The sequence below is a fragment of the Acinetobacter sp. YH12140 genome, assembly GCF_013418475.1.
Taxonomy (GTDB): Bacteria; Pseudomonadota; Gammaproteobacteria; order Pseudomonadales; family Moraxellaceae; genus Acinetobacter; species Acinetobacter amyesii.
The window spans coordinates 1-57,671 of the sequence record NZ_VPBZ01000012.1 but is presented as its reverse complement, the minus strand read 5'-3'; the positions used below and the strand labels follow the sequence as shown (position 1 = coordinate 57,671).

Genomic DNA, 57,671 nt, shown 5'->3' with positions numbered 1-57,671 from the left:
GTGGTGAACTTGTAAATTCCGGATGGAATTGTACAGCAATAAACCAAGGATGTTCAGGAATTTCAACAGTTTCAACAAGACGCTGTACTGGAGAATAACCTGAAATCTTCATGCCTTTTTCTTCAAGCACTGGGATATAACGGTTGTTCATTTCATAACGGTGACGATGACGTTCAACGATCTCTTCAGAACCGTAAACTTGTGCAGTTTTTGTTCCCGCAACCAATTCAGATTTTTGAGCACCCAGACGCATTGTGCCGCCTAAGTCAGAATCTGCATTACGTTGTTGAACTTCGCCGCGCTCATCTAACCATTCAGTGATTAAACCAATCAATGGTGATTTTGTAGAACGGTTAAATTCAGTTGAAGTTGCATCACTAATACCCGCAACGTTGCGCGCATATTCGATCACAGCCAACTGCATACCTAAACAGATGCCAAGGAATGGCACACCGTTTTCACGTGCAAAACGAATCGCTTTCATTTTGCCTTCTGTACCACGTTCACCGAAGCCACCCGGCACTAAGATTGCATCCGCGTCTTTTAATACGTCGTTTACATCTTGGCTTTCAAGTTCTTCTGCATTGACATAATCAATCTGAACTTTCACACGGTTTTGAATACCCGCATGTAAAAGCGCTTCGTTTACAGATTTGTATGCATCTGGAAGTTCAACGTATTTACCAACCATCGCTACACGAACTGTGTATTCAGGGTTCAGTAATGCATCTACAACGTTATCCCAGTCTGTAAGATCAGCTTCTGGAAGATCGTTATAACCAAAACGTTCACAGATTAAATCATCAACGTTTTGCTCATAGAAAGTACGTGGAATTTGGTAAATTGAACGCGCATCTTTACATACCACAACTGCACGTGCTTCAACGTTCGTAAATAACGCGATTTTACGTGTAGTGTCAGCATCAACATCATGCTCTGTACGGCAGATCAGGATGTCTGGTTGAATACCAATCGACAAAAGCTCTTTTACAGAGTGTTGAGTTGGTTTAGTTTTTAATTCCGCAGCTGACTTAATGTATGGGAGTAAAGTTAAGTGCATTAACATTGTGCGCTTATGACCTAGTTCGACCATAAGTTGACGTACAGATTCCATGAATGGGAGAGATTCAATGTCACCTACTGTACCGCCGATCTCAACGATCGCAACGTCATAGCCTTCACCTGCGCGAAGAACACGTTCTTTAATATTGTCAGTAATATGTGGAATAACTTGAACTGTACCACCGAGGTAGTCACCACGACGTTCTTTATTCAAGACATCTTGGTACACTCGTCCTGAAGTAAAGTTGTTCAGTTTGGTCATTTTCGCACGACGCAAGAAACGTTCGTAATAACCCAAGTCTAAGTCAGTTTCAGCACCATCCTCTGTGACAAAAACTTCACCGTGTTGGAATGGACTCATAGTCCCTGGATCGACATTAATGTATGGATCCATTTTTACCATGGTTACTTTTAAACCACGGGCTTCTAAAAGCGCAGCCACTGATGCAGCTGAAATACCTTTACCTAGTGATGATACAACACCACCAGTAACGAAAATAAAATGGGTCATTAAGTTTCTCGTACAATGGAGCCTAAATTGGCCTACAATGTTGTGCGATTTTACTTTACTCTGTACCAAGAAAGCAAAGTCATTACGCATCAATTCATAGAACAATTAACAATTGGCTATTGTAACAGCAATTATCATAAAAATTTAGAGTAAGTTCTTATCATTTCTATATTCTTATTTGCTGTTATAATGCAGTTATCCAATCCACACTTTTTTGTTTTGTGTAATTATGAATAAGAAACTTTTAATCTGCGGTGCAATCGCAACAGGTCTACTTCTTACAGCATGTGTAAAAAAAGAAGCACCAAAAGAAGAAGAACAGGAACAGGTTGAAGTTGCAGCATCTGAACCAACAGCATCTGTACCTACACAATTAGAACCAGTTGAAGAACAAGCAGTTGTTGAAGAACTGGCTCAGCAGCAAGTTGAAGTGATTCGTGAAGAAACACCGAATACAACAACTGAAATTCGTCGTGAACCTACTCCTCCTACAGAAACTCCTGCTCCAAAAGCAGAAGCTCCTAAAGCGGCAGAAAAACCTGCACAAGCTGCTCAACCTAAACAAAACTCAGGTTCTGCACAGTCTGAAGATGACGCCGTGGCTGCTGCCATTGCTGCTGCAACACCAGCTTTAGAGAACTAAGATCGAAGTTTTATCAAACAAATGATCAAAAAAACCCGGCAAAAGTCGGGTTTTTTATTGTTTCTATGTAAATAAAAATCTGTACCCGACGATGCACTGTTTTTTCTCACAACTATTCTTGTAATTTTTCAGCTAAATATTCAATAAATAAACGAACACGTTTCGGTAAATGCTCTTGTTGATAATAGACAGCATGAATAAGCTGTTCATGTGGCTCAATTTGATCGTCTAAAAGTTGTACCAATCGCCCTTCTGCAATATCTTTTTCTAACATAAAAATCGAAAGACAAGCGATGCCCATCCCATGAATCGCAAGCTCACGTATCGTTTCACCATTTGACGCCTTGATGTTAGGGCGGATCGTCAGAGGTTTCCCTGCGACTTGGATCGGCCAAGTATTCATATGGGTAATTTGACTAAATCCAAGTAAAGCATGTGCGGTTAGCTCTTCATCATTTTGCGGACGTCCATGCTGCTGAAGGTATTCAGGACTCGCCACCAAACACAGTCGACTCTTATAGATAAGTTTTGCATGCAAACTGGAGTCGTTTAATTTCCCAAAGCGAATTGCGACATCTGCTTTATGCTCTAATAAGTCAATCACTTGATCATGATTCACCAATTCAATCTGTATATGCGGATAACGCGCATTAAATTCTGGAATCAAGGGAACGATCATATGCAGAATAAACGAAATCGCAGAATCGACTCGCACCAAACCCGATGTATCTGCATCTAATTTCAGCAGGGAATCTTCCGCTTCGCTCAAATCATTCAATATCCGCTGTGTTTTTGCTAAAAACAATTGCCCCTCTTGCGTCAGCTTAATTTTGCGGGTAGTTCGTTCCAACAAGGTTACATTTAATTTAGATTCCAGACGCTGTAATGCACGGCTGACACCCGATGCTGTCTGATCCAGTCTTTCTGCTGCTTTGATAATAGAGCCACTATCTACAATAACAGTAAAAGCCTGCAGCTCCTCAATGGTCGATTTCATTGCATATTCTAATTCGTGATTTTTAATCAATAATATATTCCAAACTCATGCATTTTTCTTCATTAAAATTAGCAGCACAATAGCATCAATTCAAAAAAGAGAATTCCTGATGATTGTTCCCCAATTTGGTGTCGGTACCTTCCGTTTGGCAGGTGAAACTGTCATTCACTCAGTTAAAACAGCCTTAGAGCTTGGATATCGTGCTGTAGACACTGCACAAATTTACGCTAATGAAGCAGAAGTAGGCCAAGCACTCCATGAAAGTCAGGTCAATCGAGCTGATATTTTCTTAACCACGAAAATTTGGACTGAAAATTATGCTGCCGACAAACTGATACCCAGCCTAAAGGACAGCTTAATTAAATTAAGGACGGATGCAGTTAACCTCACACTTATTCATTGGCCTGCACCTGCACTTGGAGTCAATATTCCTGAATTAATGGGACATTTACTTGAGGCAAAAAAACAAGGTTTGACTGAACATATTGGTGTATCTAATTTTAATATTGAGCTCACTCAACAAGCCATTGATCACATCGGACTAGAAAATATTGCAACCAATCAAATTGAACTGAGTCCTTATCTTCAAAATGAACGACTTGCGACTTACTTAAAACAGCAAAATATTGATGTCACCTCTTATATGACCTTGGCTTATGGCAAAGTGCTAAATGACCCAATACTTTCTGATATTGCAGCACAACACCAAGCTTCAGTTGCACAAGTGACACTCGCTTGGGCGCTGCAAAAAGGTTATGCCGTAATTCCATCTTCAACCCAACGTGAACATTTAATCAGTAATTTAAAAGCTCAAGAAATTCATTTAACACCAGAACAGATGCAGGCCATTGTCACACTAGACAGAAATGCGCGTGAAGTGAACCCACCTGAACTTGCTCCAGTGTGGGATATTTAATATGAAATTCAATTTTCCATTAATTGCATTAGCCGCAGGTGCTTTTGCAATTGGCACATCAGAATTTTCACCGATGGGATTTTTGCCTAAAATCGCAGCAGATCTATCAGTGTCTATTCCTCAAGCAGGATTACTGATTAGTGCCTATGCCGTTGGCGTCATGATTGGTGCCCCATTAATGACCTTATGGTTAGCACGTTTTCCAAAACGCACTGCCCTTATTTTATTGATGGCAATCTTTACGGTCGGCAATATTTTGGCAACGATTGCCCCTAACTATCTCGGTTTAATGGCGGCACGCTTAGTCACCAGCTTAAATCATGGTGCATTTTTTGGCTTAGGTTCTGTCGTTGCAGCGAGTGTTGTGCCGAAAGATAAACAAGCCAGTGCTGTTGCCATAATGTTTATGGGCTTGACCATTGCCAATATTGGCGGTGTACCACTCGCAACGTGGGTAGGACAAAATATCGGTTGGCGTATGTCTTTTGCCGCTATTACCTTATTGGGCATCATCACCATGTTGGCATTATGGAAAGCACTACCCCATCAGCAACAGACCGAAAAACCTGATGTACGAGCAGAGTTAAAAGTATTAACACGCATGCCTGTTGTTTTAGCACTGCTCACCACAGTCATGAGTGCTGGAGCTATGTTCGCGCTCTATACCTATATCGCACCGAGCTTAAAAGTCTTTACCCATGCAAGCCCTGAGCTTATCACTTTCATGTTGGTCTTAATCGGGATCGGATTTTCAATCGGTAACCATTTCGGTGGTAAGTTTGCAGATCAGTCTTTAGATAAAACCTTGATTGGCTTTTTAGTCTTACTCATGCTGATGATGCTGTTATTTCCAATTTTAGCAACAACCACCATTGGCGCGGCGATTGCATTAATCATCTGGGGAGCAGCAGCCTTTGCCGTCGTACCACCTTTACAAATGCGTGTTATGACAGTCGCTCACGATGCACCAGGCCTCGCTTCTTCAGTGAATATTGGTGCATTTAATCTTGGAAATGCATTGGGTGCAGTCACAGGTGCCGCAGTGCTAAATCTTAACCTAAGCTATGCTGCGGTGTCTTATGCAGGCGCTACACTGAGCGCTATAGCGTTGATTTTAGTATTGATTCAAATGAAGCTTAAACCTCAAATTACTGCATGTTGCGCACAAGCTGAATAACACATACTTAAAATAGCCTATCAAAAGTAGGCTATTTTTTAATTCGCATATAACTTTAAAAAATCTGCCATTAATTTGGTTGCCCATGAATGGGTGTCGACTAAACCTTCATAATAACCACAGTGACTGCCTTTTTTAGTGGTCACCACCACTACATTCGGCAAAGAACGGATTAATTCTTTATAGGGTTCAAAGTTTTGAATGTGGCAAATAGGATCGTCTTCGGCATTTAAAATCATCAAAGGAATTTTAAGATTTTCAAATACATAAATTGGGTTGGTGGATTTGGCATAACTTTCATAATCAGCAAAACCCGCCATTTGAAAATATGCACGTTCAAACTGTGCCAGATTTTTACTTTTCAATACATCAATTAAAGAGGGTGTTGCTGACCATGTTGCAGAATAGGGTTCTACAAATTTCTGAAAGAGCTTCTTAGTCATCATTTTACTGTAAAAAGGGTGGACATTTTTAAAGCCAAGCTCGGTGTCATAGCCCGGACATAAAGCAAAAGCCGCTTTAAGTGGTGTTTCCTCACCTTGTTCGCCTAAATAGCGGACCAATAGCCCCGTTCCGGCAGATGAACCGACGCCATACAAACTCGATGCGGGAAATTTCTGCTGAATAAAGGCAATCTGTTCACGTAAGTCATCGGTTGAACCAAATAAGTTTATTTTGGCAACTGGCATAGGCAAATTGGCATGACCACGTCTTAAACACAGTGCAATGCGCCAACCAGTATATAGGTGAAGATCCCGAACCACTTCCCGCATACTTTCAGGCGTTCCCGTAATCGTATGCATGAGCACCACGGTTGGTACAGCCGCAGGTAAATCTAAACCTAACCATGCAATGGCTGTGATTCCACCATCAGCCATGGTCAGCTGCTCTATAGCATCATATTTAAGCTTCACTTGACGCTTTTTAATGACATCAAAATATAGTAAATGTGCGTGGGTATTCGACAGCCAAGGCGTAGGGCGATATTTTTCATGTAGTTGCTTTAACTTCGGCAGCACATGTTTCATTTGCCCTTCAGGATGATAATAAAGCTGTGGTAATTCTGCACCGATAGCATTATCTACAAAATTTAAAAGAGCCTGACGCCCTTTATGAATCACATTATTCATTGACCTTACCTTCACCTCGCTTCGCACCACAGCAAATTATTCCAATCTTTTCACTTTGACTAACAATGCCCATTAAAAAACGTATCTACAAAACCATATCTCACTAGCAATATTTGTTTGCTTAAGCCTCAAAAGCAAAAAGCATGACAATATCCATCATGCTTTTTATCATTCTGTGATGAGCATTTAAAATCAGCAGATTTAAGGCTGATATTGCATAATGCGCTCACCCATTTTCGCCGCCAATGCTTCCAAGCCACTTTTTGGACGAAGCATGACTTCAAAATCAATCATCTGACCTTGTTCATTAAACTGAATCATGTCGATTCCTTTTAACTTTTTTTCGCCAACGTTGGCAGAAAACTCAAGCACCACATTCAAACCATCTTCTGAGTAAAACTCACGGTGATAGGTAAAATTTTCAAAAATTTGAATCACATTGGTCAAAATAAAAGTTACTACAGGCGTACCTGGATATGGGTTAAACGCGACAGGTGAACGAAACACCACATCCTCTGCCAAGAGTTCATTTAAAATATTCATATCCCGTGTGTTAAGCATTTCGTGCCAACGTGCAACAGATTTTTTTGTTGTTTCAATAGTCATGTTTATGTCCTTTTTTTTTGATGAATCATTTCCCTTTCCTCAAACTCCTCTCCCAAATGGAGAGGAAGCACGACAACTGCATATTAAATTGAATGAAGTTGTCGTGGTTTAGTATGAGGCTGATTAAATCACCGCAGCCAAATCTGCACCTTGACGAATGGCACGTTTAGCATCTAACTCACCTGCTTCTTTCGCACCACCAATCAAATGCACATTTTTCCCATCTGCTTGTAGCTGTTCATACATCGCGGTATAGGATTCCTGACCTGCACAAATCACCACATGATCAACATCTAAAATACGTGATTGACCATCAACGGTAATATGCAAACCTTGATCATCAATTTTGTCGTAGCTTGCACCCGCAATCATTTTCACATCGCGGTGTTTCAAACCTGTACGGTGAATCCAACCCGTGGTTTTACCTAAGCCAGCACCAACCGATTTAGCCTTACGTTGCAATAAATACACTTCACGCGGCGATTCTTCGACGTCTGGATGTTTCAAGCCACCGACTTGCGCATAAGTGGTATCAATACCCCATTCATCATAAAATTTCTCAGGATTGAGGCTACCGCTTTCACCTTCATGCGTTAAATATTCAGCCGTATCGAAACCAATACCGCCCGCACCAATGATTGCTACACGTTTGCCAACAGGTTGACGTTCACGTAATACCTGTAAATAGCTCAATACTTTTGGATGATCAATACCATCTATATCTAACTGACGCGGTGTTACACCCGTCGCCACCACGATGTCATCAAAATCAGACTGAGCTAATTCTTCATACGTTGCTGTATGGTTCAATACCAATTTAATCTGAGGCAATAGTTCTATTTTACGTTTGAAATAACGCAGCGTTTCATAAAACTCTTCTTTACCAGGAATCGTTTTCGCAATATTAAACTGTCCACCAATTTGGCTCGATGCTTCAAAAATAGTTATGTTATGACCACGCTCTGCAGCATAAGTTGCAAAGCTTAAACCTGCAGGTCCCGCACCAATCACAGCAATATTTTTCACCTGTGCAGATTCTTTAAAAATCAGTTCAGTTTCATAGCAAGCTTGAGGGTTAACCAAACATGTTGCAATTTTCATCGAGAAAATATGATCTAGGCAGGCCTGGTTACAAGCAATACAGGTATTAATTTCATCACTACGACCTTGTTCTGCTTTTTCCACAAAACGTGGGTCTGCTAGCATTGGACGTGCCATGGACACCATATCTGCATCACCCGAAGCAAGTACGTGCTCAGCCATTTCAGGAGTATTGATACGGTTTGAGGTGATTAAAGGAACATTCACAAGACCTTTTAATTTCTTGGTCACCCATGTAAATGCAGCACGTGGCACTTTGGTTGCAATGGTCGGAATACGCGCTTCATGCCAACCAATACCGGTATTGATAATAGTTGCACCGGCTTTTTCAATGGCTTTTGCAAGTTGCACAACTTCTTCGAAAGTCGAACCACCTTCAACCAAATCCAGCATAGAAAGACGGTAAATAATAATAAAATTTTCACCGACTAATTCACGCGTACGACGCACGATCTCAATTGGAAAACGAATCCGGTTTTCATAACTGCCACCCCATTCATCATCACGGTGGTTGGTACGTGCAGCAATAAACTCATTAATTAAATAACCTTCTGACCCCATGACTTCTACACCGTCATAACCCGCTGTCTGTGCTAACTGAGCACATTTGGCAAAATCATTGATCGTGCGTTCGACGTCTGCTGTGCTTAAAGCTTGCGGTTTTACTGGGTTAATTGGTGCTTGAATAGATGAAGGTGCAACATTATTGGCTTGATACGAGTAGCGACCTGTATGCAAAATCTGCATCGCAATTTTACCGCCAGCATCATGTACCGCCTGCGTAATCACTTTATGTTTTTCTGCTTCTTCTAAAGAATCTAATTTTGAGCCACCAGCAAATGTCACACCATCATCATTGGGAGAAATACCACCAGTTACAATCAGACCTACACCACCTTTCGCACGCTCAGCGTAAAAAGCTGCCATGCGTTCATAGCCACCCGGTGCTTCTTCAAGGCCGATATGCATAGAACCCATCAATACACGGTTCTTTAGCGTTGTAAAACCTAAATCTAGTGGTGCCAATAAATTTGGATAATTTGACATTTTTTCTCCTTAGCGTGCTGAAAAGCTGGCTATTTTTATCTTCACTTGTATACAAGCTTTCTCTTTCCATCTACGTATACAATATTTTTGCAACTTGTTGCACTAATTTATATGCGAGATTTGATTTTTATGCAACATGTTGCATAATAAAAAGTACAAAACTATTTTGACTGAGCCATATATGTCTTTAGCCCATGTTTTACTCACGAGCTTACTTGAAAAACCGAGTACAGGAATTGACCTTGCACGCCGTTTTGACCGCTCTATGGGCTTTTTTTGGAATGCAACACATCAGCAAATCTACCGTGAACTCAGTGGCATGCAGCAAAAAGGCTGGATCAGTACCATTGAAGATGAGCACAGTACAACCCGTAAAAAAACCTACCAAGTTGAACAGCTTGGACGCGTAGAGTTGGCAAATTGGATGGTTGAACAAAGCCCTCCGGCTCAGTTACGTGAAGAGTTGATGGTCCGTTTACGTGCTGAAGCTCAACTGGGTACAAATGGCGTATTACCTGAATTAGAACGCCATCTAGACATTCACAAAGAAAAACTAAAAGTGTACCAGTCTATTTTTGCAAAAGACTTTGCACATGCGCATGATGAAGACCGTACTTTGTACATTCATAAAATGATTTTACAGCTTGGGATTGATTTGGAAATCGGTTGGATCAAATGGCTCGAAACCATCATTCCACAGTTGCATAAATTTAATCGCTAAAACAAAAAATAAATAGGAAGCCGCATGCCGCACTATACAATGCCAGATCAACAACAACTATATGTTCGTGAATATGGTCAAGGAGAACCAATCCTGGTTTTATCTGGACTCGGCATGCAAAGTTGGCAATGGCACCCTTTTCTATATCAACACCGAAAGCATTTTAAATTTATCATTCCAGACTGGCGTGGATTTGGCGGCTCTAAACATTGTCAAATTCCAAATATGGATACCATTTCAAGCCATTGGCGAGATATTGACAGCTTAGTTTCCCAGCTCGGTTACGATAAAATCACGGTGATTGCTTACTCCATGGGGGCAACGACCACCATGCACGGTTTGAAATACGGTCAGTTTGCCGAAAAAATTAAACGTTATTTGCACATCGATCAAACGCCTAAAATTAGAGTAGATGAAGATTGGCAATATGGTTTATATGGCAAACGCCACACTGAGTTTTTAAGTATTTTAGAAGACATCTCGAAGGTACTTGCAACTAACCTCTCCGTGCCATTTGCACAGCAGATGAATAAACATGACCGTCAAGGTCTGGTCGACGCTTGGTTACGGTTCATAGACTTACAAAATAGCAATCCTTATGCATTATCAGCTTTCCGTTTTGCATACCAACAACCAACTTTACAGAAGCTGATATTACCCTCACAAAGTGTGGCCTATTTATATTGGTATATTCAAAATTATTTAAACCATACTGAAGATTATCGTGAAGCCATTGCAGCACTCACCGCACCGACGACTTTTTTCACAGGGGCAAAATCGATCCTCTATCCTGCTCAAGGTCAAAAAATTATTGCTGACAGCCTAGTCAATGCTGAGCAGATTATTTTTAAAAAATCGGGACACACTCCATTAATCAGTGAACCGGTCAAATTTAGCCGTGAAATCACCAAGTTCTTAAAACAAGCGCTCTAATTAGACTGAATAAAAAAACAGGCTCAATACTTTCAAGATTGAGCCTGTTTTTTTATGAAGGTAAGCGTTACTTAACTGTTTGCGTCAAAATTGAATTTCAAATTTAACGTTATTATTACTTTTTAAAATAAGCACTAGAAAACCCGACGATCGTATTCAATTGCTTCCAAATCATATACTTGGTAAACACAATCAAATAAAGGACGTGCCAATTCCCCTTCATCATCATTCCGCACGATCAAATAAATTTGGCTAATGGCAGCACTGTCCGATAATTTCACATAATTCACATGCCTAAACTGCATAATTTGGACAGATTCAGGAACAATACAAATGCCTTCGCCCGCAGCGACCATACCCAGAGATTGCTGCAAATCTGCTTGAGTATTGAAGCGTTTCGGCTCCATCCCATATTCTAAAAATAAAGACTTGATCAGCGTTGCATAACTTTGACCATCCGTTGCAGGATAAATAAAAATCTGCTCATCTTTGAGATTATTTAATGCAATCTGCTGCTGTGAAGATAAAGGATGACTCGAATGCACCGCAACAATTAGTGGCTCTTCACGCAATAGCACACGTTTAACCGCCTGATCCGACACTCGAACTCGGCTAAAGCATGCATCAACCCGACCTTCTTTTAATGCCTGAATCTGATCGACTGCACTCAGTTCAATTAAATTTACATTTAAGTGTGGATATTGCTGACGGAATAAATAAACAATTCGAGGTAATAAACCACAGAGTAACGAACCGCCATACCCAATATTAATAGTACGTTCAGTGGCACTGGCCCGCTGCGTAATGAGCTTAATTTCTTCTGCATTGGAAAGTAACTTCACAGCTTGCTGATAAAAGAAACGGCCAATGGTGGTGGTTCTCAAAGGACGGCTGCCACGCTCAAAAAGCTGTGCACCCAACTCTTCTTCTAAATTTTGAATTTGACGACTTAAAGGAGGTTGAGCAATAAATAGCTTTTCAGCAGCCTTCGTAAAACTCTGTTCTTCTACAACGGCGACAAAGTAACGTAAATGTCTTAATTCCATGACATTGTCCTTTAATGTCGAATTTCTTTCATAATGGTCTTTTATTTGAATATATCAGGACGACACTCAAATCACATCCTTCAAATTCGGTTATTTAAAAGATGTATACACCACATTTATTGTTTGGTCATGCTAATGTGAAACGATTACAAGGTTAACCCGACTTTAGTCTTGGCAATTTTGCTCAACCTTCTCACATGAAAAACTACAAAACGTGATTGACTTCATGAAACAATTCAAGTTAATTAGCTAAATCGTTGCAAATATGGAATAAGAACAGTGCTGAGTGATCTAGATGATTTTTATTGTTTTGCCCAAGTGGTCGAACATGGTGGTTTTAGTGCAGCCGAACGTGCAACAGATATTCCAAAATCAAAACTGAGTCGTCGGGTCTATAACCTAGAAGAACGTTTAGGTGTCCGCCTGATTCAACGTAGTTCACGACATTTTGCTGTTACAGATATTGGTATGAATATCTACCGCCATGCACAAGTTATGATGAATGCCGCTCAAGCCGCACATGATTTGGTTGATCATCTCAGTACGCAGCCGCGCGGCTTAATTAAAGTCAGCTTACCTGTTTCCATCGCGCAAAATGAAATGACCAAAATTTTGCCTGAATTTTTAAAGCAATATCCAGAAATCAAAGTGCAAATGATGGTGACCAATCGGCGCGTAGATATCATTAATGAAGGCTTCGATCTTGCGCTACGTGTACGTTCAAATCTAGACGACGACCCCAATTTAGTCATTCGTAAATTTGAAACGATTGAGCAGCACTTATTTGCCAGTCAGGCGTATCTGAATAAATTTGGTGAACTCAAACAACCTGAAGATTTATCTCAGCATCAAATATTAAGTATGGCGGATGAGCATCTCGATCAACATATTATTGTGACCAATGCACAGCATCATCAGAAAAAAATCAAAGTTAACCCAACCGTGATGGGCTCTGACCTGTCTATGTTAGCTGCACTGGCCTGCCAAGATTGTGGCGTGGTGTTATTACCCGACAGTATTGTGTCCGATCACGTGAAATCAGGTGCTTTGGTTCGTGTACTATCTGAATGGAAAGCTGCACATGGTATTTTCCATGCAGTTTATCCATCTCGTCGTGGCTTACTACCTGCTGTCCGTGTATTCATTGATTACTTAGTTGAAAAACTCAGCCAACATGAACACGCTAAATTTTAAGCAAAAAAAAAGCTTACCCATGTGATGGGTAAGCGAAAACTTAAAAACTAAGTAAAATCAGAAACTACAGCAGAATCTGTAGGGCTATTGTATAAATAAAATACATCTTTATTAAATCGTTAATAGCTCTAACTGATTTTTTGAGCTATAGGCAAAGCCTTACAAATTAAGACTTAGAGAAATGTAGTTAGTCTTAAAAACGATAACACCCATAACCACCACGAACTCCTAGACTAAAGTCAAAAAATATACAACTGTATAATTTTATTTAACTTCAATCATTTGAACACAGCAGATATGGCATTAACAACACTACAGAGCTTAGATCGCGGGATATTCGCCTGTACCCTCTGGCCATGGAGATAACAACTCAAAACCAGTATCGGTTACAACAACCATATGTTCCCACTGTGCCGATAAAGAACGGTCTGCAGTAATTACTGTCCAGCCGTCTTTTAACTCTTTAGTACGCGCTTTACCGCTATTAATCATCGGTTCAATGGTAAAGACCATGCCTTTTTTCAGAATGACACCTTGACCCGGTTGACCATAGTGTAAAACGCTTGGTTGCTCATGATAAACTTTACCAATCCCGTGACCACAGTATTCACGTACAATGCTGTAGCCTTCACGATGAGCAACTTGTTGAATGGCATAGCCTACATCCCCCAAAGTTGCTCCCGGTTTAACAGCATGAATCCCTGCAACCATGGCTTCGTAGGTAGTTTCGACTAACTTTTTAGCCGCAGGCGAAACCTCACCCACATAGTACATACGACTGGTATCACCAAAATAACCATCTTTAATGATGGCAACATCAATATTGATAATGTCACCGTCTTTCAATACGGTTTCTTTCGAAGGAATACCATGACAAACCACTTCATTCGGTGAAATGCAGGTGGTTTTGGTATAGCCATAGTAGCCAACGTTGGCAGGAATCACTTTAAGTGTGTTGACGATAAAATCATTACAAATATCGTCTAGATATTCAGTGGTCACGCCCGGCTTGACATACTCCCCGATCATCTCTAAAACCTGAGCAGCTAAACGACCTGAAATGCGTAATTTTTCAATATCTTGCTCGGTTTTAATCGTGATTTTGGAAGCTTTCATCTGAATATCCTCAAATTTGAATACACCGAATTATAGACCTTTTAGATTTTTTTTGTTTTATTCAGCCAATATTTCTGCATTTATTCGGCTTATAGCATCCTATTTAGTGCTGAAAATTAGAACAATTGATTTATATCTGATAAATCTTAATAGCTAAACTTATTCCTATAAAAATTTTATATACAATAAATTTCTTTTATTTATCATAAATATAAATAAAACATTATTTTATCTGTCAATATATTCATAATTCGTATTATAAAAACTATCTATACGATTTATAAATTTTGCTCCAAAAACGAGCTTAATTGCACTAAAATTGCCTTTTTTCACAGTTCATCTCCCCTTTATGACAAGTCTTCGTACACGGGATATTGTTGCCTTAGGTTTTATGACCTTCGCACTGTTTATTGGTGCAGGTAACATTATTTTCCCACCAATTGTCGCACAGCAAGCGGGTGAACATGTTTGGTTAGCTGCATTTGGTTTCTTGATCACTGCAGTTGGCCTACCTGTCATCACGATTATTGCTTTGTCGCGTGTAGAAGGTTCTATTCAAGTTTTAAGTTCACCTCTGGGTAAAGCAGCCAGCATTATCCTTACTGTCGCGTGTTACTTAGCTGTTGGACCTTTATTTGCAACACCTCGTACAGCTACCGTTTCTTATGAAATTGGTTTCTCTTCTTATTTTGGTAACAGCGCAAACAGTCTGCTGATTTATAGCTTGATTTATTTTGCATTGGTGACCATTGTTTCACTTTATCCAAACAAAATTTTGGATACTGTGGGTTATTTCCTTTCACCACTCAAGATTTTAGGCCTAGTTATACTGGGTATCTCTGCGTTCTTTATCCCTGCCGGTGTGATTTCACCTGCAATTGATAACTACGTGGCTGCACCAGTTTCAGAAGGTGTGGTAAATGGTTATTTAACCATGGATACATTAGGCGCTTTAGTTTTTGGTATTGTGATCGTCAAAGCCATTACTTCACGCGGCGTAACGGATAGTAAGCTCGTCACCAAATATGCTGTCATTGCCAGTATTATTTCTGGTATTGGTCTTACCCTGGTTTATATCAGCTTATTCAAACTCGGTATGGGCAGCCATGATATTGCTCCAAATGCAACAAATGGTGCAGTGATCCTGCATGCATATGTACAACATGCTTTTGGTGATATGGGCGCTTATTTCCTATCTGCAATGATCTTTGTTGCATGTATGGTGACCGCGATTGGCTTAACCTGCGCATGTGCTGAATATTTCTCAGAATTGACTAAAATTCCATACAAAGTTTTTGTGTTCATTTTAGTTGGTTTCTCACTGCTGATTTCAAACTTAGGTTTAACCAAACTCATTGCCGTTTCAGTGCCTGTTTTAAGTGCGATTTATCCACCTGCGATTGCAGTTATCCTACTTAGCTTCTGCTCTAAATGGTTTATTTCACCATCAAGAGTTATTGCGCCTGTTACCGCATGTGCGTTTATTTTCGGTATTTTTGACGGTTTAAAAGTGACTGGTTTCGAAGATGCACTTCCAAGCTTTATTGCCAATCTACCGCTTGCTCAACAAAATTTAGCATGGCTGATCCCTTCTGCGATTGTGCTGATTATTGCTGCTGTAATTGACAAAGTTAAAAAATAACCTTTTTTGACCTGTCTAAAATCGGAGTTTTACCCGAATGACGATTTTACCTGTGACCAATAATTGTCGAGTTTTACCCAAACTGACATTTATTTGTCCTACTACAGCGCAATAATCCTAAGTCATTGAACTTTTAAATAAAGTTTTATTTTCATGATGAGAAAAAAAGCCAGCCCTTTGGCTACAAAATATAATAATAGTTAAAATACAAATACTTTCTGCAAAATACACCGTACACAAACTCCATGATTAAGCCCGATTCAGACTGTAAGCTAGGCGGTTTCGTGTCATAAAGCCGATATACCCGTGTTGGTATATATATTGCTTATTCATACATAGATATTATGCATCGACCATTTTACTCACTAGTCAACACCTTTAGATTCATAATATTTAGTATATGAATAAAATGATTATTCTTATATGATGATCTAACATAGTTTTATGACAAAATAATGACATTTGCTATTGAAATACTTCTAGTTTCGAAGTACAACAGTAGTTCAAACCTGACCAAAATCATGGGTTTTGGCGAAACAACAACACGGAGGGGTGGAGATGTTATCAGTACATTTCAAAAAGCAATTCTTCATTAACGCTCTGAAGGCAAATAAGAACATGGTGACCTATACAAGCACCACTATTGCTCTCATGCTGACACTACTTATTCAAGGCTTAATACAAGGAAATTTAAGACCTGAATACTTTGCTTATGCGCTTATTGTCTCGGTGGCCTTTTATTTATGGGCAGTCATTGACCACAAATATCGAAAGCAAAAATCAACAGAATTTTAAGTTAGAAGATGGATGAGGCATCATCCATCTTGAAAAAAGAAAAGATGCCACCCCTACCTTCTCGATTATTCAATCCATTTTAAAAACAATACAAATAATCCCTAAAATAACCAGAAAATCATCAGCCTTTTCTCATGAATTTTCGATTCTATTTAACTTCAAATTTTGTTTTATAAATTCTTCTACATAGCCATCGTCTGCACTTTAAAAGCTTTTAGTTCTTGATTAGCTTCCAATCTCATGCAAACCATTTCTAATTGATATTGCTTTGTTTAAAACCAAAATTTAACGATGACTCCGAAGAGCAATCCGAGTGTTGCAATTAACTCGCCTATCACCAATCCAAGCATTGCCATACTCATCATCCATTTAGGTAAATGCCATTTGCCTAAGACGTGCGGGACTTTAAATTGATTGGTGGTATCGGCTAAATAGCCATGCAGTACATAACTTAAAATCGAAAAGCTAAAAAAGAACAAATTGATGATTACAAAGAGTAAATTGAGTGTATGTGGAAGTGCTGAAAAATAGGCCAATACCGCCAAAATGAGCGTTGCTGGGGCGTATAACAAACTACTCCGATGTGCTATATCGACATAATAATGCGCACGTGCTAGTTCAGAATGTCTTATTTGTGCATATTTCCACACCCCCGTGAGCATACCTACCCATAAATAAATCCCACTAAAAACTATCGCAATTTTTACTGCACTTGAAAGTTGAAGCATGTCCATTTTAATTTACATCCATTGTTCAATTACACGCATTATTTTTATCTGTATTTATACTGCAATAGTACTTGCTTCAAACCTGTTATGACATGACTTTAGAGTCATACTCTTTTCAGGTTTCTTTTTGGAACTTGTGTAAATTAGAGGCATCGGAATACATCCATAAAGTTTGAATCATGTCATCATCTGAAAAACTCACGATTCATTGCCAAGACGGCTATTCGCTGAGTGCGCGCTTTTATCCGCACCAGACAGACCTAAAACAGGTTTTACCTGTGTTGATTTGTCCAGCTACAGGCATTACCAAGCAATTTTATAATAGCTATGCAACATGGTTGAGCCAACAAGGCTATGACGTTTTAGTTTTTGATTTTCGTGGTATTGGTGAGTCGCTACATAGCCCTTTAAAACAATCGACAGCAAGTATTGTGCAATGGGGGCAGCTCGATATCCCTGCGGCAATCGACGCTTTAATCAGTAAAACGCAAGCGCCTAAAGTCATATTACTCGGTCATAGTGCAGGCGGGCAATTATTAGGTATCGTTCCAAATTATGACAAAGTTGCCAAAGTGGTTGCTGTTTCTGGCTCTACAGGACATGTTAAAGAACTTAAAGGTCGCACCAAGCTTTTAGCTCCGGTGATGTTTAATGTGATCTTCCCGATTGCACGCTATACCATTGGCTATGGGCCGACCAATGCGATTGGCATGGGGGAAAATTTGCCAAAAGATGTAGCTCGTGAATGGGCTGAATTTTGTAGCAAACCTGGTTATGTCATCAATGCCTTAGGCAAAACTGTTCAGCATGATTTTCATCAAAAAGTGAGCTGCCCGATCACCGCCGTATGGAGCTCCGATGACGAAATTGCCACGGAAGCCAATGTCAAAGACTTGCTGCGCTTATACCCGAATGCTTCGACTCAAATGATTGAGTTAAAACCGAAAGAAACAGGTCATAAAGCCATCGGACATATGTTGATGTTTAAATCATCACATCAAAACCTATGGCCGATCATTGAACAACAGTTGCACGCTTAAGTTTTTACCACTCAGTCAGTAATCCGGCTGAGTGGTCTTTTTATGGACTGCACAATAATTTCTGCTTTTAGATTCATTCAAACTGCCTGACAGCTTACATATTCTATTTTCTATCTTTAAAATCTACACTGAACGTCCAAGTGTACTTATTTTCATCAGCCGACTATTGCAAAAAATGATATAACTATTTTTTCTCAATTATATTCTATTTTGGCATGAGTGAAGCACGACACAACCTCGACAGAATTGATCGTTTAATATTATCCGCATTAAGAGAAGATGGACGACTCACCATAGCCCAGCTTTCTGAACGTGTTGGTCTCTCCTCTTCGCCGTGTTGGACACGCTTAAAGCGTCTAGAAAATTTAAAAATTATCGACGGCTATACAGCCAACATCAACCCAAAATCGATTGGGATCAATGAATTATTCTTTATTGAAATCACATTAGAACGTCACGACGATGAAATTTTAGATCAATTTAGTGAAACTTTAGCCAATATGCCAGAAGTAGTAGAAGCACATTTAGTCACTGGCGATTATGATTATTTGGTGAAAGTTGCAGTTAAAAATGCTGAACACTATGAGCGTTTTTTACGTAAAAATTTATATTCTATGAAAGGTATACGCCATACCCGCTCTATTTTTGCGCTACGACAATTAAAATCTGCCAGCAGTGCTGACCTCATGATGATTGAGTAATGAGCCAATATAGATCTAATCTATAAGATGACTTTAAAATTTAAGGGCAATTGAGTTCAGCACTCAATTGCCCTATTTATGTGTTCTAATCTATATAGCCATCTTTTTTCAATTTTTTATCTGTCAAATACTCACGTATGACCAATGTTGCAATAATAATGATGGCTTCTAAGATCGCTACTGTGACGGTTAGTTTGGTAAATACTTCGACACTGAGCAACTCAAACCATAATTGAGCGATGGCTAATAAACCCCATAAAACTGAAATAATAAGTGCACTAAAGACACCGTATTTCATTTTTCTCTCTCCAAAACAACTACATAAGCTTCGCGCTTCCAAAAAAGCAGCATACGACGAATATCCTTTTCCATTGTAATCACCGCCCAGCCTTGCTGTGCATTTTGATTTAAAAAATTGGTGAATTTAACAGGATCAACTTTTGAAGAGCCAAGCAGCAAAGATCCCAGCATACCTTCTTGATAGATAACAACTTTATATTCTTTCATCAATATAGTTCTTTATGGTTATAGTGAATTGAACAAATGTTCATGGCAAAGTATAGCGATCGCTTTTTCCTAAAACAACAAAGTTTTAAATGTCAATTTACTCAGCATTTTTTTCAATTTTATGCTTTAATATACACAGTATGAGATGAGCCTTATATGAGTATCACGCGAGTGATACGACTAGCCCCAACCATGGGGCTTTTTATTGTTTTCTACTCAGCTCACATTGTTGTGTTTCATTGTTCAATTCTGACAGAACGAGACTGTGAATTTCACATGTTTTCACAGGGTCCTGCTCATAAGCCGAATTAAACCATGCAGCAGCTTTTTCAAAATCTTGCTGTACGCCTAGCCCACCTAAATAAAAACTTGCTACGCTAATTTTTCCGTTCAAATCATTTGCTTCCGCAGCCTTTAAAATCCATGGATAAGCTTTTTTATAATTCGGCTTTCCATCTGTACCTGTATAGTAAATCATGCCTAACCGGTGCTGATACTTTGCCAATCCTTTTTCTGCTAAAAGTACTGTAGGTTTTTCTGCAAGTAGTAGATCATTCTTTGTATAGTAATAATAGTCGGCCAATTGTTCGATATCTTCTTGCTTGCCTTTATTTGCAAATTCAATTAAAAGACTTTCCAATTTTTTCTCATTCCTTGGAATGAGTTCATATTTATGCATAATCAAAAGCATACGCTTTGAATCATCTAAGTTTCTTTCAGCACCGATCTCAAACCATTTTGCGGCTTCTGCATAATCTACTTTTACTCCTACACCTTTGTAATACATCAATCCCAAATTTTGATTTGCTGAGCGATGCCCTAAGGCAGAAGCACGCTTATACAGCGCTATGGCTTCAGGCAGATTAATCTCCACACCTTCTAGCCCCATATGTTTCAGTACAGCCAAATCATAAAGCGCCTGTTTATCGTTATTTTTTGCTTGAACGATGGTCTTTCGGACATCAATTTCGGCTGAAAAGGTTATAGAAAATGGAAGTGCTGTTAATACAAATAGCATGAAAAATTTGATGTAAGGTAAATGATATTTTAAAACTTTCATTGTTTATTATTCTTAATCAATAAGATGGTGAAAAATGAAATGCTAAAGCACTCTATCTAGATGCTTTAGCATTTTTTAAAGCTATATATAGTATTAACCAAAGAAGCCTATCGTTGCCTGAATGACCACAGCATTGACAATATCTACAAAAAACGCCCCTGTCAAAGGTATGATCAAAAAGGCTTTATGTGATGGCCCATAGGTATTGGTCACTGCCTGAATATTGGCAATCGCTGTCGGTGTTACACCCAAATTTACACCACATTGCCCTGCACAAAGTACGGCTGCGTCATAGCTTTTTCCCATGATCCTAAAAGTTACAAAGTACAGATACAGTGCTAAAACGAGGGTTTGTACCAGTAAAATAATCACCAGTGGGCCTGCAAGATCTGCCAATAACCAGAGCTGCAATGACATCAGCGCCATGGATAAAAATAATGCCAAGGATGCGTTACCAAATACATCGATACAGCGATCAAACATTTCAATTTTAAAGCCAAGTTCAAGGGTGTTTCTTAAAAATACACCACACGCTAAAGCCCAAACGAAGGTAGGTAATTCAAACCACTGTCCACGAGCAAACTCTGTCATGAAATAAGCAAAGCTGATACAGATGGCAAACATCCCCATCGTTTTGACGGCATCATCTGCGGTAATTAAACGAGTTTTTTCAGGATATTCGAAAGGTGCCGTTTCAGATGCAGGCGGTGCTTCATTACGCCCTGATGTCGGTACAAGTTCTTCTGCCAACTGAAAACGGCGGATGAGGAATTCCGCCACTGGCCCGCCCATCATGCCGCTAATCACCAAGCCAAAGGTTGCACTTGCCATACCGAGTACGACTGCACCTTGTATACCATGATCTTGTTCAAAGACTGTACCCCATGCGCCTGCTGTACCGTGACCACCTGTAAGTGTTACGGAACCTGTAATTAAGCCGATGAGTGGATCTAGTCCCAAAACTTTGGCCAAGCTGATACCAACGATGTTTTGCAGCATGACAAAAACAATCACGCAACCTAAAAACAGCACCAGCGCCTTTCCGCCTTCTTTGAGTTTTCCAAGACTTGCGCTCAAACCTACCGATGTAAAGAACATCAGCATGAATATTTGCTGAATTTTTGCATCAAAATTTACGGTGATATTAAAGTTTTTAAATAATATAAAAGTAATTACAGCTGCAACTAGACCACCTGCTACAGGTTCAGGAATGTTGTATTTTTCAGGATGGAAATTTTATGTACAAAGAAATACCCGATAAATAAAACCAATACCGCCACGACAATTGTCAAAAAAGCATCTAGCTCATAATTCATAATTTAATCTTAAGTGCTCAATTTTATTTACCTTTTTACATAATCATTGGAGTTTTTTCAGCTAGAAAAATGTAAATAAGCTATTCCCCCCCTTCTTCTACTACACATTTTTGAAGCCTAATAAGTGAAATAAATAAAAATGCTCAGCGCATGTGATGATCTGAGCATTGGCTATTTATGACTATAAAGAAAGATTTTTGAGATATTATTTGATGTCGAATACCCAGTTATGCGCTTCTTTATCACTGGTGGTTTCACAGACATAGTAATCTTGATCCCACGCATCTTGGTTAAAGATTTCTTTTTTGAAGTAATTCACCTGTTTGCCATTTTCGACACAGACAAAGCTGTCACCTTGGTCTTTGACTTGAGTTCCGTTAAGGAAACCACCTATGCAGAGAAAGCGGGATTGTTTGGGCACTGATCTATGCTACTGTAAAATAATATTAGTTGTGATTAAACGTTGTATTTTTAGAACTGTAAATAACATTTATAAATAAAAGCCTCCAATTAAGAGGCGATTATTTCTATTTTTGACAGTTATTCAAACTATTTTCTATATAGCTTTTTTCTAATTGTCCTTGTTTAAAGGATTTTAATAACCGTTCCAACCTCACTCTATTCCCAGGATAAGAGCAATACAATTTTTGCACATCATTTATTTTACTCAAAGAAGTAAGTTTACTTAAAGAATCTACGGCACCTTGCTCAACCCTAGCCCAATTTACATTTAGTTTTTTCAAATCATACTTATTGTTATGTACTGTATATAGAATATGATAATAATGAAAATCTTTTTCTGCAGGATTCATTTCCTGTATATCATTAATAATCATTTGAATAGCATCATAATTTTCTCCAAACCACTTTTTCTCAAAACTTTCCATAAATGTATTATAAATAACTCTCTGTTTTGGATATTTTACAATTCCATCTTGATAAGCTCTTAGATAATTTTCTTCAAAACCTAAATCACGTAGCGTCATTAAAAGAATGTAGTAATAAAAAGGATCTTTTGATGCAACATCATAATTTTCCATTAGAAAATTTAAATTCTGCATTGATTTATCAGCAAAATATTGCATATTATTTTGCGATACCTGTGAACTATAACTTCCCCCTCTAACACTCCAAGCCTGTTGCCTAACCCACATTGCATAATAAATATAACCTAATGGTGATTCTGGTTCAGCTTTGATCCATTTCTGTCCTTGAGCAATATTCTCTTTGTAATAATTTGAAGATGTTACACGATGCTTATTTACGATTCTAAGAAAAGAATCTAAATAACTTGTGTGTTTAAATTTACCATCAAAATTATATTCTTCGCTATTTAAGAGTTGATTGGCGTTAGTTGAGATTTCTTTGAATTTTTTTGCTTGGATCAAATCTTCAATGTCAGATTGTACTTCTGAGTTTGTTCGATATGCATTTTCATCAACTAACTTAATATTTGCTAGCTTTGTAAAAGATACCTCAGCAAAAATATTTGATGAACAAAGTGTTAATAGTATAAGTGTAATGTTTTTTAGTTTCATATGTCTAATTTCTAAAATATTATTTTGCTATTTCTATTGCAATTTTATATAAAGAAAATCCCACATGACGTGGGATTTTCTTATTAACTACTTAATCAATTAAGACAATTGAGCAGCAGCAATTTTCTTAGTATCAACGTCTTTAGCAGCGTCAGTATAGTCGCCCATTTTGTCGAAGCTTAAGTATTGGTAGATGTCGGCAGACATGCTATCAATTTGAGCTGCGTATTCTTGGTACTCAGCTGGAGTTGGTAATTTACCAAGTACAGCAGCAACAGAAGCAAGCTCAGCAGAAGCTAAGTAAACGTTTGCGCCTTGACCTAAACGGTTCGGGAAGTTACGAGTAGAAGTCGATACACAAGTAGTGTTCGGAGCTACACGTGCTTGGTTACCCATACATAATGAACAACCTGGCATTTCTGTACGAGCGCCAGCTTTACCATAGATGTTATAGAAACCTTCTTCCATCAATTGACGTTCGTCCATACGAGTTGGAGGAGCCAACCATAGACGAGTAGATAAAGAACCACCAGGAACTTTGTCTAAAAGTTTACCAGCCGCACGGAAGTGACCAATGTTAGTCATACATGAACCAACAAATACTTCGTCAATTTTTGTACCAGCAACGTCAGAAAGCAATTTAGCGTCATCTGGGTCGTTCGGGCAGCAAAGAACTGGTTCAGTAATTGTAGAAAGGTCAATTTCATACACTTTAGTGTATTCAGCATCTGGATCTGCTTTGATTAGGCTTGGGTTAGCCAACCATTTTTCCATGTTCTCAACACGACGAGCCATAGTACGCGCATCGCCATAACCTTCAGAAATCATCCACTTAAGCATAGTGATGTTTGAACGAAGGTATTCAGCAACTTTCTCTTCAGAAAGCGTGATAGAACAACCAGCAGCTGAACGTTCAGCAGATGCGTCAGAAAGTTCGAACGCTTGCTCAACAGTAAGGTCAGTTTCCATTTCTGTAAGGTCGATCTCAAGGATACGGCCAGAGAAGATGTTTTTCTTACCTTTTTTCTCTACAGTTAAGTCACCTTGTTGGATCGCAACGTAAGGAATCGCATGTACTAGGTCACGTAGAGTGATACCAGGTTGCATTTTACCTTTGAACTTAACAAGAACAGACTCAGGCATGTCTAGTGGCATAACGCCAGTTGCAGCAGCAAACGCTACAAGACCAGAACCCGCTGGGAATGAAATACCGATTGGGAAACGAGTATGCGAGTCACCACCAGTACCAACTGTATCTGGAAGAAGCATACGGTTTAACCAAGAGTGGATAATACCATCGCCTGGACGTAGAGAAACACCGCCACGGTTCATGATGAAATCAGGAAGCGTGTGCTGCATTTGAACGTCAACTGGTTTTGGATACGCAGCTGTATGACAGAAAGATTGCATAACTAGGTCAGCAGAGAAGCCTAGGCAAGCAAGATCTTTAAGTTCGTCACGAGTCATTGGACCTGTTGTATCTTGAGAACCAACAGTAGTCATCTTAGGTTCACAGTAAGTACCTGGAAGTACACCTTGACCTTCAGGAAGACCACAAGCGCGACCAACCATTTTTTGAGCTTGAGTGAAGCCTTTACCAGTAGCTGCAGGTTGAACTGGAGTACGGAATAAAGTTGAAGGTGCAAGACCAAGAGCTTCACGAGCTTTAGTTGTTAAACCACGACCAACGATAAGGTTGATACGGCCACCAGCACGTACTTCATCTAAAAGAACTGGAGTTTTAAGTTCAGATTCAGCGATTTGAACGCCGTCTTTGAACGCAGTTACTTTAGCAGCAGCGTGGTCGATTTTAAGCGTGATTTCATCGCCCATGTTCATGTTTTGAACATCGATTTCTACTGGCAATGCACCAGCATCTTCCATAGTGTTGAAGAAAATCGGAGCGATTTTAGAACCTAAGCAATAACCACCATCTTTTTTGTTCGGAATGTGAGCAATTTCGTCACCAAAGAACCAAAGTACAGAGTTAGTTGCTGACTTACGAGAAGAACCAGTACCAACAACGTCACCTACGTAAGCAACTTGGTTGCCTTTCGCGATAAGCTCTTTGATTTGGCTAAGTGGACCAACTTCGCCAGGAACTTCTGGATTGATACCGTCACGTACGTTTTTAAGCATTGCGTTAGCATGTAACGGAATGTCTGGACGGCTCCACGCGTCTTGTGCAGGTGACAAGTCGTCTGTGTTCGTTTCGCCAGTTACTTTGAAAACTGTAAGTTTGATTTCTTCAGGAACGTCTTTACGGCTAGTGAACCATTCAGCATCTGCCCAAGATTGCATAACTGCTTGTGCATTCGCATTGCCCGCTTTTGCTTTATCAGCAACGTCGTGGAAGGCATCAAATACAAGAAGAGTTTTCTTAAGTGCGTCAGCAGCTAATTCACCAAGCTCTGCATCATCAAGAAGTGCAACTAAAGGAGCAACGTTATAACCACCAAGCATAGTACCTAGTAGGTAAACCGCACGTTCTTTAGTTACTAGTGGAGAAGTCGCTTCACCTTTTGCCAAAGCAGCTAAGAAAGCAGCTTTAACGTATGCAGCTTGGTCAACACCCGCTGGAACACGGTTTTCTAGTAAATCAACTAAAAATGCTTCTTCGCCAGCTGGTGGGTTTTTTAATAATTCAACTAATGCAGCTGTTTGAGCATCGTCAAGTGGCTTCGGTGGGACTCCGAGTGCGGCACGTTCTTCAACGTGTTGGCGGTAAGCTTCTAGCACGGTGTTATTCCTCTTTTTTAAAAAATTATTTACGCATTCCTGCTTTAAATAAAGCTACGCAAATAATATGGACTGCTAAATTTTACTAAAATTCCAGTTAAAAGTTAATGCACTACAAGTGTTTCTTCGTGATGCCCGTTATTTTATAAATAAATGATCCTCATATCGTTTATACATTAAGCAAAATCAATACTTAGAACACGCTTTTCTTGCGCATATTAACTTTTGACTAAAATTAACCATCAAAAAAAGGCAACTAAATGTTGCCTGTTTTTATCAGTATTGGATATTCCACCTTAGTGTACAGTGGTTGCAGTGATATATTGCTGAAGTTCTGCTCGATCGCCTGTAAATCTGAGGCACCATTCGTCCTGACATGTGGTTTGATGTTGATTACTTGCAAAGCTGATATCGACCAAATAACGCTGAGAAAATTCATCTATTTTTTGGCGTAATGTGACTTTATCTCCAATGCTGAGCACGTAGTTCCCACCACCGATAATTGCTACGCCTTGTTCATCTTCTAGGAGTAGATCTGAGTGATGCATATAACCTATAACGTCCATATTCTGCTCCTCTACTGTTTTTTATTCTCCATTTCATTATTCATTAAAAAGATTTGCTTTTCTATATTTATGATTTAGCAAGTTGTCACAATTTGTATTTCGCTCTGCTTAGGCTATTTAAAAATCTTTAAGCATCTCATATTCAAAGTAACCCGAAGATAAATATGCATTCGCAAAATAAGCATGAACTCAATCATATGGCTAAACAACGGATAGTTGCCCCGTTGTAACTACTCACTGATGAATACAGCCTTTAGGTTTTGCTTTACGCGCTTTCTCGCATAAAAAACCGTTCCTTAGAACGGTTTATAATCTGGCATTTCAGTATGCGGTGTTGCGATACATTTTTCAGTAAACTCAGCACGAATTTTTTCACGTGCTTTTTCAACATCAGTATTAATCTCAGCTTGCGGCAAGGCATAAACTTCATCAATGATGTTCAGGATAAATCCTTTGGTGGTTTCATCCTCAATTTTGTTGGCATGCTCAACTGCTTTGTCTTTTTCAATTGCATTTTGACGATCTAACATAATCGTACGTGCAGCATTACCTACACTGCGGCAGTAACCCTGCCACTGCTCTTCAGGGGTTAATGGTTTTTTTTCAGCACAGCCGACCAAAGCCACCATAACGGATAAAGCAAATAACTTTTTCATGAACTTCTCCTTACGAGGGGCAATATAAAAGATCGTAATGGATTTGTCATTTAAATTAGTCGTAGCCGAACAAACAAAAAAAGCCCTTTCGGGCCTTTTTTATGCGTTTGAATTAACCACAAGTTGCTTGAATAATCTTTTTATTGATTGGATTTACAGTGACGGTGACGCGCTCTACACGATAATCCATTGTTACTGGCTGCCCAGGTTTTACTAAACGGACAATTTGAGCTTGGCTAATCGCCTTGATCTGATCTTCAGTCAATTTTGCTTTGCCAATCAGCGTCTTGGCCTTATCTGCGACACATTCAGTTTGGCTACTACGGAATAATGCCCACTCTTCAACCACTTGTCCGTTTGGCAGATGACAATACCCGACCTGAGCATTTGCTTCATCACGAATTTCAAGTTTACCTTTTTGTTCTACACAATACTGGCTGGCTGGATTTGCCATACCAATTTTTTCTGATGTAGTTTCAGTTTGCTGTGTTGTGCTACAGCCCGCCATAAATGCTGTCAGTGCAGCTAAAATCCATATATTTTTCATCAAATCTATTTCTGAATATAAAAATTTAACTTATCAAGTTTGTGCCAAATAAACGAGTTGTTTATTGAAATTTTTAGTTGTCATTCCACTTTCTGTAATTCGGCAGCAATGTGCCCTATGTTCAAAATACAGAACGTCATTTTCTTTGAGCTGATGATGATTTTTGCAATATTTAAAACGACTAAACTTGTCGCAGCTTTGATTTTAAAGGTTTTATAAATTTGAAAAATGACCTGCTCAACGCGTATGCTAAAAAAAGTACTTTTCTTCAAACACGCCACGTTGCGTAGGAGCAAAATATGTCAAAAAAACTGCCGATTTATTTTTCGGACGAAGCTTGGTCGTCTTTGCAACAGCTCATGGGCGCAGATGGCAAACCCAGTCCCACCATCAATGCCCTGCTTGAAAGGCAATCTCAAGAACTATCTATGGATCCATTTTTGGATTCTTCGCTCAATGTTCAGCCTGTTCAGAAAAATACCCGTATTGAACTTCCCGTTGCCTTGGAACGTATTCCTGCTGGCCCAGCTTTCGCCAATAAAGATGTTTTTGAAAAAGTCTTAGACCTAAATGATTATTTGGTAATTAACCCGCTCGCTACATTTATTGCGCATGTCGATAGCGAGTCTTTACTCAATGCCGGTTTTGAAATTAATGATACTTTTTTAGTCGATCGTAGCTTAGAAGCCAAACATGGCGATATCGTGGTTGCACTGATTGATAATCGTGAAATCACCTTAAAGCGATTGATGATCACCGCAAAAATGTCAAAAGAAGAAATTGCCGACATTTTTGGTGACCCCAATAAAGTCTTACCCAAAATTTGGCTAAAAGCAGAAAATCCAGCCTATGCGCATATTATCCCTTCAGATAGCGAATCTATCGTTGTTCAGGGTGTTGTGACCTTTAATTTAAAGCAATTTTATAAGCGCTCATCACATACCTAAACGCAAGAATTCACCATGAAAGCTGCAAATAAAATATTTGCGTTAGTTGACCTTAACAACTGCTACGTCAGTTGTGAGCGTGTCTTTAACCCAAAGCTCAATAATGTCCCTGTCGTCGTGCTGTCCAATAACGATGGCTGTGTTGTATCTCGAAGTCAGGAAGCCAAAGACCTCGGGATTAAAATGGCTGTGCCGGTCTATCAAATTCAGGATTTAATCCAACAGCATCATGTTCAGGTGTTGTCGAGTAACTATGCCCTCTACACCGAAATGTCTAATCGATTTATGAATATTTTAGGCATGTATGTCGGCCCCGAAGACCGTGAAGTTTACTCGATCGATGAGTGTTTTTTAGATTTCACTGCCTATCAAGAACTGTTTGATTTGAGCCTATATGCTAAAGAAATACGAGATACGATCCTAAAATGGCTAGGTTTAACCTGCTGTGTCGGGATTGGTCGCTCTAAAACGGAAGCCAAAATGGCCAACCATTTTGCCAAAAAAAATGCGTATTTAAACGGTGTGTGCAATTTAGTTGAAATGGACCCTTGTTCCTCAGAACAACTCCTTGCGCAGACACCAGTCAATGAAGTTTGGGGCGTCGGTCGCAATCATACAAAAGCCCTGAATCAGCTTGGCATTCATTATGTTTTAGATCTAATCAATGCACAGCCTAAAGATATTCGAAAAAAATTTAGTGTGGTGATGGAAAAAACCGTCTTGGAACTGCAAGGTCTATCTTGTCTGTCTATTGAAGAAGAAGCGCCGAGCAAACAGCAAATTATCAGTAGTCGTTCCTATGGTCAGCCTGTCTACGAACTGGAAGATATTAAGGCCTCTATTCGTGTATATATCGCGCGAGCCGTCACACGTTTAAGAGCAGATCATTCTCTATGTCGTATGGTGGGAGTTTTTATTCAAACGAGTCGCTTTAATTCTGCTGAAAAATACGCACCTTATCTGGCCATTACACTGAATGAGCATACCGATGACTTAATTAGCATCACCCAAGCAGCAACGCGTGCCGTCGAAAAAATCTTTAAAGCGGGATTTAAATATAAAAAAGCCGGTGTGGTGTTATTAGAAATTATTCCAAAACAAAACTTTACCCCAGATTTATTTTGCGATATGGCGTTAAGACAAAGCCGTTTGAAACTGTCCGACACCATCGACGATATTCAAAAAAAATTTGGGCATCATTTTGTCTCGATCGGCTTAGCGCAGGACGATGCTGCAACATGGCGGATGAAAAAAAATCTGTGTTCCCCCGCTTACCTGAGTAATTGGAACGAACTGCTTCGTGTAAAATGAAATACTATGTTGTAGCGCCTCTTAGTCCTTCTATTGTTTTAACCGAAATGATCATTTGCAATTGCTGAATATTTATTTAGTATTTAAATGAATATTCATTTTTATATTCTCCTATTTTAAATTATGTCTGATGTTCAATTAACGCTGAGCGAATACCTATCTGCGGTCAAAGAAGTCATTCAGTTGGCTTTTGATGATGCCGTGTGGGTCAAAGCCGAGATTCGAAATTTAAACATCAAAGGTGGACATTACTATCTAGAATTAGCTGAAAAAGAACAAGAAAGCGATAAAGTCATTGCCAGTTGTAAGGCCACAATTTGGAAATTTACCGCAAATAAAGTTGTCGGAAAATTTGAACGTGAAAGCGGCATTGAGCTCAGTCGCGACTTAAATGTCTTGGTTAAAGTGCGTGCCAAATTTGACCCGCAGTACGGCTTTTCAGTCAATATCGAAGAAATTGACTCGAGTTTTACTTTGGGTGATCTGGCTCGACGCTATCAACAAATTTTAGAAAAACTCACCAGCGAAGGTCTGATTCATAAAAATCGAAACTTGCCTGCGCCATTTGATATTCAGCATGTTTTGGTTATTGCGCCTGAAAATGCGGCTGGCTTAGGTGACTTTAAAAAAGATGCAGATGCACTACAACATGCTGGTGTGTGTGAATTTGTCTATCATGCTGCAACCTTTCAAGGAAATACCGCAGCACAAAGTATCCGAGATGCTTTAGCACTGGGTTTAAGACAATGGGCCAATAACTTTCAAACTGCGCCAGATTTGATCGTGATTATTCGTGGTGGCGGTGCCGTTAATGATCTTGCCTATCTGAATGATTATGATTTGGCTGCCCTTCTATCTAAGCGTAGCGTACCGATTTGGGTCGGTATCGGCCATGAAAAAGACCGCACGATCTTAGATGAAATTGCACATCGCTCTTTCGACACCCCGAGTAAAGTGATTGGGGGGATTCGTAATCATATTGTTGAGCGAACACAGGAGGTTTTAGAGGCATTACAAAGCATTCAACTGCGCTCTCAACATCAAATTGCCCTGTATCAAAGTCAAAATGATCAGTTACTACAGCTCATAAAGACCTTGGCTCAAAGTCAAATCAATGACTCAACTCGGCTCTTACAGCAATACAAAGATAACACTGCTTATTTTGCTCAGTTACACCTTAAAACAGCTGCACAGAATATTGAAATACTCATGCGTGAGACTTTGTTGCAAAACCCTGCACATGTGCTCTCCAAAGGTTATGCCATCGTCCGGCAGCAAGGTCACGCCATTCGCGCAACGAAAAATCTTCAGCCTTCAACGCATTCACCGATTGAAATTGAAATGCAAGACGGCGTCATTACGGCTGACATTCAACATATACAGGTAAAAAATCATGACGACTGATACTCAAAGTTTTAAAGAAGGCTATGAAGTTTTAAAACGTAATGCTGAATTACTCGAATCTCAGCAAGAACCCGATATTGATAATCTTATGAAAATCGTTGAAGAGTCGATGCAAGCCTATAAAGCCTGTAAGTCTCGTGTTGAAGCGGTACAACAGGCACTGAATGATACGTTTAAAGATTGATTTCTCAGCTCATCATTTGTATAAAAAACGCAGCCTAAGCTGCGTTTTTTATACTCAAATTTTGACTTCTCTTAGAAGCGCCAGTTCTGAGAACATTGTTTTGCGTTTAATCTAATTGGCTATAAATAATCGTATATCATTGTTTTTAAGTATATTGTATATATACAACACTTCGCACTAGCAACCACTAGCAGTCTACAAATATAATTCAACAGTCTACAAATCAGTCTACATTTTTTTTCACGACTATATATGTATACTTGGAGTCAAACTTAGAACGAGAATAAAAATGAAAACTTGGCTCTACTTTTACATTGAATACACTAAAAAATGGAAAGCGTTTTGAGAAAAAAGATTTGATTGGCTGATATGGTTGATAGCTAGTGAGGTGAATCTATGATTGTCATGAAGAAAAATAAAAAGTATCTCTCCTATGTGAAACAAGAAGATGAGTTGGATTATTGGGAATTATCAGAAGTGAATTTTGTAGATCAATCGGGTTGGCATTGGACCAGTGATTATGAAAAGGCCAAGTATTTCATGAGCATTCGAGATGCTGATATTTTTCTAGCTAAGAAGAAAGGCGAATTTTGGGAAGGTGTGGAGATAGTTAATGAGTGATAGGAAGGCTAGAAAATATATCATTTAAATACTGCAGTTCTTCTAACTGGAAATATTTCCTGGAAAGATTTTAGATAGCATGTTGACTTATAACTTACATATTATTTGAGGGGGGATGTACATTGTATAACAACATAATTCAATTCAAGAAACCTAGGCTAGAACGTGGCATAGTTGCACCTGCTGGTATTATGTCTATATCTGGTACTAGAATGCATATTGATAGAAAGTATTCAAATGAAGATATTTTTTATTATGTAATGTACTGGGATAAGATTGCCATTCCATCATCATCAGCTTTTCACTGCGGTCTACCATTAGAGAGGGAGTTGACATCTTTAGGTATATTAGAACGCCCACAATTACCCGTCATCGGAACAGTGGATGTAGCTCAGCACACTCACTGGACTTTTGGTGAAATCGCCAAACAAAAACTTAAAGAGGATAAGTCGGATTGGATGATACACCACATGTCTGGTGATCCAATTTATTTACCTCAACACTCAACTAAACAAGATTCTATAAGATTAAAAATTACAAAGGCATTGCCTATACCATCTAATGATGGAAATTTTTCTTTAGATGATCTATTAGATTTTAAACTTCGTAGAGCCTCTGAGTTGGAGGGGCTGCACACAACAATGGATAATTTGCTTAAAAAAATTCATTATGAAGAAATTACTGTTATCCAAAAAACAGAACTAAAAAGATTTGAAAACGCAATTAATGAGTTAGATAAAACCATATTTGAGCGCTTTAAAATTTATAAAAAAAGTGATTTTGAAGTAAATATTGATCTTAAAGGTGATGCACTTGTTGCCTTAGCACTTAATGAAACCTTTAACATGAAATTTTTTTGTGCAAACGCTAATAGAATATGGTCAATAAATTTTTCATAACACTTAACCATATGTTCGGCATCTACACACATATTATTTTTAATAAAAAAATCTTTAACCGTTGTGGCAAAACCATTTATTGTGTTTGATGGTATTGAATCTAAATCACACTCATAAACATAAATTGATATATCTTTATACGGTAATAAATAGAAAGTTTCTTTATTTACTCTCTTTACAAAATCATCTTCAAACCATGTAAATAGGAATGCAGCCTTCGCAACTGCATTCTCATCAAGGAAATTAGATGGATTAAGGTGGAGTTTTATTAACTCTTCTTGTTGTTCTTCCAGGCTCATGATATTAAGACAGTCTTCGCCTCAAGCAACTCTTCTCTCGTATACCTTAAATCATCTATTCCTGATATAATTTCAGACTCAAAGTTAGCCCAAGCTGCTTCATCGTGTGTCATCTCAACCAAGTCAAAAGCGTCTACATCGACTAATGTGTTAATTACGGCATTAGCTACATTTTTGAACTCAATATCTTGTTCAAACTTATCCACACTGAAATCAACTTTTTTTCTACCAAAAATAGCTGACTCATCTTGAACTATTACAGCTTTTGCTTTGTCAATATGGCAAATTCCAACAGATTTAAACTCAAAATAGACCTCTTTAACTACTGGTCCATATTGCCATTTTCTAAATGATTCAGGAAACAATAGTTCATCATGCTTTTTTAAATAAGCTGTAGTAACGTAATAAAGAATTTTTTGCAATTTAAGTGGTGTTAAGCTTCGTACAGGCTTTCCAATACTATTATTAGCGTACCAAACAATATAATTCGCAATATCCATCGCAGTATATTTATTCATATTCCCACCTCACATAAAACACTAATATCAACAGAACTTAGAAATAATAGACTAAGACTCAACATTGTCGAAAAACAGTGACGGTGTACATTTTATATTCCTTAATTTAGATACGACAAAAGGCAAGACTATTCTTACCTTTTATTACCATTCAAATTATAGCAATTGTGATAATTTAGCAATAGCGTGGAACATAAAAGTTTCACAAAAACTTACAACTAATGCATCAATATACCAATAATCACACATGGCACACATCTGGTCATATGCACTTTCGATACAATCGAATACGCTGTGCCGCCTGAAGCAGGATGCACAGCAATAAAATATTAAGCGCCTTTTTCATGCTCAATAATAACTTGCGCCACTGCTTTCGCAGCTGACCAATACTTTGAGTTAAATGCAGCGAGTTCCGTATCATTTGAGATAAAGCCAAGCTCTACAATCAAGCCACCAGCATTCACGTATGCCAGTCGACCACGTGCTGATTTACTTTGATCAATCCAACCGTTGTCACCACGTAACCGGCTGCCCAATGCGTCTGCTACAGCTTTGGATAAGTCTTGAGCCAGTTTCTTGTCTTTTGGTAGAGAAATGGTTTCAATACCGTTTGCCTGTTTTGATGTTGCTGCATTCATGTGAAATTCAACCGCAACACTTGAGCCCTGAATCAACTTTACCGCAGCGGACAATGGGTCATTCTTGGTGCCAGTACCATCGGTCTTGACTTGCAGCCCCGCTTCACGCAAATAATGAGTCACTGCATTTCGGAAGTTGACGACCAGATCGGCTTCTTTAATTTTTCCATTTACTGCACCGGGGTCTGTATTACTGTGTCCAGCTGTAATAGTGGCAAAGCCTAAAGGCTGATTGTGTAATTGTGGCTGTGCGATTTTACGACCTACCCAGCTTAGGGCTGGCAATACAGTACCAATAATAAAAGGCGCATATTGTTCAGGGATAAAATTAAAGTCTAATGCCCACTGAATAACTAAAACTGCAAGCATTAAAAAAGCCCCCAGTAGTGGGAGCTTTACGGATAAGTACTGAAGTGCACTTTCTTGGATTAATTTCATTTTTCCTCTCTCATATTTCGTTCATAAAGTTTGTTGCGGATTTCTTCAACCGTTCTTAAAAGCTGATCGTACTGTTTTTCAAGAACTTGGATGGACTGGCTATTTGCCATTGTCTGAGTGTTTACCGTGTCTGTTTTGCTCGTCTGAGTATTCCAAGCGACGACGAATAGACCGGCCAAGAAAATGCCGCCAAAGCGTACAAGGTTGGTGATACTGTCGATCTTGGTTTTGCTCTCATGCAGCACTCTGATCTGTGAATCCACTTCCTTAAATTTTGGATCGACTTCATTTCTGAGTTGCTTAATCTCACTTTTGAAGTTTGACTTTGCTCGATCCAACTCGTCCTGAAGATTGTCACGTGTTTGCGACAAATCACTTCTGGTCTGCTGATGGTCTTTATTAAGCTGCTCCAACTGCATATTCATGCGGTCAAGCTTTTGGGGCATTTCAGCTAACTTATCCATATTTTTTGATATGTCGCTGATCTTGTCTGAGATAGCAAGCAACTGCCCTGCTGTTGCTATCGGTGGATCGGATGAGTAGTCATTCGACATTGCGCCCCCTAATTTTTGGCAATAAAAAACCCCGATCTAATTAAAGATCGGGGTTGGTGGTGGTTTGCTGGGTATCTTAGTGTTTACACTCAATGATTTATGATAGGATTGGCGATATTTTTTCAGCGCTGGTTAAGAAAATTGGATATGTCTTGGCTCTTGTTTTACTACATAATGCTAATAATTTTCGCGGTTTTAGCGGCATTTTTAAATTCCAGAGGAAAAATTGGATACTCTTTTTTCTTTTTAGTATTTATTGGGTACTCTTATCTTTCTAGAACAGATGAACCTAAGAACGATACTCTTGCATATGATAATTTTATGCAGTTGCCACTCAGTTATTACTATGATTTTTATTATTTAAGGGAGCCTATTTACTGGTTTAGCTCCAAGTTCCTATATGATTATTTTGAGAATACTATTCCTGTTTATATATTCATAGATTTATTGTCTATAGCTCTATTTTTGTATGCTCTCTACAAAAGCAAATACCAAACCTATTTCTTATATATTTTTACAGTATTCTTTGTAAGTGTTTTAGGCTTCCAAAATGTCTATCGACAATACTTGGCTACTTTTTTCATCATTGCTTCTCTTTTTTTACTTGCTGATAGAAAGCATATCTGGAAGTTGGTCACTTTAGGTTTTGGGGTGCTTACACACAATGTGGCTGCACTTTTCTTTCCAATGCTTTTGGCTTCAAAAAAGATAAATAGCATCTGGAAGATGCTTATTGCATTATTACCTTTAGCGATAGCACTTCGTTTTTTATCAGGAAGTAAATCAAATACAGAAACTGGAGAAACAGATCCTATTTTATATGTCATAGTTTTTTTATTAACCATGATTTTATTTATGGCTCTAAATAAACTTCGGTTCACTGGGAAATATTTAAAATACTTCTATTACTATATATATTCAGCTATTTTGATAGCTATCTCATTGCCGCTTTTTGGCCAAGCGCAAGTGAAACGTGTTGCAATGATCTGTCTTTTAATTTCATTGTTTATTCTGTATGAAACAATAGAAAATAAATTCAAAGACTATCAATTGATAGTTATGCGAATTATTTTTGTATTACTATCTGTTGCACCAATTGCAGTATCCACAACACTTCAAGAGATGTTAAGTTAGTATAAAACCATGAATCCTGTGATTCATGGTTTTTTAATTACAGGCCTAAAATCTTTCCTTGCCACGCTGTAGGGACAGATACGCCTTTATCTGACCTTCCACTTATTGCTGCATCAATAGATCCACCTGCGCGAACAACATTAACAATGTGCGGAGCAAAGTTTGTGTAGTTGGTCTGCACAAGTTGACTATCTGCGGTTCCTGTCACTGTTGCCTTGTTTAGTATCAGGGATACCTCTGAGCAGCCATTATAATCAGGATAAACAAGACCGCCTTTGAGAATCTGAGTAGCACCACCGTTAATAGTAAAACTATTTTTACCTGTAACAGACCATACGCATGCATTTTCATTTAGCCCCGTTACATCAGGCTTAATCACATTAATGTTACTCAATGTGAGATTGGATGATTCATTTAAATTAATGTGACTTGTAAACGTCAATGTAGGGAAGTTAGTTGTTTCAGTAGTTGTTATATGCACATCACAATACAAGTTCTTAATTGCCGATACGCTATAACTACCTGCTGCCAATATGATCGTATATGGCATTTTCTGTGGTTGAGTTACATTCTTGTCAGCCACTGAGTATGTGATAATTCTAGCTAAAGCCTCGTCAAGAGTTAATAGCGGAAGATTTGACAACAACCCAGTATTCTTATTGCTCCCCGTTGATGCGTTTACATACAGTATCCGTTGGTCATTATCATACTGAATGCCTCGAATATATGTACCGTCAAACGACTGAGGAACATATAGCTCAGTGTTGTATCGGCTTAGTTTGCTAAAGTAATCACCAACAGTACTTGTTTTTCGACTAGCAAGTATTCGAGTCTTACTATTGGCACCCAACAGCATACAAGTTTGATCAGCAGCGCCAACAAAGTTTCCGATAATTACGGGAGAGTAATTTGTATAAGCGCAATAACCAGTTACTCTATTCTTCTCAGTATAAAGCGTTTGAATATTAGCTAAACCCATGCAGACAACTGTGCCAACATCGTTCAGCTCTGTGACGATTGCGGTGCCAGTTAAGCCGAATGATCCAAAAGACACGAAGCCGAACTGTTTGTTTAGCTCATTAAGTGTTGTGTCTGTATCGGTCCCCGCATCGAAAAATGTAATTAAATTCGTCGTGTTCAGCGGTGTATTATCTGAAAGCGAATTCCAATAACCGTCAACAATACAAGCATTGTTATCTGAACGCAAATATAAGCCACACTTGTAGCTTAGGCTTCGACAATCAAACTTGGACTGCCAACAAGCGTTAGCCATAATTCCGTAATCAAAACCTTTTGTATATAGTCGAACCTTTGATTGCGGTGAGTTTTGAAGGCGAACTCCCATAAAACCGCGCTTTCCACTCGCAGTGATTACAGAGAAGTCTAATAAGCCGATGCCATGTGTGCCGCTAATGTTTCCATTGTCATACATTGCCCCGTTTGTCATCTCATTAAATGCGGTTCTAACACCACCCGCTTTGAAGTTGCTTGAACTAATAGCAGGTTTTAGTGGGTCATCAAAATCAGCAACAATACAGGATGCTAAATCAATGTTATTTGAATTAAATCCGAGTTCTGTTGACCCAACTATTTGAGTGTAAGCGCCAATCCATAAAGTATCTGTTATTCGGTATTTTTTTGGATTAAGGCGTAAAACACCACCGCCACCCCTCTGATTCATTACAGCAATGGATGTGTCCCATACTGTAGAGCTAATGAAATTCAGCGCAACTTTAAAAGCTACAGTGTCGTCTGCAACTTCATCGCCAATTGCGCCCGCCCATTCAGGATAAATAACAGTTTCAAGTGTAATGCGTACCCACCCATTAAACACCATGATGCCATCATTAACAGATGCTTTTGATGAGTTGTATTCAAACCAACCACCCTGCAACCCTTTAACAAAGACACGCATTCCATTTTTAGGGTTTGGTATTCCTATCATTTCATATATTGAAGCTAATCCATCATTAATTTTTTCTTGAGACTGTCCATTATAAGTAACAAATGAAGCATCCCAGCCTTTATTTTTAAAATCTACAAGAATAAAAGCACTATTTCTATTTTTGATCACAATAGAATGTTGTGCTGTTTTGAGATAAACCTTAGTTGGACTACCATTGCGCACAGGGTAGCCGTTTCTGGTACGAATTGGCTGTGCAGCTGGAACTGTGAAATCAGAATCCCAAAAAACCTCTACAGGGAAAAGCTCTGGATCTTTTCCATATTCCCCAAAAAACAAGAAACCCGCATCAAGCGGGCTTCCATCAATATCAGCAATAGCTGTGTATGGTGCTAAAAACATGGTCATAGCAAATTAACTCCGTGGGTTTAAAGCGTCTTCTACACGCTTGCGAACTTTTCTGTCTTTGATGTGTTTGGTTGAGATTCGTAGTGCACTTGCGACTGGTGCAGGAAAGCCTGACATGCCAGACAAAACCAAATCCATTGCTGCTGATAGTGTTGCTGCTGTATTGCTGTGGTTGATTGCCGCAGAAGTTGGGACGGTGAAGATTGTCTTGGAGACTTCATTCAGGGCTCGCAACTTATCTGCACCTTGCTTGCCAAAAATGAAATCAAGCTTATCGTCAAGTTTTCGAATCTGAGCATTGAGCGCAGCCGGGCTAATCATTTGATTACCTTGACCGTCTGGTGCTACGCCCTTGGTTGCCTCATCCTTGATGCTTTGAAGTACAGCGGCTTGAATTTCACTCCAAGATTGTTTGCCTTCTGGTCCAGCTGTCATGATGGTGCGCTTGGCTTGTCGCAAGTCATCCAGAGATCCGCTATAAATCACACGATCAACTACTTTTTCATAAGCAACCTTTCGATCATCAGTTCCCTTTTTATTGCTGGTCAGGTCCTTGATGATGGTGTGCTTTTCCCACTTATCGCCAAATCGCTTACGCTCTGCCCGGGCAGCCTTATACAGTGTTCCAGCATACGGATCGACATGAGCATCAATAAAGCCTTTAAGAATGGTCGCCTGTCGAATGTTTGGTGCTTCTTGATTCACGTTACCGTTAATCTCGGAACGCCATTTTTCAAGCTGTTTAATAGTGGGATTACCAGGCACCAAACTGCCATCATCAGCCTTTTGCGCAATGCCAAGTGATACCGCTGTACGTTTAGCCGCCGTAATGATTGGTGTGGTTGGCAATTCAGGCTGTGAGTTCAGATAATCAATTACTGAGATTTCACCATCCTCAAGAACGCTCACTGGTCGAGTTACATCAACCGGTGTGCTGGCTTCTTCAGACTTATCAGCTTTGTTATAAGCGACGCGGACACGATTTTTATCGTTCTGCATTTGCTTCTGCAATGCACCATCAACCATTAAGCCAACATCGCGAGCATTACCACCTGTCTGGCTGCCTGTTTGATCAATGAATGCATCAAAGTTTTGCTGAATTGCCTGATGCTGCTGTTCATAACGCTGGCGAAGTGGAGCACCCATTTCGCCATCTTTTGCGGTCTCAACTTCAAACTTAAGCTGTGCAGGGTCGCGGCTGATCTGACCTTTAGTGAGTTCAGGGGTTATCGGCAGATCTGCGGCCAGAGCTTGACGCACTGTAGCCGGATCTACTTGTGCTGCACCAATGTTTGCTGGTGCTGGACCAGTGCTTGAGCTCTCACGATTAAAGGCATTTTTAGCCGCTTCCGTAACCGCTGTGACTGGCCGTTTCGCCTGTTCAACCGCCTGAGCGACAACAGGTTTTGCAGCCTGAGTGACTTCCCTTGCAGCTGTGGTCGCTACTGGTACAGATGCACGACCTAAAGTTGCAGTAGTTGTGCCAACACCACCACCCAATACAGGCGGCAATGTGTCAAGACCACTGTCTTCGATAAACTCACCAACTGCACCTACAGCACGTCGACCGCCTGCCGTTCTTGGCTCATAAGTCAAAGCATTAGAGAGCTGTGTAGCTCGATTTACGGCATTTTGTGCACCTTGCTGAGTACCAAATGTGCCATCAATGACAGATTCAGCAATACCATGCAAACCGCCTGCAGCCTGACCAATAGCACCACCAACCGCACCAGTTGCAAGTGTTAAACCTGCCTCTGCTCCACCAATGATTTTATCCATTGTGCTTAATGGTGCTTGTTGTGGTGGAGCTTTTGGCATTTGTGGTTCAATAATATTGCCGTTTGCATCAAAATCAGGGACGGAGCTTTGGTGACTTGTTGGCATCGGTAGTTTGACGATATTATCTTTTAGGTCTCTCTCCAGAGCTTCTCGTTGTTGATTGCTGAGCCTTCCGGAGTAATAAGCATCAGATACATTTTGAGGTAGCATGACTGGCTCTACTGCTTTTTTCTGCCCCATTAATTTAGCGCCACTTGGTAGCATCACCTTGCCAGCCTTTACGTCTGACTCAAAAGCATTCTTTTGCTCAGTTGTGAGCTTTCCGCCACGGTATGCTTTGTAGACATCAGCAATGGTTGGTTGTTTCTGAGCATCTCGTTTACTCTTAACGCGATCAAATGTGCTGCCACTCATTCCAATATCGCTCCATGTTTTTTTAGGTTGTTTGTAACTATCTGGCGCAGAAGGAAGGGAAGCCCAAGTTCCACCTGATTTCTTGACTGCTGTGGGAATATCTCCTTTTAAGACATGCGGTAGCGCACCGTTTTGAGCTAATAGTGCGACAGCGGCAATATCTTGGCTTTTAGGTGAAAAGTCCTTCAATCCGAGTTGTTTTGCGAGGCTGTTCCAAGTTGGTCCCAAGAATTGATAGCGACCCGCAGCACTGGTTTTGTTTTTTTTGCCATCGGTCTGGGTGAACTCTTTCAAGATACCAGGATGTTTACTTAAATCACTTAAACGCTCGTTACCAAACATTGTGTGGTAACCATGCTTCACGCCCTCAGCTGAAGCAATCACCCCTAGCATTTTTCGAACATTTGGATTTTTCAGGTATTGTTCAATTTCTTGTCTTGTCACCATCTTTGCAAATCCTACAGGCAATAAAAAACCGCCCCAATGGCGGCATGTTTTAATTTCAGCTCAATCAAAAATATCTCTCTCATACGGCTTTTCAAGAAAGGATGCTCTGTCCTCAAGATCGCTAATTTGCCCCTGAAGAAACTTGATAGTTTTATCCTTATCTTCGTTTTCACACTCAAGAGAATAGATTCTTTCCTCAAGAGCATGAATTTTTGTTCCCATGCTCATGAAGTTTTCATTCATCCTTTTGTCATGACGATTGGCTAGATAAAATAACCAAACCCCAATAATAATCCACGCCAATATCGACATGAGATAACCCCCTTTATTGTTAAAGAAAGGTTATCACAACTTTAAGGCGAAATATTAAAATAGATCGCCTGACCAGTGGTTGCCTGCTGACTACGACTTTGTTTATCTTGATTCTTGAGTGCTCCCCCTAAATTCTTTTGGTAAAACTCAGAAAATGGAGTGCCTTTCGGAACTCGAACACCCAGCACCTCAATGTCGCGCTTACTTGAGCCAAGCTGCCCATTCTGATTAACCCACTCAGCCTTCATCTGCTTGTGGGCTGCATCAACCTCACTCATTTTAGCCACACCGCGCAAGAACGTTGTAATGGTAGTCGAATCAGCATTTGATGGTGGAAATCCTTTGCGCGCCATCTCAATATCCTTATCTGTTGCTGGGCCGGGTGGTAAAGCCTTAAGTACCTCACTGTTAATCAGGCGGTCATATTCCCTCATCATAGCGTTTTGCTCATCATTTGAGAAACCAGTTGCACGTTTAAATCCCGCCCATCCAGATGTAAACCAGCCACCAGCCTGAGACTCTTTGGCATATCGATCTGCAAGACTGTTGAGTTTTTGGGATTGTGTCTGAGCGGCTGCCGAGTCTGTGACAAGCTCATTTACAAGTTTTTCCGCCCCTGGGCTTAACTTGGCTTGGCTTTGACCTAACTCCTCAAGCTTTAATTGAGTGTTGGTCTCCAACTTGTCACGCTCCAACCCTAGCTGTCCTGCACGATACTCAATTTGTGATTGAACGTTCGCGATATTCCATTTTTTTTCATCAGGCAGCCATTCATTCTCAATCTTGGTCTGTTCGGTTTCAGCTTCAATTTTTCCAATTTCAGCTTCGGCTTTTGGCCCAAGCCACTTGGTTTCGGTTTCGGTTTTTTCAGTCTCGGCTTTAACCTTACCTGTTTGAGCCTGTTTGTTTTCGATCTCAAACGGTGTTAAATCGTTTTGATTCAATGCACCTAATACATCTTTAAACTGGCTTGGATTGGTTGAGGCAAGGGTAAGGCCGGTTAATGTTTGAAGTCCCTCAGGATTTGTTTCAGCCATAGTTGCCATCTGACGCAAATAACCAGCTGTTTCTTTATCGCCCGAATTCTCATAGCCAACAGCTTCAGTTTCAAGAATAGACTTAGCCAGGTCAAAACGCTTGCTTGCCGTAGCAGCATAAATACGTGACGCTGTTTTAAAGGTGGCCTGTTGTTTACCTGAATCTAGAACATCATAAGATCGTTTAAAATCTTCTGCTAAAGCTGGATACTTCGCCATAATATTGGCGTAATCATCATGGGTTTTGTTTGGCTTGGATGCAAAGGCTGATAACTCCTGTTGCATCTGTTGCTTTTGAATAGCTTCACGTTCAGCTTGTTCTTTAGCTTGCATGAACTGTCCAATTTGCATGCCTTGAGTAAGGCCAGTCATGGCAGTCTGAATAGGGTTTTGCACATCAAGCATATAGTTAATTGGCTGCACCATAATTAAAACATCCCCATCATATTCATACCGCCGATCTGGCCAATAGCACCAGTTAAGCCATTCCACATATTTGCATTAGCTTGACCTTTTGCTAAAGCTGCACCCGCCTGAGCTGCACCAGACTGCTGATAAAGGTTTGAAATATTGCTTGCAGCCTGCATGCCTGCGTTACCGGTTCCGGCTGCCGCGTTCTGACCGAGTGAGGTCATGCCTGCTAGATTTTGATAGCGCTGGTTAATCAATTGATTGAGCAACTGTGGTCTGAATTGCGCTAATGCCGCTTGAGTATTGCCACCACGTAGGCCGCCAGTAGCCGATGCATTTTGCAAAATGGCATTTTCACCTTGTTGCAAATAGGTCTGCATTTCAGCGCTATTATTGATGCCATCAATAGCGGCTTGTTGCTTTTCCGCCCCATTGATTCCAAGTAGATCTTGTTGACCTGCTAAGCCACCTAGTCCGGCATCAGCATAAGGTTTTAAGAGTTTTTGAACTGCGTCAAACTGTCGACGCTGTTCTTCAACGCCCATTTCAGATGATTGGATCTGGGCGTTGGCTGCTGAGTTTGCTGCCTTTTTTTGTGCGCGGCTGGACATTACACCACCGACAACCGCACTACCAACTACCGCTGCTGCAACTGGCATAAGTATTCTCCTTTAGTTAAGCCCACCAATGTCTGGTCAAGCAATTCACCGTTTTTCAAGAATGATTGAGTTAAAACACCTTCTTTTTTAAATCCAAGTTGAAGCGCATAAAACAGGGCTTTTTTATTGGTCGAAGGTGTATAGGAAATTGCTTTTTGATAATTGTTGAATAGGTAATCAAGCAGCAACCGCCCCGCCTGAAATGCTTCTTTGCCGTGTAGTAATAAACAGGTGTGAATTTCTGCGGTTACTGCATTTTGTGGAACAAGCATAAACAAGCCTTTGATTTCTTCATTCTGGTAGATACCAAGACATTCAAAGGAGTGTGGTAGTTGCTGAATTTCATGATTTTTAGATGCATCGTCAGAAATATCATCATTAACTGCAGCATCTAAAATCACACGGTTTATTAGGTCGAGATCATTCAAAGGCTGCAATGTAATCATGTGACCTCTCGACCTGATGCTCGAATGGTTAATGATGTAGCAGCACTGGCAATCATACTAATCGCATCGCCCGGTTCTAACACATGGCCAACCAATTCAGGGCAAACATAAGTTTCACCAGCTGCTACTGATTTGGTTTTAATGACTGCATTGGCATCTGCTACCGATCCACCTTCAGGAACCAGGTTGCAGCTAAATGTCACCGCTGCCGCCGTGGTGTTGGTGACAGTCACCTTATCAATCATGGTTTTAGAGTTGGTGGCAATATATTGGTTTGTTTGAGCATCTTCTAACTGCTTAGAAGGGATAATACATGTGACTTTGACAGCCATTAGACTATCTCCAATGTTGAGATTTCATGGTGGTGAATGTGGGTAGGTTCGATATGGTCATGTGCAACATGCTCATAACGTGGTGTTAGATCGTCATGCTGGCAGTTACACTGATGCACTGGCTCCATTGCCTTAACTTCTGCTAAAGCTTCAACCGCCTGAATCAAAGCGATTGCTAACACACCTTGAGCCGCTGCGCTCTCGACCTGAAATTGAATTTCATCTAGGCTTGCATCTTGTCGATTTATTTCACCAGGTAATATTTCAAAAACCTGCTCAAAGGCTTTGAGTGTTCTAGGGTCTTTAAAAATCTTGGCAAGCTCTTCGCGGCTTGGTTTCTTGGGTCTGACTAACATTTAAACCCCCAATGGCTCTACTTTTGCCTCTAATCGCGCAACTGATAATCGTGCTGCTGATGTGCCTGTAAATCGCTGTATGCGCCAGTTTTGCATGTATCCTTGCTGGAACCACACAAGGCGCTTTGTACGCTCTCCACGCTTACCAACACTGATAAACTTAGGCATGGACCATTCGACGCCATCAACCGAGTATTGCGTATAAATTCGGGATTCTTTGCCAAACGCATTGCGACCAGTTAAGGCAATCAATTCGAGTTGATGAAAGATTGCACCGCTTGATTCGTTATAGACAATCGCTGTACCAAACTGCCACTCGACAACCTCACCCCAATGCTCACCAGACTGATCTGTGAGCACACCAAGCTTTGCTTCTGCTGTGTGACCAACAAACCATTGGTTATGTGCATAAGTCATATTGCGAGCTTTATAGCCGCCACCGCTATTCAGGACAAACCATGTGGATTGCTCGGTTGCCTGTGAAGCTGTCGCGTCATAAACCAGTGTTTGATCAGGTAGATGAATATAAAGCCATGAATGACCTTCAATCTGACGCGACTCTAACTGTGAATTTGCAAGCTGAGATTCTGTATAACTAGAAAGAATCTGCTCTATTTCACGCGTTGCAATCTTTTGAGCTGTTCCAGCTGCGGCAACATAAATACTAACTGCTTCATTTCGACCACCGCCCAGCATGGCAATTGCATCCATGTAGACACAGCATGCTTTTCTGCTGATCGCGCCTTTCATAACCTGAGCGCCATCAATACGCTGGAATGGAAAGTATTCACCGCCGACGTTATCAAACACCTCAATCGTGTGTCGGTTTAAAACATACACCTCATTTCTGAGTTTGATTAAGCCAACAATAGGATCGGGGTCTACTTCTGATGAGCCGTATTTAAGCGGATTCACTTCAAAAGGATTATTTAACTCAGTGACAACAATGTTGTTGCTATCACTTGTCATGAAATAACCATCCACCCAAATCACATCATGCACAGCACCCAGATTGGAATCAGTAACTTGCTTGAGTGTGCCGTTGTATAAGTACAAGACAACTCCTGCGTTAATAGCTAGATAATCAAATGAGTAGTCAAATGAACACGGGCCACCGGATTGCACATCACCCAGCTCGATAACCTGCCCGGATGCTGAGATTTTTACAAACTTGGTTCCGCACACCCGGTAATGCTCACCACGCCAAACAATACCACCGCGATCCACACCTGGTAGATCAGCAGCGTGGTTAATGCCTTCGGCCGGCCGTAAGTATCCAGCCGAAATCCCCTGTCCTTTTGGAACTGGAATCAGATTCACCGGATAGGCTGTGCGAAAGTCAGAGTTATTGTCAGTGTAGATTCCATCCAAAATAGGGATTTGCATAATTACCCCACTCGATACCAGGTATTTGAAAGCTTGTCGTACTTCAACTTAAAGAAACCATTTGCTGCTAAGGCGTTTGGTGCACCAATGACAAGTGCATTGTTTCCATCGACAGAGAAGTTATCCACTTGCTGAGCACAAGCAACCAGTAAGACCTGCCCATCTGCAACATCGTAACGCTCAGGCATCTTGATTGATCCGGTCGTAATGCTTACAGATGGATTGAGAATCAAGTACGTGCCGACTTCGTGATTCTCGATATTGAGTGTGAAGTTTGCATTTGGATTGAAGTGCTGGATGTGAATCGGTGGATAATCAGCCTTCTTGATACTTTCCTGAATTTTTTCAATCAGGAGATCAATTGGCACACCACGATAATCCTGATTGTTTGCACTCCAGATCACAACTGAATCACTTGGACCAATACGATCCGTAATATTTAATCGTTTATTCATTGGAAAAACTCACTGATGTATCTGGTGCAAAAACGGTTTTGGTGCATGTCTTCTCGATAAATGGGTAACATGTTGATTTATGCCCAGCACCACGCGGTAATGATGGGTCAAGCTGTACACGTGGCGGATTGCTCAGCATTGCTAATTGAATGGTTTCAAAAGCGTCTTTGGCCATAGCCTTGGTTTCAACCGAGACCATCTTCCCAAATGCGCTAGCCAGTCGAATCGATAGATTTAAAACCACCGCCTCAACCGCATAATCTGGAATGAAGGTTTCTTGATCTAAGTCACCGCTATTGGCATCACCCGACAATGGATAGCCAAAACGAATGTCTTTGCTATCCCATAAGGCCATCATTAAATCGAGCTTGCGTTTAGCGCTTTCAACCTGCTCTGGCTGCATATCAAACACATAAGATGCAAGTCCCAGTTCCTCAAGTGCCTGCTCAACAATTTGTCTTTTAGTCCAGGACATAAGCACCCCTTAATTATTCAGAGCCTTTAGACTCATGATCTAGCACCAACTGCGCTAATTCAGGCTTTCCGGCATTGGCTTTGTATTTGATTTCAGCACCATCAAGAATGGCTTTAAGCTCATCCGCTGGCTTGTCTTCCAACTCCTTAAAGCGGATCTGTTTGCGAAGCTCTTGGTTTTCTTTTAATGCTTCAACCAGTTCTTCTTTGAGCTTGGTGTTTTCTTCAGTTAGCGCATCAAACTGCTCTACCGATACGAATGCAGATGAATCAATTCCAGAAACTGAGCCACCAGTAACTGGTTCACGTTCAGGCAAGTCGATGTAATCAACCCACCCGTTATCACGCAATACCTGTTCTTCAATATCGTCGTGAGCGGTAGAGTTTTCAAAGTTTTTCTGGTCGCCCTTGTAGAGCATTTTTGGATAATCGGACATTTTCACTACTCCAAAAATGACGACGCCCGCATATAGCGGGCATTTGTCGTCATGTTTTTATTAGGTTTGATTGAACAACTGAACGCCAGCCATTTCTGGGTTAAGCAGCGCAGTGCCGAAGTCAATATCCCAACGCGCTTTACATGAAAGGTCGTTGATGTTGCCTTGGCGCGTGTATGTAATACCAATACCTAAATCGGTAGTCGCACGCATCACTTGCCAACCATCATCAGCATCAACTGCAAAAGTGCCTGGAATCAAAATTAGGCTTTCTTTACGGAAGAACGGGTTAAGCGGTGCAGCAGCCGTATTCAGCCAAGTTAATACCGCACCAGCTTCTGGAGCTTTGGTCACGTTCGCATATTCTTTTGAAGCGATAGAACCCTCAGTTGGGTCGATAATCGCAGGGTAAATACGAAGTGTGTTTGCTGCTGGCTTATCCACTACACGGAAAGTTTTAAGCGATCCAGTGTCTTGCTTGGTGATCAAATGAACTTCATTCACACCCGCAATAGTGAAGGCATCACCGACTTGAATGTCGGCATAGCCCGCCGAAGTCACCACTAAATCTGTGTAGCGATTGTCTTTGTTTTCTTCAAGACCCGCTGAAGTGGTGGTTGCAGCTGGAATAGTACGTTGGTTTGCACCATTCACAGTTGTAGCACCACCAGCTGCCGCAGTTAAACGAACTTCCTGATCGTTTTTAAACACTTCAAAGCCAGCCACATCATGACGAATCATGGCTTTTTCATAAGCATTTTTAGAACGAGCAGTATCTTCAGAACGACTCGCTAAATTACCCGCCATTGCATTCATGGCAGAAGGCGAATAGAACGCCATACGACCATCAGCAGGAACACCAATACGCGTCATACGAGTATCAATGTCAGCAACATCATCATAACCAGTTGCTGCGCCTGTTCGCTTTGACACGATAGAGCCAAACAATGCTGCTGTACGGAACAATGCGGTATTCACATCAGAGGCAAGCTTTTGTTTTGCTGCTTTACCAAATTGATCCATTGCATACGCATTGCGCAAGTTTTTAGAGGAAAGAGTTTTAGGTACTGATTTGTGATAGCCGATTGATGCTGGAACATTTAACTGAGTCAAGCCATCAAAATTGGCAGTCTGGTCGAAACCATCGTAAGACGCACCGATCATTGGTGCGGGGATCCAAAACTTATCACGCGCATTCACCGCTTCTTGAGCAGTCATTGGGTCGTAAAGTTGAGCCCCTTTTGCAATAACAAGCAGGTCTTCAAAACCTTCGATCACATCATCAAACATGACCTGTTCTTGTTTAGTAAAGCTTGTAGCCATAAGTATTCACCTTATTTCTGTAAAGATTTTTTGTATTTAATCAGCTCGGTACGATCACCAGTTTTCGCTGCTTTCGCTTCGAGTTGCGCTAACTTTTGATCTACCGCGCCAGCCAATCCAGCCGAGCCACTAGGTTTGCGCTCTGGTTGAGTTGATGGCTTACGTGTTTGAATTTTCATTTGAGAATCCAGTTTGGCAGCAGCAAAAGCAAATTGAATTGGATCTGTAATCTCAGCCAGTTCTTTCGCTTTATTTGGATGTTTGCCCAGGTGATACATGATCAACTCGGGGTTTTCCGCTGCATGAATTAAAATGCCCTGCTGTGTCGGGGTGAGCTTGTCTTTTGCGGCCTCTTCCACTTCCTCAAAGTCACGGACTTTGGCTGCCACAGTTTGACGACGCTCTTCATAGCTTTGCATTTTGCTTTGCCAAGCTTGTTGTGCCTGCTCTTCTTCAGCACGCTTTGCTGCCTGTTGCTGTTCAACTTGGCGTTTACGTTCATGCCATTGTTCAACTGCGCTTTCAAATTGATCTTCGTCATAATCAAAGTCGGAAAGCTTTGGCTTGGCCCCAACTTCAATCGGCTTCTCAGCAGGTTTAGCCTGTTGCACCTGAGCCTCTAGCTCCTTGATGCGTTTTCGTGCTTCCCGCTCTTTTTTGCGAAGATCTTTTACCCATGCTGGCGCTGGTTTTCCGCTAAAGTCATCCTCATCGGATAGCTCTGGCTCTTCATCACCTACCGTAATAACAAACTCTTCGTCTTCAGATGTCTCATCATCAGACTGGTTTGCTTCATCTTGGGTTTCTTTTGAATTTTCCTGACTTTCATCTTCCTGATGGTCTTCAATCGGGTCAATGTTGTCTTCTTCATCCAGTTCTGTACGCAGGTCTTCAATTGACATATTGCACTTCCTCGTTCTGTGTAGGCTGAACGGTTGCCTGTGGTGGTTGCATACCTAGCTGGCCGATTGCTTCAAGCACTGCTTGTCGCTCGTCCATATCTAGGCGTGTCATTAAATCTATTGCTTTGGCTTTGGTTTCTTCTGCTCTTGCTATCGCAAGTTCAGTGTCTGCCTGTGCTTTAATTGCGAGTGATTTATTCTTTTCAGCTTCAGATTGCAGATACAGTGTATTTGCATCAGGCTGTTGATTCTGGGCTTCTTGTGCCAATTGCTGAGCTTCCTCTTTGGTTGGCTCTGCAACACCCAATCGCAACAGTTTCTTGCGGTAATACTCACGGACCTCATTAACACCCTCGCCTTCCATGTTCATCATGATCATAGAGCCCAGCACTTGCTGGTCCATTGGATCAACCATGAGTGGCAGCATGTTTGTCAGTGAGCGCACAGTGGCAGATCGCTTGCTTGATGATGTTGGGCCGATATCAATTGCAACATCAAACTTGGCTTTGGTTAAATCGTTTGCACGCTCAACCTCGCCAGATGCTTCGTTGTAAATTGGCTTAAACAGCTCAATTGAGTCGATCTCATCCTGGTTACCAACTACCTTCATCTTCCGGCCATCCTCGACATACAACTCAGATGCCATAGACAACCAGATTTCACCAGAGCGACGCACGCCTTTAGCGAAGTTTGAAATGTAGATGAAAGACTGCATATCCAAGCGGTTTTGAATCAGCTCGACCGCAACGCCGCTTATATTAGATTGCATCTCATCACCAGAATCCTGATTACCCAGAATATCTGATAAGTCCTGCTCAGCGACCTGCAGCAAAGCACCCATTGCAGGTGGGATGCTTGGCGGCTTAGTGTATGCAACCGGCCCTTGTGCTACCACATTACCCATTTCATCTTTAAGCGGATGCGCAAGCAAATACGGGAAGTTCTCAATGTTGTCTTGTGCCCACATATGCTGAACACCAGCAACCTGCTCCGGTGCAAGAACTGGCTTCTCAACACTAGACATGGCGCTAAGTTCACCCATCTTGGACAACTGCATGTTCTTGAGTCGCTGAGCATCTTTGCAGAGCCGGACATGGCCCATGCAGCGCTCCATGTTGTCGATATACCAACGCTTACCATAAACAGGCACAATCGGAATATGTCGACCAGCAATAAAGCCATAATCTTCAAGAACACGACCACCAGACATTAAAATTTTGCGAATGCGTTTGCGTTCAATGGTGCGAGATCGAACCTCTTGAGCGCCTGTTGCCTGCAACTCCTCGAGAATACTTGGATCGCTATCAAGTTTTTCTTTGCTGTAGCGCTCTTCGGATCCGTCAATAAGTCGGTATGTAATAACCTTCTCTTTGACTTTTTCGACCCGGTAATACTCAGCAACATAAACCGAGTCGGTTGTGGACCAATCAAACTGACTGGTCGTGATGTCTTTATTCCAGGATGCCGGATGCTCACCGTATTCTTCTTGATAAGCATCACAGGTCATTGCAGTTAAAACAAAGCAATAACGTGCATCAGCTTTATCTTGGCGCTTCGAATCTGGATCAAAGAACACACATGAGTCGGCATCAAAGATTGGCTCAATCCTAATTCGCTGCTGCTCGTTTTCTTCATCATCCTCATCTTCATAAGTTGCACGAAGACGCCAAGCCCCAAAGCCACCGCCGACCGCTTCCTCAAACGCATTGTCATACGCTTCTTCTGCTGACGAATCCTGCTCATCTGCCCGGTAAAGCTTTGCACAGGTATCAGCCAGATCATCGCTTGCTGAACCGTCTTTGCTAATGAAGTTCACACCAATACGATTGTTTCGGTATTCATTGATAATGCGAATAACAGCCAAGTGAATCTTGTTGACTTCAAATTTAGGCTTATTTTCAAACTGCTCGCCGAGCTTGCCCTCCCACTGTGCACCCGCAATAGAATAAAAACGACGGTCTTCTAAGCACTGTTTACGCTCATTGGCTACAGCGCTTTGGGCCTTGTCGAATTGTTGCTTTGCGAGTGAATGGATGTGGGCAAGCTGATTGTCTTTATCAGTCACAACTTGACTCCATTTGATTACCAACGATTGATGGTTGGGATTGGATTGATTATTGGTTGATCTCTTGGAGCGCACATTTTATTAACGTTAAGTGCTAACTCACCAAAAGCATCTGAGCCATGTGAGGCCCAATCATGTACTGGCGTTGCCTTAAACTGATCTAATTTGTCGTTAAATTCACGACGATAGTTTTGTAATGCACGAATACCGTGTGAGCACTTTTCTGCATCAAACCAGCAATCTTTCAGGAATTGCCGCGATGCTTCAATGCGATCTTCAGGGCCCAATCGAGCACCTTTTGTCATTCGATAACCTAGATTAGCCATGGTCTGCTCACGACTCACGCCACTGGATAAGTCGCGCGCCGCAATATCATGTGGCGCGAAGTTTTTATCGTAGTTATAGCCATATTTCTGCTTCTTCTCATCAAGGATTCGAGCGTAATAAGCCAGTGGCTCATCTGATGCTTCGTGATAATCAATGATCCGTTTCTCTTTGCCGTAAATCTGACAAAACCAGATAGCAGTAGAGTCAAGAATCCCTAAGTCCCATCCAGTGTAAACAGGTAGATTCGGATCATGTGGCACCTTACAGATACGGTTTTCACGCTTGATTAACTCAAATTCAGCCTTGTAGATAGCACCGTCTGCAATTTCTTTTGGTCTGCCCAAATAGATATGCTCATATTCATCGTAATCGGTATCACGCATTTGCTCGGCCAGTGTGATCAGATCAGGTGGGCAATGCTTGTTCTCGTTATAGTTGATCTGGATTGCTATCGTGTCTGCACGATCAGGCACAACATAATCAGCATAAACCGCATCGCTTGGTAACTTGGGGTTCATGGACATAATAATCATGCAGTTTGGTGTACGGACGACGGTAGGAATTAGAATCTTCAATGAATAGGCACTTACTGTCTGCGCCTCTTCAATCCAGGTGATTGTTGCACCTTCAAACGATTTGACCGAATCAACCGTGTGGCTTTGTAGGCCAGAAAATGAGAACTCAGTGCCATTAATGCCGCGAATCTCTGTATCAAGAATTTGATAGAAAGGCCCTAGACCTAAAGTTTCAATACGATCTGACAAGAGCTTGTGTACAGATTGCTTGATTGATTTTTGAATCTCACGACAACATAAAATGCGGTGCTTTTGTTTTGCACCCTCGATCAGCAAAAAGTCTGCAATCTCCCAAGACTTACCACCGCCACGGCCACCGTGATAAACGTAAAACAGTTTGTTGTTTTTTAGATGCGTATAGAGTGGCTTAAACTTAATCGGTACTCGCTTCTCCATCATTTTCGAATACCACCTTTAAACTTAAATCAATAGGGCCGCCATCTTTGCCGGTGTGCTCAATTTTGTCTTTAAATAAACCCAAGTGTTTACCAAGCAACTCAAGACCTTTTAGTGCACCTGTTTCCTTAAACTCAAATAAACAAGTCAAGTCACCTTCAGGGCCTTCAACTAAAAGCGGTGAACCATCTCTGGCTCTTACAGCTTCTTGCTGCATGCATCGCTCAACCACTTTCTGAATGTTGCTTAGAACGTATTCTTGTGTGATTCCTGTGCGCTCAGACAATTTGTTTTGAGCTTCTTGGATGGCTTCTTGAATGTTAAGTTTAGATAAGTTTTGAGCTGCAATTACTTTTGCTGTCTTTTCGCTATAACCTGCACGAATGGCGGCTTGCGTAGCATTAAGGTCTATCAGATATTCCTCAACAAACCTTTGCTGTTTAGGCGTTAGGTTCGCCATATCTTTACTCCTATTGCTTCATTTCCCACGCATACATCAGATCTTCAGGCGTATGCAGATAGCACCCATGCTTATTGCAGAATGCATGAATGTCGTTTAGGTACTCAGTGAACTGATCCACCGTTGCATCCGTTGTACTAATTAATTCATTCAACCCATCCGCCACCTGCTGATACATCGGATGACTTTGCTCTTTTAAAACTTTGACTGCTTCAAACGTTTTTCGATACTGGCCCACATCATCGCGATCATAGATCCGAGATAAGAAATACTTCTTAAAATACAAATGCTCTGAATCTTTATCTGTGCCTTGGTGTTTAGACCATTGATTCATCCACATCCAATACAAGCGATTCTGCGCCTTACTCCGGTCATCTTCTTTTTGATTGATCCGAACAACTAAAGGCTTGCCATCACTTAATGCATTCGCATGATGTCTATGCATGTATGCAATAGCCTTGCCCACCTCTTCAAATGACTTAATAACGAATGTGGCGGGTTCGAGTTTAAAAGTATTCTTCATCCCTTTTACCCATCATCAACTCAGTCTTAACCAGCCATTGCTCAAACAGCTTTTCACTTTCTTCACGATTGCCCAACTTGAACTGATCAAATTGACTATGGCATGAGTGGCACAAGGGAATGGCGAACTGGTCGGATGCTTTAATCCCTCTACCCTTACCATGCTTTGCTGAATTGGAGTGAGCGGCTTGGCTATCTGGATTACCACAACGCACACACGGAAGCTTACGAATCTCAGCCAATCGCTTTGAATCACGCATACAGTGCTTCACGTAAATTCTTAATCCGCTCTTTCAACTTAATCATGATGCCGTCTATGGTTAGCATCTCTGCCCGCGTCAATCACGATCTACTGAGATTCTGATACTTAGACAGCTCAGCACTGCAAAATTCTAAGTCTTGTTTCGCCTGTACTTTGTCTGTCATAGAGTCACCAAAAAGTATTCCACAAACCAATTTGAGTTAAGGCAAGTTTTATACCAATGGTTTTGAACCCATGTATAAACGATCCCATTCACAACCTTGTAATAAAGATCAAAGTATTTGTATTGAGCATCAAATGGCATACCTACCACCAATAAGAAAAGAAAAACCCCTCAACATCTAGAATGCGAGGGGCTTTTGTGTGCCTTAATTAATACGTTCGGCAAATTATTTAACTTCTTTCAAACAACTACGACAAACTTTTATCTCATCACCATCAATCGTGTGGTCAATTTCAACCGCACCATGGAAGCCGAATAAGCATTTTAAAAATTGGAGCATATTGTTGATCTCAACGAGATGGTACCTTCACTTGTGAGGGTGGCAGGGTAAATGTCTTTTTAAAGGTTTCGAATTCGAAAGGTTTTAATTATGGCGAATTCGACCTAATTAGAATTTGGCGCGCCCAGTAGGATTCGAACCCACATAAGTCGGAATAGAAGTCCGATGCACAATCCTTTCTGCCATAGGCGCATTGGGTGGCGGTAATCAATTTAAAAACCACTAGAAATTAATAGGAACCGCCATAGGTGCCCTGATATTGCTTACACAAAAAACATTTCTCAGGGCATTAAAAAAGCCCACCGTTTGGTGAGCTTAATTTAGTCATGGTCAGAAACTGCGTAATACGACCAGTATAGTAAAACTATACCTTAGTCAGTAAAATTTTCCTAGCATTAATTTTTCGACTCTTTGTAAGTTTTTTTACGATATGCTTCGATTGTTTTTGCAGCACTATCAATAGCTGACTCAAGCGCTATTACCATCAAGTTTTCGTATTGCTTCCAAGTGCAATCATACGCTTTCAATGTCATCTGCCATGAGCGTATACCCGCATAATACAATCGACCTTGCTTTGTGAAATTCGCTTCCAATTCTGGGTTTAATGAAAAATCAATTACCATACGCGCCATCAAATCCGCCAATTCGGAAATTTTGATTTTCTCTGGTTCTCTACGCCCATCAGTAAGCGCATTGCTTTGCATAATTGCAGCAAGATGGGATTGAACACACCGATAATCAATTTCTGACTTTATTCCAAAGATAATTATTGACGTTACGGATTTTTCTAATTGCGTCTCCATACTCGCAATCGCACCCAAACGATCTTCATAATTCAAAGGCTTCTCCCCAGTGCCATGTGCCTGTGGCTCAAAGTTTGGTGACTTCGCTGTAATACCTTTGGTCAACCACTCAAACGGCTCAAATTTCTCTGCTACTGCATTCATCCCTATTCCCTCTTACAAATTCACGTATTTAAAAAACAAGGTGGTCCCGTCTTGCTGTGGGATTAATATGCTTTGACCCTGTTCTAAAGTTTCAATCTGTTCTATTGTTAAGTGTTTGCCTGCGTGTTTTAGGAAGTCTTCCTTGGAATCAAATTTGGCTTTTCCATAGATATTTGTATTGGTCTCATTCCAGTGCTCATAAAGCCAATACTTACCATTTGAATAAAGTGCCCAATCAAAATTATTAGCATTCATCCCAATCCCTCAAACTTCTTTAATATCGATATCGTGTACTGTTTTCATAAAGTGTTTCTTGTTGCGATAGCTTTGTAATTTCCGTGTTACTGCCGACTTCACATCCTCAACAATGAATTTCTCGTTTTCGATGTATGTGAAATCTGCGTAATACCTCAATTCAGGTTTTGCCCTTTTCTCACCTTCCAGCTTCACCTTAGGTGCCAGTACAAATTTGACCTGACACTTAAGCTCTGAAATCTCACCTCGCTGCATTAACGCTGTAAGCTCGATATAGCGCTTGTACTCTTTGACGCTATCGAACTTCATTCCATCCTTTTCAATGCGCTGTGCGTTGTATTTGCTGCGCCCTGACTTGGGTTTAGTCTTAGGCGCGTATTGAGCGTGATATTCAGCGAGTGAGATGCTGGTCACTGGCACCCCTTTTTTATTTGGTCATTCATTTCTTGATTCCTTTGATTTGCTCAAGCTGATTACCAATTTCAAGCAAATAAGCCTTGGTGGTAGATTCAAGATGGTTTTCAGTAATACAAAATCTATTCATTACAACTTTGAAAAACTCATAAGCCTCTTGAGCATGCTTTAACGCTTCCTCATTTATAAATTTGAGTTCTTGTACGTCTTCTGACTGCCCTGCTTGATATGCCTCCTCAAGTGCATTCACAATCTGATTTGGGATTGTTGCTTTAAGATCCATAATCTTTTTATTTTTTAGATAATTTATACTCATCCCTCAATCACCCTTGTCGTCGGCGCTATATGATTGCGGATGTCTGATACATGGTCGGTTCTGTCGTAGTCAGCGATGGCAGCACTAAGATCATCGTACGTAAACCCCTCACTTGATCTGTGCCACATCCCATTTATGACTGTGAACTTCATATCATCAGGACAGC

The 57,671-nt window shown here is 40.6% G+C and carries 60 protein-coding genes, 1 tRNA gene and 1 pseudogene (1 of these 62 running past the window's edge); 17 read left to right on the top strand and 45 right to left on the bottom strand.

Annotated features, from left to right (window positions below; translation table 11 throughout):
* Window positions 1-1,573: the 5' portion of a CTP synthase gene (locus FTU75_RS16460; protein ID WP_078188523.1), read on the bottom strand. Its footprint begins 68 nt before the window's first position; only the first 1,573 of its 1,641 coding nucleotides appear in the window; it begins with the start codon at window positions 1,571-1,573; the stop codon falls past the left edge of the window.
* A gap of 229 nt (window positions 1,574-1,802) precedes the next feature.
* Between FTU75_RS16460 and FTU75_RS16455 the strand changes: the two genes are divergently transcribed.
* Window positions 1,803-2,216 (top strand): internalin, encoded by a 414-nt coding sequence (locus tag FTU75_RS16455; protein ID WP_180116478.1) that lies wholly within the window; start codon window positions 1,803-1,805, stop codon window positions 2,214-2,216.
* 112 nt (window positions 2,217-2,328) lie between these two features.
* On the opposite strand, the gene FTU75_RS16450 is transcribed toward FTU75_RS16455, so the two are convergent.
* Window positions 2,329-3,213: a LysR family transcriptional regulator gene (locus FTU75_RS16450; protein WP_180116491.1), complete on the bottom strand. Its 885-nt coding sequence runs from the start codon at window positions 3,211-3,213 to the stop codon at window positions 2,329-2,331.
* A 106-nt stretch (window positions 3,214-3,319) separates the two neighbouring features.
* Between FTU75_RS16450 and dkgB the strand changes: the two genes are divergently transcribed.
* On the top strand, window positions 3,320-4,129 hold the full coding sequence (dkgB, locus tag FTU75_RS16445) for a 2,5-didehydrogluconate reductase DkgB (RefSeq protein ID WP_180116490.1): 810 nt from the start codon (window positions 3,320-3,322) through the stop codon (window positions 4,127-4,129).
* A gap of 1 nt (window position 4,130) precedes the next feature.
* Window positions 4,131-5,306 (top strand): MFS transporter, encoded by a 1,176-nt coding sequence (locus tag FTU75_RS16440; RefSeq protein ID WP_180116477.1) that lies wholly within the window; start codon window positions 4,131-4,133, stop codon window positions 5,304-5,306.
* Window positions 5,307-5,344: 38 nt separating this feature from the next.
* On the opposite strand, the gene FTU75_RS16435 is transcribed toward FTU75_RS16440, so the two are convergent.
* From FTU75_RS16435 to FTU75_RS16425, 3 genes are all read right to left on the bottom strand, one after another.
* Complete coding sequence (locus tag FTU75_RS16435; RefSeq protein ID WP_180116476.1) at window positions 5,345-6,436, bottom strand: YheT family hydrolase; 1,092 nt, start codon at window positions 6,434-6,436, stop codon at window positions 5,345-5,347.
* Between the two features lie 201 nt (window positions 6,437-6,637).
* Window positions 6,638-7,042 carry a nuclear transport factor 2 family protein gene (locus FTU75_RS16430; protein ID WP_180116475.1) on the bottom strand — a complete coding sequence of 135 codons (405 nt, stop codon included), beginning with the start codon at window positions 7,040-7,042 and terminating at the stop codon, window positions 6,638-6,640.
* Window positions 7,043-7,165: 123 nt separating this feature from the next.
* The gene (locus FTU75_RS16425) at window positions 7,166-9,190 is read right to left on the bottom strand and encodes an NADPH-dependent 2,4-dienoyl-CoA reductase (RefSeq protein ID WP_180116474.1); all 2,025 of its coding nucleotides are present in this window, start codon (window positions 9,188-9,190) and stop codon (window positions 7,166-7,168) included.
* A 181-nt stretch (window positions 9,191-9,371) separates the two neighbouring features.
* Here FTU75_RS16425 and FTU75_RS16420 point away from each other — a divergent pair, with 181 nt between their 5' ends.
* On the top strand, window positions 9,372-9,911 hold the full coding sequence (locus tag FTU75_RS16420) for a PadR family transcriptional regulator (protein WP_078189188.1): 540 nt from the start codon (window positions 9,372-9,374) through the stop codon (window positions 9,909-9,911).
* A 24-nt stretch (window positions 9,912-9,935) separates the two neighbouring features.
* On the top strand, window positions 9,936-10,844 hold the full coding sequence (locus tag FTU75_RS16415; protein WP_180116473.1) for an alpha/beta fold hydrolase: 909 nt from the start codon (window positions 9,936-9,938) through the stop codon (window positions 10,842-10,844).
* 134 nt (window positions 10,845-10,978) lie between these two features.
* On the opposite strand, the gene FTU75_RS16410 is transcribed toward FTU75_RS16415, so the two are convergent.
* Complete coding sequence (locus FTU75_RS16410) at window positions 10,979-11,890, bottom strand: LysR family transcriptional regulator (protein ID WP_078188530.1); 912 nt, start codon at window positions 11,888-11,890, stop codon at window positions 10,979-10,981.
* Between the two features lie 279 nt (window positions 11,891-12,169).
* Here FTU75_RS16410 and FTU75_RS16405 point away from each other — a divergent pair, with 279 nt between their 5' ends.
* A complete protein-coding gene (locus tag FTU75_RS16405; protein WP_180116472.1) occupies window positions 12,170-13,084 on the top strand; it encodes a LysR substrate-binding domain-containing protein in 915 nt (304 codons plus the stop codon).
* A 321-nt stretch (window positions 13,085-13,405) separates the two neighbouring features.
* On the opposite strand, the gene map is transcribed toward FTU75_RS16405, so the two are convergent.
* Window positions 13,406-14,200 (bottom strand): type I methionyl aminopeptidase, encoded by a 795-nt coding sequence (gene map / locus FTU75_RS16400; RefSeq protein WP_078193926.1) that lies wholly within the window; start codon window positions 14,198-14,200, stop codon window positions 13,406-13,408.
* 349 nt (window positions 14,201-14,549) lie between these two features.
* Here map and brnQ point away from each other — a divergent pair, with 349 nt between their 5' ends.
* Window positions 14,550-15,842, top strand: a complete 1,293-nt coding sequence (gene brnQ / locus FTU75_RS16395; RefSeq protein WP_180116471.1) for a branched-chain amino acid transport system II carrier protein — start codon at window positions 14,550-14,552, stop codon at window positions 15,840-15,842.
* A 558-nt stretch (window positions 15,843-16,400) separates the two neighbouring features.
* A complete protein-coding gene (locus tag FTU75_RS16390; protein ID WP_078188534.1) occupies window positions 16,401-16,637 on the top strand; it encodes a hypothetical protein in 237 nt (78 codons plus the stop codon).
* A gap of 272 nt (window positions 16,638-16,909) precedes the next feature.
* Here the strand turns inward: FTU75_RS16390 and FTU75_RS16385 are convergent, their stop codons facing one another.
* Window positions 16,910-17,371 (bottom strand): hypothetical protein, encoded by a 462-nt coding sequence (locus FTU75_RS16385; RefSeq protein WP_180116470.1) that lies wholly within the window; start codon window positions 17,369-17,371, stop codon window positions 16,910-16,912.
* A gap of 173 nt (window positions 17,372-17,544) precedes the next feature.
* On the opposite strand from FTU75_RS16385, the gene FTU75_RS16380 reads away from it, so the two are divergent.
* Together FTU75_RS16380 and FTU75_RS16375 are read left to right on the top strand one after the other, a co-directional pair.
* Window positions 17,545-18,405, top strand: a complete 861-nt coding sequence (locus tag FTU75_RS16380) for an alpha/beta fold hydrolase (protein WP_111884969.1) — start codon at window positions 17,545-17,547, stop codon at window positions 18,403-18,405.
* 215 nt (window positions 18,406-18,620) lie between these two features.
* The gene (locus FTU75_RS16375) at window positions 18,621-19,106 is read left to right on the top strand and encodes an Lrp/AsnC family transcriptional regulator (RefSeq protein WP_078188537.1); all 486 of its coding nucleotides are present in this window, start codon (window positions 18,621-18,623) and stop codon (window positions 19,104-19,106) included.
* 85 nt (window positions 19,107-19,191) lie between these two features.
* Here FTU75_RS16375 and FTU75_RS16370 read toward each other — a convergent pair whose 3' ends face one another.
* The 10 genes and pseudogenes from FTU75_RS16370 to FTU75_RS16325 form a co-directional block, all read right to left on the bottom strand.
* A complete protein-coding gene (locus tag FTU75_RS16370; RefSeq protein WP_180004964.1) occupies window positions 19,192-19,404 on the bottom strand; it encodes a hypothetical protein in 213 nt (70 codons plus the stop codon).
* A complete protein-coding gene (locus FTU75_RS16365) occupies window positions 19,401-19,613 on the bottom strand; it encodes a DUF4177 domain-containing protein (RefSeq protein ID WP_078193931.1) in 213 nt (70 codons plus the stop codon). Before FTU75_RS16365 ends, FTU75_RS16370 begins: the two co-directional genes overlap by 4 nt.
* A 202-nt stretch (window positions 19,614-19,815) precedes the next feature.
* Window positions 19,816-20,673 (bottom strand): tetratricopeptide repeat protein, encoded by an 858-nt coding sequence (locus FTU75_RS16360; protein WP_180116469.1) that lies wholly within the window; start codon window positions 20,671-20,673, stop codon window positions 19,816-19,818.
* A 93-nt stretch (window positions 20,674-20,766) separates the two neighbouring features.
* Window positions 20,767-21,989, bottom strand: a pseudogene (gene gltS / locus FTU75_RS16355) (sodium/glutamate symporter).
* A 205-nt stretch (window positions 21,990-22,194) separates the two neighbouring features.
* Window positions 22,195-22,410: a hypothetical protein gene (locus FTU75_RS16350; RefSeq protein ID WP_180084907.1), complete on the bottom strand. Its 216-nt coding sequence runs from the start codon at window positions 22,408-22,410 to the stop codon at window positions 22,195-22,197.
* Window positions 22,411-22,516: 106 nt separating this feature from the next.
* Entirely contained in the window at window positions 22,517-23,527 is a 1,011-nt protein-coding gene (locus tag FTU75_RS16345; protein WP_180040398.1) for a hypothetical protein, read from the bottom strand.
* Between the two features lie 99 nt (window positions 23,528-23,626).
* Window positions 23,627-26,266 (bottom strand): bifunctional aconitate hydratase 2/2-methylisocitrate dehydratase, encoded by a 2,640-nt coding sequence (locus FTU75_RS16340; protein ID WP_180116468.1) that lies wholly within the window; start codon window positions 26,264-26,266, stop codon window positions 23,627-23,629.
* Between the two features lie 296 nt (window positions 26,267-26,562).
* Entirely contained in the window at window positions 26,563-26,832 is a 270-nt protein-coding gene (locus FTU75_RS16335) for a hypothetical protein (protein WP_078193937.1), read from the bottom strand.
* A 296-nt stretch (window positions 26,833-27,128) separates the two neighbouring features.
* Window positions 27,129-27,488 (bottom strand): hypothetical protein, encoded by a 360-nt coding sequence (locus FTU75_RS16330; protein ID WP_078193938.1) that lies wholly within the window; start codon window positions 27,486-27,488, stop codon window positions 27,129-27,131.
* 112 nt (window positions 27,489-27,600) lie between these two features.
* Window positions 27,601-28,035, bottom strand: a complete 435-nt coding sequence (locus tag FTU75_RS16325) for an I78 family peptidase inhibitor (protein WP_180116467.1) — start codon at window positions 28,033-28,035, stop codon at window positions 27,601-27,603.
* 299 nt (window positions 28,036-28,334) lie between these two features.
* Between FTU75_RS16325 and FTU75_RS16320 the strand changes: the two genes are divergently transcribed.
* From FTU75_RS16320 to FTU75_RS16295, 6 genes are all read left to right on the top strand, one after another.
* Window positions 28,335-28,982, top strand: coding sequence for a LexA family transcriptional regulator (locus tag FTU75_RS16320; RefSeq protein WP_078193940.1), 648 nt, complete (start codon window positions 28,335-28,337; stop codon window positions 28,980-28,982).
* Between the two features lie 15 nt (window positions 28,983-28,997).
* Window positions 28,998-30,293: a Y-family DNA polymerase gene (locus tag FTU75_RS16315; protein WP_180116466.1), complete on the top strand. Its 1,296-nt coding sequence runs from the start codon at window positions 28,998-29,000 to the stop codon at window positions 30,291-30,293.
* Window positions 30,294-30,416: 123 nt separating this feature from the next.
* Entirely contained in the window at window positions 30,417-31,697 is a 1,281-nt protein-coding gene (gene xseA, locus FTU75_RS16310) for an exodeoxyribonuclease VII large subunit (protein ID WP_180116465.1), read from the top strand.
* Window positions 31,687-31,881 carry an exodeoxyribonuclease VII small subunit gene (xseB, locus tag FTU75_RS16305; protein ID WP_180077014.1) on the top strand — a complete coding sequence of 65 codons (195 nt, stop codon included), beginning with the start codon at window positions 31,687-31,689 and terminating at the stop codon, window positions 31,879-31,881. Before xseA ends, xseB begins: the two co-directional genes overlap by 11 nt.
* A gap of 396 nt (window positions 31,882-32,277) precedes the next feature.
* Entirely contained in the window at window positions 32,278-32,502 is a 225-nt protein-coding gene (locus FTU75_RS16300; RefSeq protein WP_180116464.1) for a hypothetical protein, read from the top strand.
* Between the two features lie 191 nt (window positions 32,503-32,693).
* Window positions 32,694-33,401: a DUF6236 family protein gene (locus tag FTU75_RS16295; RefSeq protein WP_180116463.1), complete on the top strand. Its 708-nt coding sequence runs from the start codon at window positions 32,694-32,696 to the stop codon at window positions 33,399-33,401.
* Between the two features lie 295 nt (window positions 33,402-33,696).
* Here FTU75_RS16295 and FTU75_RS16290 read toward each other — a convergent pair whose 3' ends face one another.
* The 3 genes from FTU75_RS16290 to FTU75_RS16280 form a co-directional block, all read right to left on the bottom strand.
* Window positions 33,697-34,218 (bottom strand): Panacea domain-containing protein, encoded by a 522-nt coding sequence (locus tag FTU75_RS16290; RefSeq protein ID WP_180116462.1) that lies wholly within the window; start codon window positions 34,216-34,218, stop codon window positions 33,697-33,699.
* Between the two features lie 329 nt (window positions 34,219-34,547).
* Window positions 34,548-35,294 (bottom strand): N-acetylmuramoyl-L-alanine amidase, encoded by a 747-nt coding sequence (locus tag FTU75_RS16285; protein WP_180116461.1) that lies wholly within the window; start codon window positions 35,292-35,294, stop codon window positions 34,548-34,550.
* Window positions 35,291-35,848 (bottom strand): hypothetical protein, encoded by a 558-nt coding sequence (locus FTU75_RS16280; protein WP_180116460.1) that lies wholly within the window; start codon window positions 35,846-35,848, stop codon window positions 35,291-35,293. Before FTU75_RS16280 ends, FTU75_RS16285 begins: the two co-directional genes overlap by 4 nt.
* A gap of 147 nt (window positions 35,849-35,995) precedes the next feature.
* Here FTU75_RS16280 and FTU75_RS16275 point away from each other — a divergent pair, with 147 nt between their 5' ends.
* Complete coding sequence (locus FTU75_RS16275; RefSeq protein ID WP_180116459.1) at window positions 35,996-36,982, top strand: EpsG family protein; 987 nt, start codon at window positions 35,996-35,998, stop codon at window positions 36,980-36,982.
* Window positions 36,983-37,019: 37 nt separating this feature from the next.
* Here the strand turns inward: FTU75_RS16275 and FTU75_RS16270 are convergent, their stop codons facing one another.
* The 24 genes from FTU75_RS16270 to FTU75_RS16155 form a co-directional block, all read right to left on the bottom strand.
* Entirely contained in the window at window positions 37,020-39,293 is a 2,274-nt protein-coding gene (locus FTU75_RS16270; protein WP_180116458.1) for a hypothetical protein, read from the bottom strand.
* Window positions 39,294-39,299: 6 nt separating this feature from the next.
* On the bottom strand, window positions 39,300-41,933 hold the full coding sequence (locus FTU75_RS16265; RefSeq protein ID WP_180116457.1) for a glycoside hydrolase family 104 protein: 2,634 nt from the start codon (window positions 41,931-41,933) through the stop codon (window positions 39,300-39,302).
* Between the two features lie 60 nt (window positions 41,934-41,993).
* Window positions 41,994-42,245 (bottom strand): hypothetical protein, encoded by a 252-nt coding sequence (locus FTU75_RS16260; protein ID WP_180116456.1) that lies wholly within the window; start codon window positions 42,243-42,245, stop codon window positions 41,994-41,996.
* A gap of 41 nt (window positions 42,246-42,286) precedes the next feature.
* Window positions 42,287-43,708, bottom strand: a complete 1,422-nt coding sequence (locus tag FTU75_RS16255; RefSeq protein ID WP_180116455.1) for a hypothetical protein — start codon at window positions 43,706-43,708, stop codon at window positions 42,287-42,289.
* A 2-nt stretch (window positions 43,709-43,710) separates the two neighbouring features.
* Window positions 43,711-44,352, bottom strand: coding sequence for a hypothetical protein (locus FTU75_RS16250; protein WP_180116454.1), 642 nt, complete (start codon window positions 44,350-44,352; stop codon window positions 43,711-43,713).
* On the bottom strand, window positions 44,331-44,798 hold the full coding sequence (locus FTU75_RS16245) for a GNAT family N-acetyltransferase (RefSeq protein ID WP_218948381.1): 468 nt from the start codon (window positions 44,796-44,798) through the stop codon (window positions 44,331-44,333). Before FTU75_RS16245 ends, FTU75_RS16250 begins: the two co-directional genes overlap by 22 nt.
* On the bottom strand, window positions 44,795-45,130 hold the full coding sequence (locus tag FTU75_RS16240) for a hypothetical protein (protein WP_180116453.1): 336 nt from the start codon (window positions 45,128-45,130) through the stop codon (window positions 44,795-44,797). The genes FTU75_RS16245 and FTU75_RS16240 overlap by 4 nt, the downstream gene beginning before the upstream one ends.
* Entirely contained in the window at window positions 45,130-45,486 is a 357-nt protein-coding gene (locus FTU75_RS16235) for a hypothetical protein (RefSeq protein WP_180116452.1), read from the bottom strand. Before FTU75_RS16235 ends, FTU75_RS16240 begins: the two co-directional genes overlap by 1 nt.
* Entirely contained in the window at window positions 45,487-46,872 is a 1,386-nt protein-coding gene (locus FTU75_RS16230) for a packaged DNA stabilization protein (protein WP_180116451.1), read from the bottom strand. It lies immediately after the preceding gene.
* 2 nt (window positions 46,873-46,874) lie between these two features.
* Window positions 46,875-47,327 carry a hypothetical protein gene (locus FTU75_RS16225; protein ID WP_180116450.1) on the bottom strand — a complete coding sequence of 151 codons (453 nt, stop codon included), beginning with the start codon at window positions 47,325-47,327 and terminating at the stop codon, window positions 46,875-46,877.
* Window positions 47,320-47,802: a packaged DNA stabilization gp4 family protein gene (locus tag FTU75_RS16220; RefSeq protein WP_180116449.1), complete on the bottom strand. Its 483-nt coding sequence runs from the start codon at window positions 47,800-47,802 to the stop codon at window positions 47,320-47,322. Before FTU75_RS16220 ends, FTU75_RS16225 begins: the two co-directional genes overlap by 8 nt.
* A 13-nt stretch (window positions 47,803-47,815) precedes the next feature.
* Window positions 47,816-48,238, bottom strand: coding sequence for a hypothetical protein (locus tag FTU75_RS16215; RefSeq protein WP_180116448.1), 423 nt, complete (start codon window positions 48,236-48,238; stop codon window positions 47,816-47,818).
* A 60-nt stretch (window positions 48,239-48,298) separates the two neighbouring features.
* On the bottom strand, window positions 48,299-49,561 hold the full coding sequence (locus tag FTU75_RS16210) for a P22 phage major capsid protein family protein (protein ID WP_180116447.1): 1,263 nt from the start codon (window positions 49,559-49,561) through the stop codon (window positions 48,299-48,301).
* Window positions 49,562-49,572: 11 nt separating this feature from the next.
* Window positions 49,573-50,463 carry a hypothetical protein gene (locus tag FTU75_RS16205; RefSeq protein ID WP_180116446.1) on the bottom strand — a complete coding sequence of 297 codons (891 nt, stop codon included), beginning with the start codon at window positions 50,461-50,463 and terminating at the stop codon, window positions 49,573-49,575.
* Complete coding sequence (locus FTU75_RS16200; protein WP_180116445.1) at window positions 50,453-52,528, bottom strand: portal protein; 2,076 nt, start codon at window positions 52,526-52,528, stop codon at window positions 50,453-50,455. The genes FTU75_RS16205 and FTU75_RS16200 overlap by 11 nt, the downstream gene beginning before the upstream one ends.
* A 17-nt stretch (window positions 52,529-52,545) precedes the next feature.
* The gene (locus tag FTU75_RS16195; protein ID WP_180116444.1) at window positions 52,546-53,829 is read right to left on the bottom strand and encodes a PBSX family phage terminase large subunit; all 1,284 of its coding nucleotides are present in this window, start codon (window positions 53,827-53,829) and stop codon (window positions 52,546-52,548) included.
* Window positions 53,804-54,286 (bottom strand): terminase small subunit, encoded by a 483-nt coding sequence (locus FTU75_RS16190; RefSeq protein ID WP_180116443.1) that lies wholly within the window; start codon window positions 54,284-54,286, stop codon window positions 53,804-53,806. Before FTU75_RS16190 ends, FTU75_RS16195 begins: the two co-directional genes overlap by 26 nt.
* A 10-nt stretch (window positions 54,287-54,296) precedes the next feature.
* On the bottom strand, window positions 54,297-54,809 hold the full coding sequence (locus FTU75_RS16185; protein WP_180116442.1) for a hypothetical protein: 513 nt from the start codon (window positions 54,807-54,809) through the stop codon (window positions 54,297-54,299).
* Window positions 54,793-55,068, bottom strand: coding sequence for a DUF968 domain-containing protein (locus FTU75_RS16180; protein ID WP_180116441.1), 276 nt, complete (start codon window positions 55,066-55,068; stop codon window positions 54,793-54,795). The genes FTU75_RS16185 and FTU75_RS16180 overlap by 17 nt, the downstream gene beginning before the upstream one ends.
* Window positions 55,069-55,689: 621 nt before the next feature.
* A tRNA-Arg gene (locus tag FTU75_RS16175) sits at window positions 55,690-55,765 on the bottom strand.
* Between the two features lie 203 nt (window positions 55,766-55,968).
* Window positions 55,969-56,520 (bottom strand): hypothetical protein, encoded by a 552-nt coding sequence (locus FTU75_RS16170; RefSeq protein WP_180116440.1) that lies wholly within the window; start codon window positions 56,518-56,520, stop codon window positions 55,969-55,971.
* 12 nt (window positions 56,521-56,532) lie between these two features.
* On the bottom strand, window positions 56,533-56,775 hold the full coding sequence (locus FTU75_RS16165; protein WP_180116439.1) for a hypothetical protein: 243 nt from the start codon (window positions 56,773-56,775) through the stop codon (window positions 56,533-56,535).
* Window positions 56,776-56,784: 9 nt separating this feature from the next.
* A complete protein-coding gene (locus FTU75_RS16160; RefSeq protein WP_180116438.1) occupies window positions 56,785-57,189 on the bottom strand; it encodes a DUF1064 domain-containing protein in 405 nt (134 codons plus the stop codon).
* A 25-nt stretch (window positions 57,190-57,214) separates the two neighbouring features.
* Entirely contained in the window at window positions 57,215-57,505 is a 291-nt protein-coding gene (locus tag FTU75_RS16155; protein WP_180116437.1) for a hypothetical protein, read from the bottom strand.
* Window positions 57,506-57,671 lie beyond the last annotated feature (166 nt).

Bases quoted from the DNA above. Each gene is read 5' to 3' on its own strand.
- FTU75_RS16455 (WP_180116478.1), top strand. From the start codon at position 1,803: ATGAATAAGAAACTTTTAATCTGCGGTGCAATCGCAACAGGTCTACTT.
- FTU75_RS16450 (WP_180116491.1), bottom strand. From the start codon at position 3,213: ATGAAATCGACCATTGAGGAGCTGCAGGCTTTTACTGTTATTGTAGAT.
- FTU75_RS16440 (WP_180116477.1), top strand. From the start codon at position 4,131: ATGAAATTCAATTTTCCATTAATTGCATTAGCCGCAGGTGCTTTTGCA.
- FTU75_RS16435 (WP_180116476.1), bottom strand. From the start codon at position 6,436: ATGAATAATGTGATTCATAAAGGGCGTCAGGCTCTTTTAAATTTTGTA.
- FTU75_RS16430 (WP_180116475.1), bottom strand. From the start codon at position 7,042: ATGACTATTGAAACAACAAAAAAATCTGTTGCACGTTGGCACGAAATG.
- FTU75_RS16425 (WP_180116474.1), bottom strand. From the start codon at position 9,190: ATGTCAAATTATCCAAATTTATTGGCACCACTAGATTTAGGTTTTACA.
- FTU75_RS16420 (WP_078189188.1), top strand. From the start codon at position 9,372: ATGTCTTTAGCCCATGTTTTACTCACGAGCTTACTTGAAAAACCGAGT.
- FTU75_RS16415 (WP_180116473.1), top strand. From the start codon at position 9,936: ATGCCGCACTATACAATGCCAGATCAACAACAACTATATGTTCGTGAA.
- FTU75_RS16410 (WP_078188530.1), bottom strand. From the start codon at position 11,890: ATGGAATTAAGACATTTACGTTACTTTGTCGCCGTTGTAGAAGAACAG.
- map (WP_078193926.1), bottom strand. From the start codon at position 14,200: ATGAAAGCTTCCAAAATCACGATTAAAACCGAGCAAGATATTGAAAAA.
- brnQ (WP_180116471.1), top strand. From the start codon at position 14,550: ATGACAAGTCTTCGTACACGGGATATTGTTGCCTTAGGTTTTATGACC.
- FTU75_RS16390 (WP_078188534.1), top strand. From the start codon at position 16,401: ATGTTATCAGTACATTTCAAAAAGCAATTCTTCATTAACGCTCTGAAG.
- FTU75_RS16385 (WP_180116470.1), bottom strand. From the start codon at position 17,371: ATGGACATGCTTCAACTTTCAAGTGCAGTAAAAATTGCGATAGTTTTT.
- FTU75_RS16380 (WP_111884969.1), top strand. From the start codon at position 17,545: ATGTCATCATCTGAAAAACTCACGATTCATTGCCAAGACGGCTATTCG.
- FTU75_RS16375 (WP_078188537.1), top strand. From the start codon at position 18,621: ATGAGTGAAGCACGACACAACCTCGACAGAATTGATCGTTTAATATTA.
- FTU75_RS16370 (WP_180004964.1), bottom strand. From the start codon at position 19,404: ATGAAATACGGTGTCTTTAGTGCACTTATTATTTCAGTTTTATGGGGT.
- FTU75_RS16365 (WP_078193931.1), bottom strand. From the start codon at position 19,613: ATGAAAGAATATAAAGTTGTTATCTATCAAGAAGGTATGCTGGGATCT.
- FTU75_RS16360 (WP_180116469.1), bottom strand. From the start codon at position 20,673: ATGAAAGTTTTAAAATATCATTTACCTTACATCAAATTTTTCATGCTA.
- FTU75_RS16345 (WP_180040398.1), bottom strand. From the start codon at position 23,527: ATGAAACTAAAAAACATTACACTTATACTATTAACACTTTGTTCATCA.
- FTU75_RS16335 (WP_078193937.1), bottom strand. From the start codon at position 26,832: ATGGACGTTATAGGTTATATGCATCACTCAGATCTACTCCTAGAAGAT.
- FTU75_RS16330 (WP_078193938.1), bottom strand. From the start codon at position 27,488: ATGAAAAAGTTATTTGCTTTATCCGTTATGGTGGCTTTGGTCGGCTGT.
- FTU75_RS16325 (WP_180116467.1), bottom strand. From the start codon at position 28,035: ATGAAAAATATATGGATTTTAGCTGCACTGACAGCATTTATGGCGGGC.
- FTU75_RS16320 (WP_078193940.1), top strand. From the start codon at position 28,335: ATGTCAAAAAAACTGCCGATTTATTTTTCGGACGAAGCTTGGTCGTCT.
- FTU75_RS16315 (WP_180116466.1), top strand. From the start codon at position 28,998: ATGAAAGCTGCAAATAAAATATTTGCGTTAGTTGACCTTAACAACTGC.
- xseA (WP_180116465.1), top strand. From the start codon at position 30,417: ATGTCTGATGTTCAATTAACGCTGAGCGAATACCTATCTGCGGTCAAA.
- xseB (WP_180077014.1), top strand. From the start codon at position 31,687: ATGACGACTGATACTCAAAGTTTTAAAGAAGGCTATGAAGTTTTAAAA.
- FTU75_RS16300 (WP_180116464.1), top strand. From the start codon at position 32,278: ATGATTGTCATGAAGAAAAATAAAAAGTATCTCTCCTATGTGAAACAA.
- FTU75_RS16295 (WP_180116463.1), top strand. From the start codon at position 32,694: ATGTCTATATCTGGTACTAGAATGCATATTGATAGAAAGTATTCAAAT.
- FTU75_RS16290 (WP_180116462.1), bottom strand. From the start codon at position 34,218: ATGAATAAATATACTGCGATGGATATTGCGAATTATATTGTTTGGTAC.
- FTU75_RS16285 (WP_180116461.1), bottom strand. From the start codon at position 35,294: ATGAAATTAATCCAAGAAAGTGCACTTCAGTACTTATCCGTAAAGCTC.
- FTU75_RS16280 (WP_180116460.1), bottom strand. From the start codon at position 35,848: ATGTCGAATGACTACTCATCCGATCCACCGATAGCAACAGCAGGGCAG.
- FTU75_RS16275 (WP_180116459.1), top strand. From the start codon at position 35,996: ATGTCTTGGCTCTTGTTTTACTACATAATGCTAATAATTTTCGCGGTT.
- FTU75_RS16270 (WP_180116458.1), bottom strand. From the start codon at position 39,293: ATGACCATGTTTTTAGCACCATACACAGCTATTGCTGATATTGATGGA.
- FTU75_RS16265 (WP_180116457.1), bottom strand. From the start codon at position 41,933: ATGGTGACAAGACAAGAAATTGAACAATACCTGAAAAATCCAAATGTT.
- FTU75_RS16260 (WP_180116456.1), bottom strand. From the start codon at position 42,245: ATGTCGATATTGGCGTGGATTATTATTGGGGTTTGGTTATTTTATCTA.
- FTU75_RS16255 (WP_180116455.1), bottom strand. From the start codon at position 43,708: ATGGTGCAGCCAATTAACTATATGCTTGATGTGCAAAACCCTATTCAG.
- FTU75_RS16250 (WP_180116454.1), bottom strand. From the start codon at position 44,352: ATGCCAGTTGCAGCAGCGGTAGTTGGTAGTGCGGTTGTCGGTGGTGTA.
- FTU75_RS16245 (WP_218948381.1), bottom strand. From the start codon at position 44,798: ATGATTACATTGCAGCCTTTGAATGATCTCGACCTAATAAACCGTGTG.
- FTU75_RS16240 (WP_180116453.1), bottom strand. From the start codon at position 45,130: ATGGCTGTCAAAGTCACATGTATTATCCCTTCTAAGCAGTTAGAAGAT.
- FTU75_RS16235 (WP_180116452.1), bottom strand. From the start codon at position 45,486: ATGTTAGTCAGACCCAAGAAACCAAGCCGCGAAGAGCTTGCCAAGATT.
- FTU75_RS16230 (WP_180116451.1), bottom strand. From the start codon at position 46,872: ATGCAAATCCCTATTTTGGATGGAATCTACACTGACAATAACTCTGAC.
- FTU75_RS16225 (WP_180116450.1), bottom strand. From the start codon at position 47,327: ATGAATAAACGATTAAATATTACGGATCGTATTGGTCCAAGTGATTCA.
- FTU75_RS16220 (WP_180116449.1), bottom strand. From the start codon at position 47,802: ATGTCCTGGACTAAAAGACAAATTGTTGAGCAGGCACTTGAGGAACTG.
- FTU75_RS16215 (WP_180116448.1), bottom strand. From the start codon at position 48,238: ATGTCCGATTATCCAAAAATGCTCTACAAGGGCGACCAGAAAAACTTT.
- FTU75_RS16210 (WP_180116447.1), bottom strand. From the start codon at position 49,561: ATGGCTACAAGCTTTACTAAACAAGAACAGGTCATGTTTGATGATGTG.
- FTU75_RS16205 (WP_180116446.1), bottom strand. From the start codon at position 50,463: ATGTCAATTGAAGACCTGCGTACAGAACTGGATGAAGAAGACAACATT.
- FTU75_RS16195 (WP_180116444.1), bottom strand. From the start codon at position 53,829: ATGATGGAGAAGCGAGTACCGATTAAGTTTAAGCCACTCTATACGCAT.
- FTU75_RS16190 (WP_180116443.1), bottom strand. From the start codon at position 54,286: ATGGCGAACCTAACGCCTAAACAGCAAAGGTTTGTTGAGGAATATCTG.
- FTU75_RS16185 (WP_180116442.1), bottom strand. From the start codon at position 54,809: ATGAAGAATACTTTTAAACTCGAACCCGCCACATTCGTTATTAAGTCA.
- FTU75_RS16180 (WP_180116441.1), bottom strand. From the start codon at position 55,068: ATGCGTGATTCAAAGCGATTGGCTGAGATTCGTAAGCTTCCGTGTGTG.
- FTU75_RS16170 (WP_180116440.1), bottom strand. From the start codon at position 56,520: ATGAATGCAGTAGCAGAGAAATTTGAGCCGTTTGAGTGGTTGACCAAA.
- FTU75_RS16165 (WP_180116439.1), bottom strand. From the start codon at position 56,775: ATGAATGCTAATAATTTTGATTGGGCACTTTATTCAAATGGTAAGTAT.
- FTU75_RS16155 (WP_180116437.1), bottom strand. From the start codon at position 57,505: ATGAGTATAAATTATCTAAAAAATAAAAAGATTATGGATCTTAAAGCA.